The following is a 56,413-nucleotide window of genomic DNA, read 5'->3' on the forward strand; positions in this document are numbered from 1 at the left end:
TTTGCTACGTTTGGAGAGGAATAATCAATCACAACTGTTTGTTTATTGGTAGCTTGAATACCTAAATTTTTGTGGGAAAGTGCAGCTGAAATTTCAGTTGTTAGCCAAGTTGGATTTAAGAAAATATTGATAAAACCTGGGCCTGCGATTTCTAATTTTTCTGCAATATCAGATAGTTGAAGATTATCTAAAACTTTTTGAGCAAATTCTCGTGGATTTAAACCTAATTTTTTTGCTGCAGCCATAATACCGTTGGCTTGATAATCGCCAAATTGTGGTTTGCCTGATTGACGAACAAGCGCATCACAAGATTGATCAGCGCCTGCAATAACCATTGCTTGTTTAATTTTATCGGATAGAATAGATTGAATATTCACGTTTTTTCCTATGTTCAAATTGAATAATAAAAATAATCGGTTATGATACCGTTCTTTGTATATTTCTCAAAGGGACAAAATGACAAATTTACAGGAAAATTTGACCGCACTTTCAGCAGATTTAGCAACATTTGAAAGAAAAATTCAGCATTTAGCCAAAGAAATGACAATAGATCTGTCTCACTATGAAATCGATCATCTTGCATTACGGGTAAATAGTGAGCAAACTGCTAAAAATTGGCTGATACTTTTATTAAAGTGCGGTAGAATTTTATCTGATAATATTGTTAATGGTCGTAAGATTTATCTTATTGAATTAGAAAAACCAGTTAAATTTGCCAATCAATTTGTGGATATTATTGAACTTCCACTTCCTAAAAATAAAAAATATCCAATTGAAGGTTGGGAACATATTGAGATTGTAGTGCCATTTTTACCGAATGAATCGATAAATGAATGGATTGACCGTGTCAATATGTATTTTTTATGGGACAAATTAACTCACTTAACCATTAAAGTGAGCGATCCTAAGGTGGATGGGGAAAGATTACCAAATCCATCTATTGCAGTAAGTTTTACGGATAAAACAGTAAATCATACTTGCATTAAGGTTCATCCTTATTCTATTAAAAAAATACTTGAGGTTTAGTAATAATGAATAAATTATCACTTGCATTCGTTGTTTTAGCAACAGTAGGCTTGAGTGCTTGTTCTTCTTTTCAAAAAGATGAAAATGCTTTATAAAGGTCAAATCGTTTTTAGCCAAATGGAAGGCGAAAATCTTAAATTAACTATTCGTAAAAATGATTGTTCTGGTAACCAGCAGAAAGGAGAGGAAGTTATTATTGTGCATAAGTATGATTCAACTCTTGCTATTGGGGCTTGTGTGACGGTGTCTAATAATAGCCAAGTAAAGAATATTTCATCATTTTCGCCAAGAAATCCATTTTAATTCTTAAATTAAGGGTATAGATATGAAAAAGAAAACACTAGCATTAGCTATCTTAACTATTTTTAGTGTGGCTGGATGTACGAATACAGATATTTTTAGTGGCGATGTGTATAGTGCATCTCAAGCAAAGGAAGCTCGTTCAATTACTTATGGTACGATTGTTTCTGTGCGTCCTGTTAAGATCCAAGCTGATAATCAAGGCGTAATTGGTACGCTTGGTGGCGGTGCGTTAGGTGGTATTGCGGGTAGTGCAATTGGCGGTGGTCGTGGTCAAGTTATCGCAGCAGTAGTTGGTGCGATTGGTGGTGCAGTAGCTGGAAGCAAAATCGAAGAGAAAGTAAGTCAAGTAAACGGTGCTGAACTTGTAATTAAAAAAGATGATGGTCAAGAGATCGTTGTTGTTCAAAAGGCTGACAGCAGTTTTGTAGCTGGTCGCCGAGTTCGTATTGTTGGTGGCGGCTCGAACTTAAATGTTTCTGTGCTATAACTAATAGCATTAAAGTCTAATATGATTAATCAGTGCCTTAACTTAGTAAGGCACTGATTTTTTATAATTAAACTCATTTAAAATATATATTTATCGTTTATCTAAGATAAATTTAAAGGACTAAATTAGAATTTAGTCCTTAGATAAACTTGGAATTATTCAAATCTAAATAATTAACGCCATACTTTAAATTGATTAATTAATCCATTTGTTGAACTATCGTGGCTTACGACTTTTTCAGAATCTGTTAATTCAGGAAGAATTCTGTTTGCAAGTTGTTTGCCTAGTTCGACACCCCATTGATCGAAGCTAAAGATATTAAAAATCACACCTTGTACGAAGATTTTGTGTTCATACATAGCAATTAATGCACCCAAGGTAAATGGCGTGATTTTTTGAACGAGAATGGAATTAGTTGGCTTATTACCCGTAAATACTTTAAATGGAACGATATTTTTTACATCATCCAAAGATTTACCCGCTTTTATAAATTCAGCCTCGACTTCCTCTTTTGTTTTTCCGAATGCTAATGCTTCTGTTTGTGCGAAGAAGTTTGAAAGCAATTTATTGTGATGATCTGCCAATGGGTTATGGCTTTGAGCGGGTGCGATAAAATCACAAGGAATTAAAGTAGTGCCTTGATGAATTAATTGATAGAACGCATGTTGTCCGTTTGTACCAGGTTCTCCCCAAATGATAGGGCCAGTTTGGTAATTGTTAATGACATTGCCATCACGATCCACATATTTCCCATTTGATTCCATATTACCTTGTTGGAAATAGGCTGCGAAGCGATGTAAATATTGATCATAAGGTAAGATCGCTTCTGTTTGCGCACCAAGGAAATTGGTATTCCATAAACCAACTAAGGCTAAAGTAGTTGGAATATTTTGTTCGATTGGAGCAGAGCGGAAATGTTTATCCATTTCATGCGCACCATTTAATAACGCTTCAAAGTTTTCAAAGCCAATTGATAGTGCAATTGAAAGACCAATAGCTGACCATAAAGAGTAACGACCGCCAACCCAATCCCAAAATTCAAACATATTATTGGTATCAATACCAAATTTTTCTACATCTTTAGCATTGGTTGATAATGCTGCAAAATGTTTTGCAACCGCACTTTCATCTTTCGATGCTTTTAGTAACCAATCACGCGCACTTTGCGCATTTGTCATGGTTTCTTGGGTTGTAAAAGTTTTCGATGCTACTAAGAAAAGTGTTGTTTCTGGATTGACTTTTTTTAAGGTTTCCGCAATATGTGTACCATCGACATTTGAAACAAAGTGCATATTTAGATGATTTTTATACGGGCGAAGTGCTTCGGTTACCATATAAGGGCCTAAGTCAGAGCCACCAATACCAATATTCACGACATCAGTAATCGCTTTGCCTGTATAGCCTTTCCATTCGCCAGAAATAATACGCTGACAGAAATCTTTCATTTTAGCTAGCACCGCATTGACTTCAGGCATAACATCTTTACCATCAACAAGTACTGGAGTATTAGCGCGATTACGGAGTGCAGTATGTAGCACGGCACGATTTTCAGTACGATTGATTTTTTCACCGGTAAACATTGCTTCTTTTGCACTATCAAGAGCGCATTCTTGAGTAAGTTGGCGAAGATGTGAAAGGGTGGTTTGATTGATGTTGTTTTTGGAAAAATCTACAAGAATTTGGTTATTGAATGTTAAAGAATAATCGTCAAAACGATTTTTTTCTTGTTTAAATAAATCTTGGATGGTGGTGTTTGACAATTCAGCTTTATGAGCTTCAAGAGATTTCCACGCATGGGTGTTAGTCGGGTTAATGTTTTTCATGGTATTTCCTTTCATTAAAAATAATTGAAATTTTAACCGCACTTTCTGGAATTTTATTAGGGAGAATGACTCTCTCTGTTCAAAAAATGCAGTGATTAATCAACATATTCAGTTATAACACGCGGTGTTAATTTTGTAATTAGCTCGTAGCTTAAAATGCCTGTGAATTTAGCTACGGTTTCAATAGGTAATTCCTTGCCCCATAGAATTACTTCATCGCCTACCAAATCTTGGCTATCTGCGCCTAAATCAACAGTGAGCATATCCATTGACACACGCCCAACAATTGGTACAAGACGGCCATTTAAATAAACAGGCGTACCTTCTGGCACATCGCGCGGATAACCATCGCCATAACCCATTGCGACCACGCCAATTTTGGTATCTCGTGGGCTTGTCCAAATACCGCCGTAACCTACAGGATCGCCTTGTTTATGATGGCGAACGGCAATTAATGACGAGGTTAAATTCATTACAGGCGTTAAGCCAAACTCTTTACCGATAGTATCAGTTGGAGAAATGCCGTACATAATAATGCCCGGGCGGATACATTCTAAGTGAGATTTTGGCCAGAAAAGAATGCCGCCAGAAGCGGCGATAGTGCGTTCACCTTGTTTATCTTTTGTGGCGGATAAAAAACGATTGATTTGGAGCTGAGTGTAATCTGATTCTAGTTCATCGGCTCGGCTGAAATGGCTGACAAAGCCTAAGTTCGGTTGAATTTGAGGGAGTTTTTTCAGTTCTTGATAAAAATAATCCACTTCATCAAGAGCAACGCCCAAGCGATGCATTCCCGTATCTATTTTTAACCAAACCTTAATTGGACTTGGTAAATTCGCACGTTTTAATGCTTCTAATTGTTCACGATTATGTACAATAGTTTCGATATTATTGACCGCTAAGATGGGCAAATCTTGTTCATTGAAAAAGCCTTCAAGCAATAAAATTGGTTTGGTAATGCCATTGGAGCGTAATGCCAAAGCCTCTTCTAAACGCGCTACGCCAAAGCAATCGACACTTTGTTCTAAGGTTGAAGCAACGAACACAACGCCGTGACCATAAGCATTTGCTTTAACCACAGCAATAATTTTGCTATTTGGTGCTTTTTGTTTAATTATTTCTAAATTCTGTTTTAAGGCGTGCGAACTGATTTTCGCTGTCGCCGGTTTTACGTTCATTATTTTTCCTTAATAATCATCTCGATATTCACGTTGTTCAGCGAGATTGTCGAAGCGTGAAAATTGTCCATTAAATTTTAACCGCACTCGACCAATTGGACCGTTACGCTGCTTACCAATAATAATTTCTGCAACCCCTTTATCTTCCGAGTTATCGTTATAGACTTCATCACGGTAAATAAACATAATCAAGTCAGCATCTTGTTCGATAGAGCCTGATTCACGTAAATCTGAGTTTACAGGGCGTTTGTCTGCACGTTGTTCTAAAGTACGATTTAACTGAGAAAGGGCGACCACTGGCACTTGTAATTCTTTGGCGAGTGCTTTGAGGGAGCGAGAAATTTCTGCGATTTCTAGTGTTCGGTTATCTGAAAATGCGGGTGCGCGCATTAATTGTAAGTAATCCACCATAATCATACTTAATCCACCATTTTCACGATAAACTCGGCGTGCGCGCGAACGAACGTCGGTAGGGGTTAAACCTGAAGAATCATCGATAAAAAGATTATTTTTTTGTTTGAACATTCCCACTACGCTGGCAATTTTGTTCCATTCAATTTCATCTAAATTTTGACCTGTGCGGATTTTGGTTTGATCAACGCGAGCAAGGGAAGCGATCATACGCATCATAATTTGTTCTGCGGGCATTTCTAAACTAAATACTAAAACAGGTTTTTCACTTGCCATTGCAGCATTTTCGCAAAGGTTCATGGCGAAAGTGGTTTTACCCATTGACGGACGTGCCGCAACGATAATTAAGTCAGAAGGCTGTAAACCTGCCGTTTTTTTATCAAGATCAGTAAAGCCAGTTGTAACACCAGTCACACCCGAATGATTTTCAAGCTTGCTTAAAATATCGATTTTTTCAATAGTACTTTCCAATACATTGATCACATTCTGCGGGCCTTCGCTAGAAGTTGTCCGTTTTTCTGCAATCGCAAATACTTCACGCTCAGCTTCATCAAGAATTAACTTAATGTCTTGCCCTTTGGGAGAATAACTATTTTCAGCAATACGATTTCCTACCGAAATAAGTTCTCGTAATATGGCTTTCTCTCTCACAATATCCGCATAAGCCAAAATATTAATTGCGTTCGGGGTATTATTGGAAAGCTCTGCAAGATAGGCAAACCCCCCCACTTCATCGCTTACACCACGGCTTCTTAAGGCTTGATCTAGCGTAATTAAATCAATAGGCGATTGATTACGCATTAGATGTTCCATTTCTGTAAAAATCAGACGGTGTTGAAAAGTATAAAAATCGTCAGCAATAACACGTTCAGCAATGCTATCCCAATGTTGATTACTCAGCAGAATGCCACCCAATACAGCTTGTTCAGCTTCAATTGAGTGCGGGGGAATACTTACTTGTGCCGTTTTTTTGTCAGAAGATTTGATTTGAGGTTGTGATGCCATAGGACTTATTTCGATACTAGAATGTCGCCTATAATACCGCAAATATCTATTGGGTTTAAGTGAAAAGTGCGGTAAAAAAAGGAAATAAAAAACGGTGGAAAATCCACCGCTCTTTATTTAAAGTATTCAGATTATTGATTATTCAACAATTAATGTGCGACAAACGTTAGTTTCTGTCGCACCTTGTCCACCCTGCGTTAGAAGCACTAAATCGCCTACAGATAAATAACCTTTTTCTTTTAATGATTGTAGTGCAGCTTTTGCACCAGCTTCAGTACGGCTATCTTCACCATAGAAAACAGGGGTTACACCGCGGTATAATGCACAAAGATTTAAGGTTTCTTGATGACGAGATAATGCAAAGATTGGTAAACCAGAACTAATACGAGACATTAATAAAGGTGTACGGCCTGAGCTTGTTAATGTAACGATAGCAGCAACACCTTTCATATGGTTTGCTGCATACATTGCAGACATAGCAACAGATTCTTCAATGGCTTCAAATTCTTTATCCATACGGTGACGAGAAACATTAATGCTTGGCATTTTTTCTGCCCCTAAACATACGCCCGCCATTGCCACTACTGTTTCAGAAGGATACTGACCTGCTGCTGTTTCAGCAGAAAGCATAACCGCATCAGTACCATCTAATACTGCGTTTGCAACGTCCATCACTTCAGCACGAGTTGGCATTGGGTTGCTAATCATTGATTCCATCATTTGAGTTGCTGTAATTACTGCACGATTTAATTGACGTGAACGACGGATTAATTTTTTCTGCACGCCAACTAATTCAGGATCGCCAATTTCCACACCTAAATCACCACGAGCAACCATAATTACATCAGATGCTAAAATAATATCGTCCATTGCCTCATCATTAGCAACAGTTTCTGCACGTTCAACTTTAGCAACGATTTTTGCATTTAAACCAGCTTGTTGAGCAAGTTCACGCGCATAATTTAGGTCAGCACTTGAACGAGGGAAAGAAACAGCTAAGAAATCAACGCCAATGCGTGCAGCGGTAATAATGTCTGCTTTATCTTTTTCTGTTAATGCATCTGCAGATAAACCGCCACCTAATTTGTTGATACCTTTATTATTTGATAATGGACCGCCAACAGTGACTTCGGTGAAAACTTTTGCACCATCAGTTGATAATACTTTTAATTGAACACGACCATCATCTAATAAAAGAATATCGCCTGGTACAACATCTTGTGGAAGCGTTTTATAGTCTAAACCAACAGATTCTTGTGTACCTTCGCCTTTTGGCAATTCCGCATCAAGAATGAATTTATCGCCAACTCTTAAGAAAATTTTACCGTCTTTAAAGGTAGAAACACGAATTTTAGGACCTTGTAAATCACCTAAGATTGCCACGGTTTTACCTAATTTTTTCGCGATAGAACGTACACGTTCTGCTCGTTCGATATGATCTTCAGGTGTACCGTGAGAGAAGTTCATACGAACTACGTTTGCGCCCGCTGCGATAATTTTTTCAAGATTGTTATCACGGTCAGTTGATGGGCCCATAGTACATACAATCTTCGTTCTTCTTAGTCTTCTAGACATTATTTACTCCGTCAATAATTACAAAATTTTAAAGGTATTATTTTATTTCGCTACATCTTAGCCAGATAAAAAATCGGTGCAGATTATACGCTTAAAAATTTGGGAAATCAAAAACAGCCCTGTTAGTTAAGGCAAGACGGTTTACTTTTTTGCCAGTTATATCGAGTTTTAAGAAAAATACTTGTTTTCAGATTAAAAATATCTATAATTCCAAACACTTTATACAGTGCGACTATAGCTCAGTTGGTTAGAGCACCACCTTGACATGGTGGGGGTCACTGGTTCGAGTCCAGCTAGTCGCACCAAATTTATTCTTCTTTATTCCCCAATCTTCAGAGAAAAATATAATAAAAACAATATCTTATATAATTTCACATGCTTAAATCCCCCGCAATCTCTTCCGCTTGTTTAATCACATAAGTTACCGCTTCTTCCTGTTTATTGGGTGGATATTTATATTTTTGTAAGGCACGTCGAACGAGTAATCGAATTCTTGCCCGCACTGCTTCTTTGTGTTGCCAATCAATACTGACTGAGCAGCGTAAAATATCGGTAATCTCTTTAGCGAGTTTAGAAAGCACTTCATCGTTCATCAATTCTTTGGCACTCTCGTTTTGAGAAAGGGCATCGTAAAACGCTAATTCTGCCGTGCTTAAACCGAGTTTTTCGCCCCGCGATAAGCGTTCGGAGAAATCCCGCCCCATCTGCACAAGTGCATCAAGAATTTCCACCACGCTCAAATTGTGATTGTGATATTGCGTGAGGGCTTCTTGCAAACGTTGCTCAAAATCTTTTTGTTCGGTCAGATTTCTGCTGGCTTTGGCTTTAATTTCCTGCTTTAAATAACGCTCCATCGCTAACACCCACAGGCTTTTGGTCTCGCTGTTTTTGATCGCTTGCAAAAATTCGTCGGAAAGCAAATTAATCTGCGTTTGTTCTTTGCCCAACAAATCAAATAAATCAATGGTACCTTCAGATACAATACTTTGATTGATTAAGGCTTTAAGCTGAATTAAGCGTTCAGTTATCCCTTTTCCATTTTGTTCACGTTTGGCAAGCACAGCACGTACAGCATCATAAAAAGCCACTTCTTGACTATATGGTTCGATTTCAGGTAATGCCCCGCATAAAGCGTAACCTTTTTTCAAGCTTCCTGCCGTTTTCAAAAAGGCTTTTTTACGTGGCTCAATATCGTCCGCATTGTGCCAATGTTGATCGTATGCTTTGCCTTCGTTTGGTAATTGATCCAGCGTAGCAATATGGTTTGCTGCTGTCGCTATAGCTTTTAGCAACAATGCAGGTTCTTGTTCAGAAATTACCATCTGAACATCAAATGCTTCGCCTTCAATTGGTGTCGCAAACAAAGTTCGGATAAATTCAAGCTGTTCTTTCATTTTAAAGAACACGTTTTGCACATCTTCCGCTAATTGACCTTTGCCAGTAGAGTTGGTGTATTGCTGTGTGGCTGCTCGTAATTCTTCTGCTAAACCAACATAATCCACGATAAGTCCACCGTTTTCGCGACTTTTGTTAGCGAATACACGGTTTACTCGTGCGATGGCTTGCATTAGGTTATGTCCCTTCATTGGCTTATCAAGATACATAGTGTTACAGCACGGTGCATCAAAGCCTGTCAGCCACATATCACGCACAATTACTACTTTCAGCGGATCGGTAGGATCTTTAAAACGGCGTTCTAACGTTTGCTTTTCCAGCTTACTGTAAATATGTTTTTGCATTTCAGGCGTATCGCTTGCTGAACCCGTCATCACAATTTTAATTGCCCCCTCATTGATATTATCCGAATGCCATTCAGGGTGCAGAGCGATGATCTGATTATACAAATCCACGCAAATTTGACGGCTGGAAACAACAATCATCGCCTTGCCGTCTTGTTGCTGATTGCGTTTTGCAAAATGTTGCACAAAATCGACCGCTAAATCGTGCAATCGTGCTTCTGAGCCGAGTAATTTTTCTCGCAAGCGTAATTTCGGGTTTTCTTCGCCTTCCAGTAGCTCATCAATTTCTGCAAATAATTCATCGTGATTAGCATTCTCCGCTAGCTTGATTTGGCGAGCTTCGTAAATAATCGGCACGGTTGCACCATCTTCCACCGCATCTTGCAAATCGTAAATAGATACATACTGACCGAAAACATCTTGTGTATCGCGATCTTCAAGGCTAATTGGCGTACCCGTAAAACCAATAAACGAAGCATTAGGCAGTGCATCACGCAAATGGCGAGCATAACCTGCTTGGAATTTGCCGTTATGTAGTTTTTGGGTAAAACCGTATTGACTACGGTGTGCCTCATCGCTGATCACAATAATATTGCTGCGGTCATTTAAGACAGGGAAGCGGCTTTCTTCCTCATTCAAGGCGAATTTTTGAATGGTAGTAAAAAACACGCCTCCCACTTCATTTTGTGCGAGCAGTTGGCGTAGTTGTTCTCGGTCTTCTACTTGTTGCGGTGTTTGTTTGATTAACTCTTTGCCTGAAGAAAAGGTTTGGAAAAGCTGACCGTCCAAATCATTGCGATCGGTGACGACTAAAATCGTCGGGTTTTTCAATTCAGGTTGGGAGAGCAATTTGCCTGCATAAAACAGCATTGAAATGGATTTGCCCGAACCCTGCGTATGCCACATCACGCCAATGCGTTTATCGCCTTGCTCGCTTGTGGCAAAAATCGTGGATTCTACCGCTTCATTCACACCGTAATACTGATGATACGCTGCGATTTTCTTGATTAACGCTCCATTAGAACCGAGTTCAAACAGCACAAAATAACGTACATAATCCAGCAGTTTTTGCGGTGTCATCAAGCCGTTTAACAGATTTTGCAATTCATCGCCAAAATCCAACCGCTTACTTTTTGCCTTTTCGTCCACGACTTTCCAAGGTGTAAAGCGTTGGAAATCTGCCGACAGCGAGCCCAAACGGGCGGCAATGCCGTCTGAAATAATTAGGGTTTGGTTGTAAACAAACAGCTCGGCAATTTCATCTTTATAGGTTTCAAACTGATTAAACGCCTGCAACAAATCCGCCGATTCACGCAACGGATTTTTGAGCTCAAATACCACTAAGGGAAGACCATTTACAAAGCCGATAATATCAGGAATCCGCTTGCCCCCTTTACGGCTTCGGATTTCCAATTGATTGACGGCGACAAAACGGTTGTTTTCCCAATGCTCGAAATCTACCAAACGCGCCATCTCAATTTTCTGTTCGCCGTTTTGCGTATATTCCACTCGTACACCATCACGCAACAGTTTATAAAACGCCTGATTACGCACCACTAAGTTGCCAATATCGCTTTTTGTCGCCGATTTGACCACAGAATCCACCGCGCTTTCAGGCAGCTGCGGATTAAGTTTACGCACCGCCTCACGCAGTTGCTCAATAAAAACTACGCCGCTCAAATCGCCACGGGCAAACTCGCCTTCATGAACAAGCAAGTCTTTACCATAGCGATATTCCCAACCGAGGGATTGCAGACGTTGAAGGGTGAGTTGTTCGATGTCGTTTTCGTTGAGCATTTTATTGTTCTCCATCATTTAATAATTCCAGCAAGGCTTCAATGCTTTCATCATGATCGCCATCATACCAAATTGGAAAAATATTGGATTTTTGAAGTGCTTTTCTGCGAGCTGTTCGTTCTTCCTCGGATAAATTTTCACAAGATAAAAAAGCATAGTGTTTAGGTAGATTATCTTTGCCGCGTTCTTCGACAATTTCTGCCATACATTGCAATGTTCGATCTTTATCTAGACTACAACCTAAAAATAGCAAAGATTGAGAAAATAATGATTCCATTACACAGGTTTTGAGAATATTGTGTTCAGAATAATGTCTTTTATAATCATCTTGGGTGAGTACTCTTTTGTTTTTACTTATAAATGTTCCGTGTAACTTTAAAAGAATTCGATAGCCTTCTCCAAATAATTTTTTAAACTCTTCAGCATCAATACCAAATACTTCTTGATCAAAATGAATATCTTGATTTGCATATATTTTTTTAATCAAATCATCGTAATTTGTTGTAATTATGGTTTCTTTAAAAAATTCAGGTAGCCTACATATAATTCCTTGTAGTTCTCCAAGATTTGGAGATTTACCAAATTGATTTTCTAAATGTTCTTGTAGATGACCTTCATCTACATCAAATAATAATTGTGCAGCTTCTTCGTATTCTCCTTTATGAATATGTTCTTCAAAAATAGGGAAATCTGCTCCTGATTCTTTTTGTACTTCATAAAGAAAACCTTTCCATGATGGAAATCCTGAAGGCATAGAAAGTCCAGCTCCAATAAATGGGGTTAGTTTATTTCTTCTAAAGATTTCTTTTAGCTTATGGAATCGTTGTTTATTATCTGCAATTTCTAAAATCTGATTAGCAGTGTCAATTGCTTGTTGTTTACGTTGGTTTTTCCAGTCTTGAAAGGCTAACTCATAAGTTTCAGGTTCTAGCTTAGATAAAATTTGGTCTCGAAGAAAAACACTTCCTCTGATAACTATTTCTTCTCCTTCTGAATTTAATTCTTCAATGAAAAGGCGTTCTAAATAATTGTTATTCATAATTCTCCCCATCTAATAATCTAGGTAGCAATAGATCTCTAGAATTAGATAAGATCTCGTTCTGGTAGCTATTAAATATAGATTTATCTAGAATTTTCTTTAATAACTTTTCAAAAGCTAAATGTACATCATTATTCGCTAGCAATAGTGGATATTTTAAAATATCTCTAGTGCTAATATTGGGTTGAGCAGATCCTTGTGCAGTAAAGTCAACAAAGTTTTTGAATTCTTCTTGAATTACATTCATATATATAAAGCTATAAAATGTTTCAGATTCATTTATTCGTTTAGCCAGAAATTTAGCTACACGTTGATTCAACATAGCCTTTTTATTTGCTGGCATTCTTCCTACTTTTCCAACATAAGCACCTGTTAGTCCAATGACAATGTCTCCACCATTCAAAACAAAATTAGAACGTAAAGATAGGTTATCTTCTGAAACGAAACCATTTCCTTCTACTGTGAGAATTTTTGATTGTATAGAGCCAATTTTTATTACAGGAATTCCTGTATCAGTCCATTCTGAGCTTTTGAATGCATAACCGTTTTGCATTTCACAAATTTCTGAAAGTGTTGTTTGTTTCCACCCCTTCGGCACTTCAACCCCATCAACTTCCACCATCTCACACGGAAACGCTTTGGCGGTTTCGGCTAGTTCGGCGTAGCGTTCAGGCTGTGTTTGTGAAAGTGCGGTCAGTTCTTCGGGTGTTTTTCCGCTGATTGCCTGCATAGCGGCAAGTTCTGCTTGTTCAAGACTCATGCCGTCTGAAAGGGCTTGGACTTTGGCACGCACGGGATCGAAATCAACAAACCAACTTTTAAACAGGGATTGGGCGATTTGTTCCAAGGTTTGATTGATTTGGGTGTTGAGTTCAATTTTTTTATCTAAATCAGATAAAATTCTAGCAATTTCTTTTTGTTCAGAAAGTGGCGGTAAGTTAAATTGATATTTCAATAAATCGCCAATTTTCATATTTAATTGAACAGATGTACCACCTGATATTCCATCAATATAACCACTAAAATGTTTTGATTTGAAAACATAATAAATAAATTGAGGATCAACTTTTTCTATTTTTAAACGTATTCTTGCTAATCCATTATTAAAAACAGCAGGTAATTCTTTTTTTACTAGATAACAAATACCTGTCGAGCAAGTTCTTGCCATAATAATATCATTAGGAATCAGCTGAAATTTTTTAAAGTCAGAATCTTTAACTTCAGTATATCCCCATTTGTCAAATGGCTTATTTTGAGAAATATCTTGTATTCTCAAACAGCGTAAATTTGTTTCATGTTCAACAATCGGTGCTCTACGAATAGCATCTAATCCTGTATTAATACTTTCCGTTATATCTTCTAATGTTACTGTTTGCCAATCACTCATACCCCAATCCTCCTAAATTCTTCTTAATTTCCGCTTCTAATTCCGCACTTTTCGCAAATTGCTCCTTCAAAAGAGCGGTCAGATTTTGCATTTTTTCTGCAAATGGTACGCCGTCGTCTTCTTGTTCTGCGGTGCCGACGTAGCGTCCCGGTGTGAGGACGAAGTCGTTGTCTTTAATTTCTTCTAACGTAGTGGATTTGCAGAAAGCGGCTTGGTCTTCATAGCCGTCTGATTTTTGCCAAGCGTGGAGGGTATTGGCGATTTTGGCGATGTCGTCAGCGGTAAAATCGCGCAATACGCGGTCTTTCATATAGCCGATTTGGCGGGCATCGATAAACAATACTTCGCCTTTACGCTTTTTGTTGCGGTTTAGAAACCAAATGCAGGCGGGGATTTGGGTGTTGGTGAAGAGCTGACCAGGCAGGGCAACCATACATTCCACTAAGTCGGCATTGATGATGGCTTTGCGGATTTCGCCTTCGTTGTTGGTTTGGCTGCTCATGGAGCCGTTGGCAAGCAATAATGCCATTTTGCCGTTGGGCGAGAGGTGGTAAATCATGTGTTGCAGCCAAGCGAAGTTGGCATTGCCTTTGGGTGGCGTGCCGTATGCCCAACGTGGGTCGTCGGCAAGGGATTCGCTCCACCAATCGCTGATATTGAATGGCGGGTTTGCCATAATGAAATCCATCTTTTTGTCGATATGTTGCGGCTGCGTAAAGCTGTCGGCGTTGTGTTTGCCGAAGTCGTAATCAATGCCGCGAATCGCCATATTCATCGCCGCAAGTTTCCATGTGGTGGGGTTGAATTCTTGCCCGTAGATGGAAACGTTATTGATGTTGCCTTGATGGGCGGAGATAAAGCGTTCGGTTTGCACGAAAAAGCCGCCGCTGCCCATGGCTGGATCATACACTCGGCCGGAGTATGGTTCGAGCATTTCGACAATCAGGGAAACAATGGATTTCGGCGTGAAATATTGGCCGCCGCGCTTGCCTTCGGCTTGGGCAAAGCGACCAAGGAAGTATTCGTAAACGTGGCCAAGAATGTCTTTTGCACCTAAATGCACGGGCTCGCCGTTGTAAGTCGGACGGGTAAAATTAGTATCGGAGAAGAGGATAATCAGCCCGCGCAGGGTGTCTTCGTTTACCGCATAGCCACTGATGCGTTGGAGTACGCCTTTGAGTTTTTCGTTATCTTTTTCAATAGCATCAAAGGCATCATCAATGAGCTTTGCCACACCAGAAAACTTCCCACGCTCCTTTCCTATATTCCAAGGCAATTCTGCCCCAGTATTGAGAATAGAAACTTCTTGTAAGGCTTGCCAACGTGCAGAAGCTGGCACCCAAAATACGTTATCCGCGGTGTAATAATCACGGTTTTCTAGTTCAGCGGTTAAGGCTTCTTGATATTCTTCTTCAGTATCAAAAAAAGTGCGGTCAAGATAGAGTGGGTTTTCAGGTGTGGAGAGTTCCGCCTGAATTTTTTCCTGTTGATGGGTGAAATTATCAGAAATGTATTTTAAAAAGATAAGACCAAGAACGATATGTTTATAATTGGCGGCATCAAGTTGTTGACGGAGTTTATCCGCAGATGACCAAAGTTTTTCGTCTAATTCATTTAAAAATGCTTGTTGTAATGCATGATTTTCATCGACAATCTTGGTCGTCTCGTCTCGTCTCGTCTCGTCTCGCTTGCATAAATTATGCCCTCTGTAAAGTGATTTTTATCGGAAGTTTGAATATTCAAACAAATTATCAGGTGTCATTTTATCGAAAAACAGTATCAGGTTGAAAGGGATTTTTGCGTGCTAAATCCAATGATTTCCAGTAGAATGGGGCGATTTTATAAATAAGGAATAACTATGGCAAGAGAATTTAAACGTAGCGATCGCGTCGCTCAAGAAATACAAAAAGAAATAGCAGTCATTTTACAACGCGAAGTGAAAGATCCCCGTATTGGGATGGTGACGGTTTCTGATGTGGAAGTGTCGAGTGATTTATCTTACGCAAAAATCTTCGTGACTTTTTTATTCGATCACGATGAAACGGCAATTGAGCAAGGTATGAAAGGCTTAGAAAAAGCATCGCCTTATATTCGTTCGCTGCTAGGCAAAGCGATGCGTTTACGTATCGTGCCAGAGATTCGTTTTATTTACGATCAATCCTTAGTGGAAGGGATGCGTATGTCAAATCTTGTGACAAATGTTGTGCGTGAAGATGAGAAAAAACATGTTGAGGAAAGCAATTAATGTCTAGACCTCGTAAACGCTGGCGTGATGTTGATGGAGTGTTTTTGTTGGATAAACCACAAGGCATGTCATCAAATGACATTATGCAAAAGGTAAAGCGTTTATTTCAAGCGAACAAAGCTGGGCATACTGGCGCGCTCGATCCGTTGGCAACGGGGATGTTGCCGATTTGCTTGGGCGAAGCAACTAAGTTTTCACAATTTTTGCTTGATGCAGATAAGCGTTATCTTGTTACGGCAAAATTAGGCGAGCGTACCGATACTTCCGATGCGGAAGGGCAAGTGGTGGAAACGCGTGAAGTTCATGTTGAAACTCAGCAAATTTTGACCGCACTTGAACAATTTCGTGGCGATATTTTACAAGTGCCGACGATGTTTTCTGCACTAAAACATAACGGCAAGCCGCTTTATGAATACGCGCGCCAAGGTATTACGGTTGAGCGTGAGGCGCGTCCAATTACGATTTTTGAACTCAATTTTATTGACTATAATGCGCCTTATTTAACTTTAGAAGTGCATTGTTCAAAAGGCACTTATATTCGCACCTTAGTAGATGATTTGGGTGAAGTGCTAGGTTGTGGCGCACATGTGACAATGTTACGCCGTACAGCCGTAGCGGATTACCCCGTAGCAGAAATGATGCCAATCGATGAGTTACAATTGCTTGCTGAAAGTTTTCCGTTAAGTGAATTGGATCATCTATTACTGCCAACTGATACCGCTGTAAGTAAATTGCCCACTTTGCATTTGGATACAGAGCAGAGTAAAGCCATTGGTTTTGGTCAGCGAGTGAAATTTGCTAACGAACAGCAATTAAGCGGTCAAGTGCGGTTATTTTCAGCGGAGAATTTATTCTTAGGTGTAGCCTTAATTGATGGAAATATAATTCGCCCACAACGGTTAATCACACAATCCGCATAACTTAATTGCCTTTCTTATAAAATTCTAGTAATCTCCCTGTAATTAATTTTTTACAATATATGTAAGATAAACATTACAGGTGAGTTTTATGGAAGCCCTTAAGGATTTACGTTCTGAAATTGATTCGCTTGATCGCGAACTTATCCAACTTTTTGCTAAACGTCTTGAGTTGGTTTCTCAAGTCGGTAAAGTTAAACATCAACACGGATTACCTATTTATGCGCCAGAGCGTGAAATAGCAATGCTCCAAGCGCGTCGTTTAGAGGCTGAAAAAGCAGGCATTTCAGCAGATCTGATTGAAGATGTCCTACGCCGTTTTATGCGCGAATCTTATGCCAATGAAAACCAATTTGGCTTTAAAACCATCAATCCTGATATTCACAAAATTGTTATTGTGGGCGGTTATGGTAAATTAGGTGGCTTATTTGCCCGCTATTTACGTGCATCTGGCTATCCAATTTCTATTTTAGATCGTGAAGATTGGACGGTAGCTGAAAGTATTTTAACGAATGCTGATGTCGTGATCGTTTCCGTCCCCATTAATCTCACCTTAGAAACAATTGAACGCTTAAAACCTTATTTAACGGAAAACATGCTACTTGCAGATTTAACCTCTGTTAAGCGTGAACCGCTAGCGAAAATGCTTGAAATCCATACTGGTGCTGTTTTAGGTTTACATCCAATGTTTGGGCCAGATATTGCAAGTATGGCAAAACAAGTAGTTGTGCGTTGTGATGGACGTTTCCCTGAACGTTACGAATGGTTACTTGAGCAAATTCAAATTTGGGGTGCAAAAATTTATCAAACCAATGCCACAGAACACGATCACAATATGACTTATATACAAGCCTTGCGCCATTTTTCGACTTTTGCGAATGGTTTACACCTTTCCAAACAGCCCGTTAATCTTGCTAATTTATTGGCGCTTTCTTCTCCTATTTATCGCTTAGAACTTGCGATGATCGGTCGCTTATTTGCGCAAGATGCAGAGCTTTACGCAGATATTATTATGGATAAGCCAGAAAATTTAGCGGTAATTGAAACGCTAAAACAAACTTACGACGAAGCCTTAACTTTCTTTGAAAAGAATGATCGTCAAGGTTTTATTGATGCTTTCCACAAGGTGCGTGACTGGTTTGGCGATTATTCCGAACAATTTTTAAAAGAAAGCCGTCAGTTATTGCAGCAGGCAAATGATTTGAAACAAGGGTAGGGAAAGTGCGGTGAAATTTCACCGCAGTTTTTTACTGTCTCGCCAATCTTAAATTTTCAGGTAAATTCTCAAAATTAGAGCGGAATGGATTAATGTCTAATCCGCCACGACGGGTATAGCGTGCGTAAACGGTGAGTTTTTCTGGTTTTGCGTAGTGCATTAAATCGCAAAAAATACGTTCGACACATTGTTCGTGGAATTCATTGTGTTGGCGGAACGATACAACGTAACGCAATAATTTTTCGTGATCGATTTTTTTACCAACATAGTGAATATGCAAGGTGCCCCAGTCAGGCTGATTGGTGATGAGGCAGTTAGATTTCAATAAATGGCTGACTAATTTTTCTTCGACAATTTCATCTGATATGCAATCTTTCAGCCAATTAGCGTTAAATTCGTAGCTGGTAATTTCAATATCTTGTTCATCAATGCAATCGCCTTGTAAATGATCAATTTTTTGAGAATCATAAACTGCCATTGGATTTAACCGCACTTTTACATCGCCTTGCGCACATTCGCTTAAATCACGTTGCATAGTTTGTTGAACGGCGTTGAAGTCGGCAAATTTGCTTTGGTTAAAGCTATTTAAATAAAGTTTAAAACTTTTTGATTCAATCAAATTTTGGCTTTGATAATCCAGATAAATATCTGCGATAGCCACTTGCGGTAAGCCTTTTTCGTTGAGCCACGAGATTTCATAAGCCGTCCAAATATCGGCGCCGATAGTAAATGGTTGGTTTTGAGTAATGCTCAATCCATCACGATTTAACGCACGTGGCACAGGCTGTAATAAAGTGCGGTCATATTGAGAGGCGTATTCCGTTTTTTGACCGAGTTTTAAGGATTTTAAGCTGTTGTCTTGATAATTCATCTTTTCTCCGATTAGGTGTTCGACTTTTGCAAATTTCGACACTTTATAAATTAATTACAAAAAATTCCACGATAAATTCGAAACTAATCGACAGGTATCGCATTTAAAATGAAAGGTATCAAAAATCGCATTTTTTAACGCCCAATTTGCACCACAAGAAGGGCAGCAACGGGATTTTTCAGATTCTAAAGATTGCCCACCTACACGATATAAATAATAGTAAGTCGGTATGCCAGTTTCTTTTTCTATTTCTTGGGCTAAATAGCGCCCATGTTTTGAAAGTGTGCTTTGGTGCTCCGAAATTTCTGCCAAAGATTGTTGTTCTAATACCGCACCATTCATTTGTAGTTGATCGCAGGCTTGCCAATTTTCTTGCCATTTAATCAGATCTTGGCTTAAGTGCGGTTGATTTTTTAGTTGTTTATATAAAGGGATGGGTGCGAAATTTTCTCCACTATGAATCGGCGAGCAACTTTGTAAATGAGTTGTGTAAAGCACTTGCCAAGCTGGCGATGTATTTTCAGCCGTTTGATCTGAATTGAAATCATCGCCCACAAGTTGAAAACCATCAAAAATTACACCGCACTTTTCGGCTTCTTGTAATGCACGATTCACTTCTGTGTTATTATTTTGCGGGAAAAGACTATCTTGCTCAGGGCAAATGACACGCATAGCAAAACCTTGTGCGCCATCTTCTTCCGCTAAATATAAAGGAATTTCACGTCCGATAATTTGCCCGTTATACCGCCATTGATCGATCACTGCATTGAGTAAACGACTTTGTGATTCAATATTATTTTCGAGCGCAGTCAGGCGAAAATAAGTTTCGATTAAATACATAAATTTTTTAATTGCTGTCCGATTTGGTTTAAGCCGTTTAAACGCATTTCACTTAAACGTTGTGAAATGCCGAGTTCGCTAAAAAAGGCAATAATATCAAATGTATTCAATTCATCCGCTGTTTTACCATTGATTTTATTGAATAAAATCCAAAGCAAGCCATTCATAATTCTGGCTTCGCTAAATCCGCTGAATTGAAAAGTGCGGTCATTTTTAGGCATAATTTGAAACCACATTTGTGCTTCGCAGCCAGTAATAGGTTGCATTTGAGCGAGTTCATTATCGCTTGGGCGAGATAAATTTTTGCCTGCTTGAATAATCAGGCGATAGCGATCTTCCCAATTTTTAGCTTGTTTTAATTGTTCTATCATTGTAATAAATCCAGTGCTTTATCTAAGGCGGTAAAGAATGCCTCCACATCTTCCTGCGTATTATAAGGCGCAAAAGAAAGACGCAATGTGGTGCGTTCGCCTAAGCGTGCTAAATAAGGTTGGGCACAATGTTCGCCCACACGAAGCGCAATATTTTGTTCGCTCAAAAGTGTAGAAAGATCGGAACAGTCAATGCCGTCAAATATAAAGCAAACAACGGTGCTTGGTTGAGGGGAATCGAATAATCGGCAATTCTCGTAAGATTTTAACCGCACTTTGACGGATTCAGCCAAAGATATAGCGTGCTGTTCTGCTGCGGTAAAATCCCATTTTTGTAGCCAATCCAGCACCGCATTAAAGCCAATAACCCCAGCAATATTGGGTGTGCCAGCTTCTAAACGATAAGGCAATTCGGCAAAAGTAATACGCTCATTTGATACCCGATCAACCATTTTTCCACCGAAAAAGAGCGGTTGAAGTTGAGAAAGTGCGGTCAATTTTCCTGTTAAAACGCCAAGTCCATTTGGGCCATAAATTTTATGGGCAGAAAATGCGAGAAAGTCTGCATCTAAATCTTGTAAATCAATTTTGATATAACTAATCGCTTGTGCAGCATCTACTAAAACCAATGCATGACTATGTTTTCTAACCAGTTGAATCAGGCGTTTAATCGGCTGTTCTGTGCCCGTGACATTTGAAACAAAATTCAGCGCAACCAGTTTTGTTTTTTCAGAAAGAGCTGAAATCAGCGCATTTTCATCAATTAGCCAATTATCTAAAATCGGTAAAACTCGAATTTTTGCACCGCACTTTTTCGCCGTTTCATGCCAAGTGACAAAATTAGCGTGATGATCTGCTTGGCTAATCAGAATTTCATCTTCTGCATTTAATTGCGGCAGCAATCCATTTGCCACTAAGTTTATTGCGTGAGTTGTACCCGAAGTCCAAATAACAGTGCGTTTATCTTCTGCATGAACCCATTCTTTAACCTGTGTGCGAGCCTGTTCATATTGCACAGTTTGGGCAGCATCATATTGGCTGCGATGCACCGAACCTGCAGACGCATAAAATTCAGCGGTGCGATCAATTAACACTTGAGGTTTTAATGCGGTGGCGGCGTTATCTAAATAAATAACCGCATCTTCACGTTGGAAATAGGGAAATTCTTGACGGAACGTTTGATAATCAAAAGCCATATTGATTTTTCTCTTGTCTGCGCCATTGACTTGGTTCAATCGGATTATTGTCTGCCCAAAGACCAATTCCTTTGGCTTGTGCATTTTCTTGTGCTTGAAGATAAATCGGATCATGGGAATATTGCTTATAAGCCCATGCCATACCCTGTTTAACCATTTCTAAATTAATATTTTTATCTTGATAATAAACAATCGCCAAGGTTCGTTGATAGCGATCTTTTCCTTTTAGTGAAAGACGTACGTTTTTTTGATAAACCAGATCAGACAAGGTTTTTTTCGATTTTTGCCCAAAGGCTTGAGATTTTTCTGGCGCATCAATTTCGGCTAAACGAACTTTAATGGATTTATTGCCTTTAGTGAGGCAAGTGAGCGTATCGCCATCACTAATTTTAACCACACGACACGTATTTTTTTCGCGAGAACAAGCAGAAAGTACGGTAAAAATAAGTAATAAACTCGCCAATAGTATTTTTCGATTTATCATTTTGCAAAGTTTTTGATCTAAGTCTGGTTATTTTACCGAAAAAATGGCTCAAGTTAGCAAAAAAAGCGTAAAATAATTTTGAAATATTATGAAAATAGTTGAAAAAGGTTGTATATGATTCAAAAATTATTTTTATTAGTTCGTTCCTTGGTCATTTTATCCATTATGTTATATCTCGGAAATCTTATTGCTTATTACATTCCAGCTGGCGTTCCGGGAAGCATTTGGGGATTATTGCTACTCTTTTTAGGTTTAACAACACGAGTAATTCATTTAAATTGGATTTATTTAGGTGCAAGTTTGCTAATTCGTTTTATGGCGGTGCTTTTTGTGCCAGTGAGTGTGGGAATTATCAAATATTCTGATTTATTGAGAGAGCAAGTTAATATTTTGCTTGTTCCTAATATTGTGAGTACTTGTGTCACGTTACTTGTTATAGGATTTTTCGGTCATTATTTGTATCAGGCGCAATCTTTTACACATAAACGCAAAAAAGTAATGAAACGTAGAGAAAATCAAGTAAAACAAGCGAATTAGTATGTTAGGAAAGTTATATGCAGCAGTACATTATTTATTTTTATACATTTTTGACTATTTTTGGATTTTGGCTAGCACTACAAATTAGTAAACGTTGGAAGTCAATGATTTTTAATACTTTTGTTTTAACAGTATTAATTTTGGCGGCGATTTTAGTGATAGGTAAGATTCCTTACGATGATTATATGGCAGGAAATGCGCCTATTAATAATTTACTTGGCTTGAGTATCGTCGCTCTTGCATTGCCTCTTTATGAACAACTTCGTCAAATTGCCAAACAATGGAAAATTATTCTTTCAACGGTGGTTATAGCTTCTTTTTTAGCGATGTTAAGTGGTGGACTTTTAGCATTTCTTTTAGGTGCAACGCCCGAAATGATCGCAACAGTTTTACCTAAATCCATCACAACGCCTATTGCGATGGAAGTTTCTCGTCATTTAGGCGGCATTCCAGCCGTAACTGCAGTTGGTGTTGTGGTTGCTGGTTTGCAAGGATCGATATTTGGTTATCTTGTATTAAAAAAATTAGGTATTAAACATCAAGAAGCCATTGGGCTTTCTGTTGGTTCGGTTTCTCACGCACTTGGTACAGTAAGCTGTATGGAAACTAATCCAACTGCAGGCAGTTACAGTTCGATTTCTCTCGTGCTTTGTGGAATTATTAGTTCTATTCTCGCCCCATTTGTATTTAAGCTGATTTATTTCTTTGTTTAAATATCAATAAAAATTCAACCGCACTTTATTCATTCTAGATTTTGTTTGTTCTAGATAAAGTGCGGTTGTTTTTTACGCTGAATGATTAGATAATGCAGAAAAACTAAATAAAACAAAGCGATATGAAATTACTTACGGTTAATTCTTCTTGGACAGAACGTTTTCTACCCGATCCTCCACGCGAAAAAGATAATCGTCCACCATTTCGTCGCGATCGTGGGCGAATTTTACATTCTGCCGCCTTTCGTTGCTTACAAGCGAAAACCCAAATACACGCAATTGGCGAAAATGATTTTTATCGCACTCGCTTAACCCATTCTTTGGAAGTGGCTCAGATTGGCAGTAGTCTAGTTGCTCAGTTGAAATTTGTAGAAACCTTTGAAAGCCTTTCGCAAACATTAAATATTGATAAAAACGAGTTGCAAAAACAATTAAAACCTTTATTGCCGAGTAACGATCTTATTGAGAGTTTGTGTTTTGCTCATGATATTGGGCATCCGCCTTTTGGGCATGGTGGCGAAACGGCATTAAATTATATGATGGCAGAGCAGGGCGGTTTTGAAGGCAATGCGCAAACCTTTAGAATTTTAACGAAACTTGAGCCTTATACTGAAAATGCAGGGATGAATCTAACGCGTAGAACACTATTGGGTGTCGTGAAATATCCTGCGTTGTTAGATGTGGCTTCGCCTCAATATGCAGAACTTAATTTTTCTCGCAATATTGATCCTCGTTTTGTGCGTATTCACGATTGGATTCCAGGAAAAGGCATTTTCCGTGATGATTTAAAAATGTTTAATTGGTTGCTGGAAAATCTTTCTGAAAATGACCGCACTTTATTCTGTCAATTTAAAAAAGTGCGGGAAAATCCAGCTGAATCTTTACATACTCGGTTTAAATCGCTGGATTGCAGCATTATGGAATTAGCAGATGATATTGCCTATGGCGTACATGATTTAGAAGATGCCATTGTGACTGGCGTGGTAAATCCTCATCAATGGCAAGCGGCACATTCCGCATTGAAACAAATTCCTTCAGCTTGGTTGCAAGAAAATATTGATTCAATTAGCCAACGACTTTTCTCTGATAAACATTTTGAACGAAAACAAGCCATTGGTGCATTGGTGAACTTTTTTATTACTAATGTGCGGTGGAAATTAACGGCAAATTTTGATGAACCTTTGTTACGTTATAACGCAGAGTTGTCACCTGAAGTGATTATTGCACTTGGTGTATTTAAAAAATTTGTTTGGGATTATGTTATTCGCAATGTGGATACTCAACGAATCGAATATAAAGGGCAGAGAATGCTGACAGAAATGTTCCAAATTTTTGAATCTGACCCAGAGCGTTTATTACCAAGAAATACTGCAAATCGTTGGCGTAATGCACCAGAAGAAGGGAAAAAACGGATTATTTGCGATTATATTGCAGGTATGTCAGATGCGCACGCCTTGCGGGTATATCAGCAACTTTGACATTGAATTGATGGGATTTTTTATGCAAACTGTATAGAATAGTGCGGTTAATTTTCACTGAATTTTTATGGGGCAGTTGTGGCATTAATTAGTTTAACCAATGGATACCTTTCTTTTAGCGATGCACCTTTATTAGATCACGCAGAACTACATATTGAACCGAATGAACGCGTTTGTTTAGTTGGGCGTAACGGCGCAGGTAAATCAACTTTATTGAAAATCATCGCAGGCGATGTGCTCATGGATGATGGCAAAATCCAATACGAAAAAGATCTTGTGGTTTCTCGTTTAGAACAAGACCCACCGCGTAATGCGCAAGGCAACATTTTTGATTATGTCGCGGAAGGCGTAGGGCATTTAACGGATTTATTGAAAGAATATCATCATATTTCTGTTCAATTGGAAGAAAATTATAGTGATCAAATTTTAAGTCAATTAGAGCAAGTTCAGGCTAAATTAGAACACGCTGATGGCTGGCGATTTGAAAATAAAATCAATGAAGTATTGTTAAAACTAGGTTTAAATCCAAACACAAAATTATCCGCACTTTCGGGCGGTTGGTTACGCAAAGCGGCACTAGCACGCGCATTGGTGTGCGATCCTGATGTGTTATTACTTGATGAACCAACCAACCACTTGGATGTGGAAGCTATTGAATGGCTGGAGAATTTCTTACTGGATTTCCAAGGTAGCATTGTATTTATTTCCCATGACCGTTCTTTTATTCGCAAAATGGCAACACGCATTGTGGATTTAGATCGCGGTCAATTGCGGTCTTATCCAGGAAATTACGATTTATATTTAACCACAAAAGAAGAAAATCTACGCGTTGAAGCCTTGCAGAATGAATTATTTGATAAACGTCTAGCACAGGAAGAAGTGTGGATTCGCCAAGGTATCAAGGCTCGCCGTACAAGAAATGAAGGGCGAGTGCGAGCATTAAAAGCGATGCGTGAGGAACGCCGCCAACGCCGTGAGGTAATGGGAACAGCCAAATTACAGTTAGACACCTCAAGTCGTTCAGGCAAAATTGTCTTTGAAATGGAAAATGTGAGCTATGAAATCGCAGGAAAAACCTTATTAAAAGATTTTTCAACAACGATTTTACGTGGAGACAAAATTGCGCTTGTTGGGGCAAATGGCTGTGGGAAAACCACGTTCATTAAATTATTGCTGGGGGAAATTCAGCCAACATCAGGAAAAATTCGTTGTGGCACCAAATTAGACATTGCTTATTTTGACCAATATCGTGCTGATTTAGATCCCGAAAAAACCGTGATGGATAATGTAGCGGATGGCAAACAAGATATTGAAGTCAATGGTGTAAAACGCCATGTGCTAGGGTATTTGCAAGATTTCTTGTTCTCGCCAAAACGTGCAATGACGCCAGTTAAAGCCTTATCTGGGGGAGAGAGAAATCGTTTATTGCTCGCCAAATTACTGCTTAAACCAAATAATTTATTGATTCTTGACGAACCGACCAATGATCTCGATGTAGAAACATTGGAGCTTTTAGAAGAAATTTTGACTGATTATCAAGGCACATTGTTAATTGTGAGCCACGACCGTCAATTTATCGATAATACTGCGACAGAATGTTATTTATTCGAAGGTGAAGGGCGTTTGAATAAGTATGTGGGAGGATTCTTTGATGCGAAACAGCAACAAGCCAATTTCTGGGCAAGTAAAGCAACAGAAGAACAAGTTAAAGCGAAGAAAACTGAACAGCTAAAAGAAGAAAGTTCGGTAAAAAATGACCGCACTTCTAAGCCGAAATCAGTGAAACTTTCTTATAAAGAACAACGTGAGCTAGAACAACTTCCACAACTATTGGAAGAATTAGAAACCAAAATCACCATACTGCAAGCTGAAATAGCCGATCCAGCATTTTTCCAACAATCTCACGATATTACCGATGCTAAATTAAAAGCATTATCGGATGCTGAAGCTGAATTAGAAAAGGCATTTTTACGCTGGGAAGAATTGGAAGAAAAGAAAAATTTGGCTGACGGTAAAGCTTAAAAAATAACGCCCGAAAGGGCGTTTTTATTTAGAGGAAATATTGCACAGAATCAGATTTTAATTCTTTGCTAATTGACCAATTATTTTGCTGCTTTTAATTCTTGATAATATTGTTCATAGAATTGGATTGCATCGCCAACGTCATCTTGCCAGTGACTATTTTTTAATATATCAGCTGACGGATAAATCGCTGGATCTTCAGTGATTTCTTTTGGTAATGCTTTTTTCGCTTCAATATTTGAGGTTGGGTAACCGATAGCTAAGGTTAATTTTTCAGCTGTTTTTTTCCCTAACATGTAGTTAATCAGCTTGTGTGCGCCTTCAGAATTTTTAGCTGTTGCAGGAATTGCAAGAGTATCAACCCAAAGTACAGGACCCTCTTTTGGGAATACCATATTTAGAGGTGCTTTTTCTTTTTTAGCAATACGTACCGAACCATTCCATAATTGACCCACTTCCACTTCGCCTGAGATGAACGAGTTAGCTGGGTTATCGGAATTGAAAGAAAGTACATTTGGACGTAATTTCAATAATTCTTCATAGGCTTGTTTGATAATTGCTGGATCTTGAGTATTTGGATCTTGACCAATTTTCAATAAAGCAATGTTGAATACTTCACGTGCATCGTCTAATAACTGAACTTTGTTTGCAAATTCTGGTTTCCATAAGTCTGCCCAAGAAGTGAATTGTTCGCCTTTGTAAGTGTTGGTATTGAATGCGATACCCGGCGCACCTAAAAGTTGCGGAAGAGAGTATTTGTTACCTTTATCATAAGGTTTATTGAGCCAATCAGGATCTAATTCTTTAAGAACAGGTAATTTGCTGTGATCAAGTTCTTTTAACATTCCTTCGCGTGCCATTTTAGAAACGAAGTAGTTAGAAGGTGCGATAACATCATAGCCACCAGACTCGCCTTGAGTTTTGAGTTTTGCGTACATTGTTTCGTTTGATTCTAGGCTTGAAACGATAACTTTGATGCCAGTTTCTTTAGTAAACTCATCTAAAAGACCATCTGGTACATATTCAGTCCAAGTGTAGAGATACACAGTGTCATTAGCAGCAGCCGTAGCTTTTGCAGTTTCTTGCTTAGCATCTTTATCGTTGCAAGCGGTTAAAGTTGCAGCTACGAAGCTGGCAGTAATTAAACCTGCAAATTTTTTCATTTTTGTTTGTTCTCCTGTTAAAGAGTCGTAAAAAACCACCTGCCGAATGACAGGCATAAAAAAACGCCTTGATTGTGCGTCAAGGCGTATTCTATTTTAAATTCAAAGGTTTGTGAAACCTTTTGTTAATTAATGGTTATTTTTTCGTGTAATTAGCTGGCTTAAAACGACAAGAGCTAATGAAAGCACGATCATAATCGTTGCTAAAGCATTAACTTCAGGTGTTACACCGGTTTTCACTAGAGAGAATATTCTCAATGGTAAGATTTCATAACTTACACCACTGACAAATGATGAAACCACAACATCATCTAATGAAATAGTGAAACTTAATAACCAGCCTGATACAACTGCAGGTAATGCTAAAGGAAGGATAATTTTACGTAAAATGGTCACTTCACTTGCACCTAAGTCTTTCGCTGCTTCTAACATTCTAGCATCAAAGCCATTTAAGCGAGAGAAGATGGTTACGGTCACATAGGGTAAACAGAAGGTCACATGGGCTAGTAATAAAGACCAGAAACCTAATGAAATACCGACAATCATAAATAACGCAAGTAAAGATACTGCCATTACAATATCTGGAGACATCATAACGATAAATAGCATACCGCTTACTGCTTGTTTACCGCGGAATTTATAGCGGTAAAGTGCGATTGCAGTTAATCCACCTACAATAGTAGCTAGTGTAGCCGCAAAAAATGCAATAGTTACCGAATGAATCGCAGCTTGTATTAAGGTGTCGTTATTAAATAAACGCTCGTACCAATTCCAACTAAAGCCTTTCCAGCTTAAACCATAACGATCTGAATTGAAGGAATTGGTTACCAAGATAATAATTGGGATATACAAATAAGCGTATACCACAAACATAAATGCATTACGTAGTAAACGACTCATTATTCTAACTCCACTTTCTTATTCAATAGTTTGTTTGCTCGGTAGTACACGAAAATCAACAATGCCATTAGAACAGTTAAACCAATACTGATTGCAGAACCAAATGGCCAGTTACGAGAAATTAAGAATTCGCTCTTAATTACGTTCCCCACTAGTAATACTTTTGCTCCACCAAGTAGGTCTGCTACATAGAACATTCCCATTGCTGGCAATAATACCAATAAACAACCTGCAATAATGCCTGGCATAGTTAATGGTAAAATCACTCGGAAGAAACGTTGGAATGCATTTGCACCTAAATCTCTTGCAGCCTCTAATAAGCGACCGTCTAATTTTTCAATGGCAGAGTAGAGTGGCAAAATCATAAATGGCAATAGCAAATAAACTAATCCAATGATTACCGCAATTTCAGTATTCAAAATGCGAACGGGTTCACTCAAAATTCCCATGTCTATCAACATGGTGTTAAGCACACCTTTCACACCGAGAAACACTTTCATTCCATAAATACGAACCAATGAGTTTGTCCAGAATGGTAAAACCACAAGGAACAATAAGAGCGGTCGATATTTAGGATGAATTTTGCTCATCATAAAAGCAAATGGATAACCTATTAGTAAGCAAATAATGGTGGCGATGCCCGACATAGACAATGAATTCCACACAACTTGTGCATAAAGTGGATTAAACAAGTTTGTATAGTTTTCAACAGTAATTGGGAACGCATAAAAGTTGCTACCGTCTCGAGTCAGAAAACTGACGGCGAATACCAACAAGTTTGGAATCAACACAAAGAAAATGAGCCAACTGAAGATAATCGCAACAGTAATTTTCTGGAATTTATTATTGATTATCTTCATCGTTGAGAACAACCTCCCAGCCCTCATGCCATGTAATGCCTACGCGCTGACCTACGCTATGATCCATATATGGATCGTCTTCATTAAAGAATTCACTTACAAGGACACGCATTCCGTTGTGATCAAACTCTACCGTTGATTCTAATGTCATTCCTTTATAAGTGCGGTCAATAATATGACCGATAATCGCTTTAGAATGTTCATTTTCATCTAATTCTTCAATCACAATATCTTCAGGGCGAAGGAGTACTTGAAGTTTTTGCTCTTTCTCAACAGGCATGTCTGTGTAAATATCACAAACTCGACCTTCAACATTCGCCAGTACAACTTGTTCTGATTTACGTTCAATCACAGTGGCTTCAAATACGTTAATTTCGCCAATGAAACGAGCAACGAATAAGTTCGCTGGATCTTCATAGATTTCACGTGGAGAACCATCTTGTGCGATTTTACCTTTACGCAATAATACGATACGATCAGACATTGTAATCGCTTCTTCTTGATCGTGGGTGACGAAAATAAAGGTAATGCCAAGCTGACGTTGTAACATTTTGAGTTCTTGTTGCATTTGTTTACGCAATTTGTAATCTAATGCAGATAAAGACTCATCAAGTAGCAACACTTTTGGTTTATTTACTACGGCACGAGCGATGGCAATACGTTGTTGTTGTCCGCCAGAAAGTTGAGTTGGCTTACGATCAGCCATTTCTTCTAACTGTACCATACGCAAGGCTTCTAAAACACGCGGTTTAATTTCGTCGTTTGGTACTTTTTGCATACGCAAACCGAAAGCTACGTTCTCAAAAATTGTCATATGTGGAAAGAGTGCATAGCTTTGGAATACCGTATTAATATGACGTTTTTCCGCTGGCACATTGGTAATATCTTCGCCATCTAAAATAATGCTACCTGAATCCAATTCTTCTAAGCCTGCAAGTAAGCGTAAAACTGTGGTCTTACCACAGCCTGAGGGGCCAAGAATAGTGACAAATTCACCGTTATTAATTGTAAGATTGAAATCGTTAATAATAGTGTTAGAACCATAGGATTTTTTGATTGAACGAAGCTCAATAATAGGCTTGTTTTGAAGCTGATTTTCCACTAGCTTTGGTTTTCTCCCTAATTTCACCAATGATTTGGTACTGAGTAGAAATAAAACCTGCAAGACTGCAGGGGCGACATATAAAAATAGACGCTTATGATATAGCGAATTGTTAATAATGAAAAGGGCTTAATGCCTTAGAAAGTAAAAAAACTGCCATTCATAAAAATAACGAGAAATTTAACCGCACTTTCGATGTATTTTACTTCGTTAATTTTATAAATATTGTTATATATCAAGATGTTTTCTATTTTTCTCGTTAAACTAAAAAAGATATTTTTAAAAGGAGCGAGAATATGATTTCTCAAACAGATAAAACAGAACTTTTAGAACGATTTTTACATTATGTGTCTTTTGACACCCAATCAAAACCTCATGCTAAGCATTCCCCTAGCTCAGTTGGACAAATGAAGTTAGCCATGCAGTTGCAAAAAGAGCTCACCCAACTTGGTTTAGAGAATGTTGAAGTAAGTAAATACGCGGTGGTGACAGCATTTTTACCCGCTAATGATCCTAACTTAACGAAAACCATCGGTTTAATTGCGCATCTTGATACGTCTCCGCAATGTAGAGGCAAAAATGTACGCCCCGAAGTGATAGAGCAATATCGTGGCGGAGATATTGCATTAGGTATTGGCGAGGAATTTATTAGCCCTGTTTATTATTCTTTTATGCAAAAATTGGTCGGGCAAACGCTTATTGTTGCCGATGGAACCACTTTGCTTGGGGCGGATAATAAAGCGGGAATTGCAGAAATTATGACCGCACTTTCCATTCTTCAAAAAGAGAATATTCCTCATTGCAATATTCGTGTTGCTTTTACGCCTGATGAAGAAATTGGTTTGGGAATCCATTATTTCCCAATGGAAAAGTTTTCCTGTGATTGGGCATATACTATTGATGGGGGAGAAGTAGGGGAATTAGAATACGAAAACTTTAATGCAGCAACGGCAAAAGTGCGGTTTTTCGGGCGGAATATTCACACAGGTTATGCAAAAGGAAAAATGCTGAATGCACTGACTTTAGCTTGTGAGTTCCAGCAAGTTTTTCCTGTTGATGAAGTACCAGAAAAAACGGATGGGAAAGCGGGCTTTTATCATTTAGAAGATTTTTCTGGCGATATTGAGCAAGTAGATCTCACTTATTTGATTCGTGATTTTGATGAGCAGAATTTCGCACAAAGAAAAGCTTTTATTAAAAGTCAGGTGGAAAAATTTAATGCTAAAAAAGGTTTGAAAAAGCCTATTGAGTTAGAAATTCAAGATAGCTACCAAAATATGTATGATGTGGTAAAAAACGTTCCTCAATCAATTGAACTTGCTGATCGCGCAATGAAAGCGGTGGGAATTAAACCAAATCATAAGCCGATTCGAGGTGGTACAGATGGGGCATTTTTAGCATCTGAGGGTTTAGCATGCCCAAATATTTTCACGGGTGGTTATAATTTCCATAGTAAACACGAATTGGTTTCTTTACAAGGCATGGAAAAGACGGTTCAAGTAATTATCGAAATGCTGAAATGTAAAGATTTGTAAAGAAATGTAAAGATTTTTCTTGCTATTCTTTAGATTACTCAATATAATAGTGGCGTTTTATCGAGATTCCTTTGATAAAGCTAAACTTTAGAGATTTTATTCATAAATTCCTTTTTGATGCCCCTAATTATTTAGGGGCTTTTTTTATCTAATTGGACAAGAAATAATAAAATAGCTAACAAATTTAATATTTCTTCATTTTAAATTATTTTTTATCCTATTAATTTAACTCTAAATTCTCAAGAATATATTTTATCAACTAAAAATAGTTAATAATCAGAATTTTTAACGCTCTACAATATTTATTTCTATAGATTTATTTACTGATTTAAAAAACCGTTAAATTTAGCGGCTAAATTGACTAAATTAGTTTAAAGAGGTCGCTGTGAATAATAGGTATAAGAGTTTCCTTTATTCAGACTGAATTTGACATTCCTATTCTAAATAGGAAACTCTTACTTTTGAGGTAATTTGTTAGATCAAGTTTGATCTTAGACAAATTAAATTTATCTAACTTTATTGAGTTAGATTGATTGCAGGTTAGTTTTCGTTAGCGTTGAAATTTATTCATTAAGCGTGACAAGTTTGGCAAGCTGCTTGGAACATCCATACCAATTTTTCTTGTTCTTTAATGTAGTCACTCATTTGTGATGCAGTACCTTCATCATTAGCATTATTTGCAAAAGAAAGAATTTCACGTTGTTGATCTAGCAATGTTTTTAGACCTTGTAATGTACCTGATAAACACTCTTGTGCGTTACTTACTGCAATATCTTCTTTAATTCGAGATATTTTTAAGTATTGGCTGTAAGCATTATTTGGTGTGTAACCTAAAGTTAAAATACGCTCAGCCACTTCATCAACTCTAGCAATTAAATTAGTATAAATTTCTTCAAATTTTGTGTGTAATGCAAAGAAGTTTACGCCTTTAATGTTCCAGTGGTAGCCCCGTACATTAGTATAGAAAACTTGGTAGGTTGCAAGTAGTTCATTAAGTTTATTGGCTAATTCTGCTGACTGAACTTTGTCTAATCCGATAGATGTTTTGGACATAATAATTTCCTTTTTCTAGTTGAATAATTGAGCTAACGCCCTCCCTTTGGTATGGGTATTATACGTTTCTATAATTTGCAGTGAAATTGTTCTATTCAATATAATTGATAGCCTTAGCCTTATTTGTTAATAAATTGTAATAAATAGAAGCTATCAAAATAAGTGATCAAGATCACAGTTTTAATGAATATTTAATCAAACTATCGCGGCTAACAGTAAATTTTGATTTAATAAGTACAGTTATAATTTTTAATATTTTTTCTAAGGATATGTTATGCAAGAACTTATTAAGCACGCCTTGCCACAAGATGATGCACTCAATCAAGCTATTGTGAATGAACTTCGTTCACAAAGTTGGGCTGGTTTTTTAAATTATTCCCAAGTGCAACTGCTTTGTCGTAATTTTGAACTTACATCACTAAAATTAGCTATGCACTTGTTGCCACTTGCCGCAAGTTATAGTCATACTGCTATTTCTCATTTTAATGTGGGGGCAGTTGCTATTGGCGAACAAGGGGATTTTTATTTTGGTGCGAATCAAGAATTTGCTAATTCAGCCATTCAGCAAACGATTCACGCGGAACAAAGTGCAATTTCTCACGCTTGGTTGCGTAATGAACGCCGTATTTCAGATATGGTGGTCAATTATACGCCGTGTGGGCATTGTCGTCAATTTATGAATGAATTGCACGGTGCTGAAAAAATTTCAATTCATTTGCCACATAGCCAAAATAATCCGTTACATTCTTATTTACCTGATGCTTTTGGACCAAAAGATCTCGATATTGCGGCGCATCTTTTAGCGGAAGAAAATCATCATTTAGTTGCAGATCATCAAGATGATTTGGTTAATCGAGCTATTTTGGCTGCAAATCAATCTCATTGTCCTTATTCAAATAGTCCGCACGGCATTGCGATTTTATTTAAAAATGGAGATGTGGTAACAGGACGTTATGCAGAAAATGCTGCATTTAATCCGAGTTTACCAGCATTGCAAACTGCACTTAATTTTGCTTATTTAAATGATAAAAAATTGACTGATATTGAGCGAATTGTGATGGCTGAAAAAGCATTAAAACTGAGCCATAAAACGATGGCTGAAACCTTATTATCCACATTAACTTCAGTAGAGTTAGAGTATTATTCGTTGTAAATATGAAACGCGAGTAAAATAAAAAAGGGAATAATTTCCCTTTTTTATTTATTCGCTAAAATTACCGCTCTTTTCGGTGCTTGATAACCTTCAATGGTTTTACTGTGATCATTTGGATCTAAAAAATCAATCAGGCTTTCATTTTCTAACCAATCAGTTTTACGCTGTTCTTCTAATGTAGTTGTCGCTACATCCACACAACGTACGTTGATAAAGCCAACTTTTTCTAGCCAGTTAATTAGTGCGGCGACAGAGGGGATAAAATAAACATTTTTCATTTTCGCATAGCGATCTGCTGGTATGAGCACAGTATTTACATCGCCATCCACCACTAATGTTTCTAATACCAATTCACCACCTTTTACCAATTGATTTTTCAATTGGCTTAAATGATCTAATGGGGATTTACGATGATAGAGTACGCCCATTGAAAATACAGTGTCAAATGCCGCTAATGGTTGCATTTGCTCAATACCAAGTGGGATAAGATTTGCTCGACGATCATTATTAAGCAGTTTGCGTACAGCTTCAAATTGGCAAAGGAAAAGCTCGGTAGGATCAATCCCGACCACCATTTTTGCGCCTTCGCCTACCATTCTCCACATATGATAACCGCTGCCACAGCCCACATCTAAAATAGTGCGACCTTGCAGTGGAGCTAAATGAGGAAGAACACGATCCCATTTAAAATCTGAACGCCATTCACAATCTACATGAATGCCGAAAAGATGATAAGGTCCTTTTCGCCACGGCATTAATTGTTTTAAATGATGGATAATTCGTTGTTTTTCACCTTCTGAAAGGGGAAAAGTGCGGTCAGATTTCACCGCACTTTTTAGATCGATTTCATCAGCATGTAAATCAGGTAGAAAATCAACAATTTTGCTCCATTTCGCATAATCAGCGTGAGTTTGAGTTTCCCATTCTTTTAATTGGTGCGGTAAGGTTTCTAACCAGTCCGATAAATTTGTAGTCGCAATTTGTTGATAAAAAGGGCGAAAGTCGATCATTTTGCTTCCTTATAAGCCTTTTCTGCTTTATCAAAGGTATTAAGAATATCTTGTTCAGGTTTACTGGAAAGCAATGAAATAACAATAATTGCAAGGCTGGCGAAGGCAAACCCCGGGATCATTTCATATACTTTAAACCAATCCGTATCAGCTGGAACAACTTCTTTCCAAGCAAATACGGTCACTGCGCCTACAAGCATACCTGCCATTGCACCCGATGATGTCATTCGTTTCCAGAAAAGAGAGAAAAGTACAACAGGGCCAAATGCACTACCAAAACCAGCCCAAGCGAATTCTACAAGTTTTAATACTTTGCTGTTTTCATCTTGTGCGATCCAGATAGCAAATGCAGCAATCACTAAGACCATTATTCTGCCAAGCCATACGAGCTCTTTTTCTGAAGCCTTAGGGCGAATGAAACCTTTGTAGAAATCTTCTGTGATTGAGCTAGACGAAATTAATAATTGCGCACTTAATGTACTCATTACAGCGGCTAAAATAGCTGAAAGTAATATGCCTGCGATCCAAGGATTAAATAAAAGTTTAGCTAATTCAATAAAAACCTGTTCTGGTTCGCGATTAACTGTGCCTGCAATAGCTGGATTTGCAAAGAAATACGGAATAGCGAATAAGCCAATGCCAATTGCGCCTCCTAAGCAAAGCACCATCCAAGCCATACTAAGACGACGAGCTTTGATAAGTGATTTGACAGAATCTGCAGCCATAAAGCGCGCTAAAATATGCGGTTGCCCGAAATAGCCCAAGCCCCAAGCGGCAAGGCTTAATAAACCAAGTGGTGTGGTAGAAGTAAATAAATCCGTGAAATCTTTATTTACTGCAGCCTCAGCTTGTTCTAATACGGCGGAAAATTGAGCGGTATCAGTGAAACTTAATAACACAAAAACAGGGGTTAAAATTAATGCAAAAATCATTAATGTCGCTTGAATGGTATCTGTCCAGCTTACCGCAAGGAAACCTCCGATGAACGTGTAAGCAATGGTTGCCGCTGCGCCGTACCAAAGTGCGGTGGAATATTCCACAGAAAATATATTTTGGAATAATTTTGCACCTGCCACGACACCTGAAGCACAATAAATAGTAAAAAACACTAAAATAATCGTAGCAGAAACAAGTTTTAATAATTTGTGTGATGAACCAAAACGATTATGAAAATATTCTGGGAGAGTGAGGGCATTATTATTTAATTCTGTATAAACACGCAAACGACCAGCCACTAAAAGCCAGTTAAAATAAGCCCCGATAGTTAAACCAATAGCAATCCAGCCTTCAACTAAGCCTGATAAATATACTGCACCAGGTAAGCCCATTAAAAGCCAACCAGACATATCTGACGCACCTGCTGACATTGCGGTGACAAAGCTGCCTAAACGACGTCCACCGAGAATGTAATCTGATAAATTATTCGTGTAATAATAGGCGAGTACGCCAATCAGTAACATTCCGAAAATATAAATAGTAAAAGTAATAAGAGTTGGGTCTAATCCAAACATTTTATAAGTCCAAAATGGGTTAAAATTTCAGAAAGGGTGCATTTTACCTTATTTCGGGCTATTATTCTATTTAGACTAAATATTTGATGAAATTTAAGAAATTAGGAATATAAAATGGATGCTGTCGAGTTATTGATGAACGTAACGCCTAACGAAACACGCATTGCGCTAGTAGAAACAGGAATGTTGCGCGAAGTGCATATTGAACGCCAAGCCAAACGAGGAATTGTCGGAAATATTTATAAAGGTCGTGTCACTCGAGTGCTACCAGGAATGCAATCTGCTTTTGTTGATATTGGTTTGGAAAAAGCCGCTTTTTTACACGCCGCTGACATTGTATCTCACACGGAATGTGTAGATGAAAATGAACAAAAGCAATTTAAAGTTAAGAGCATTTCAGAATTAGTACGTGAAGGGCAGGATATTGTTGTACAAGTGGTTAAAGATCCCCTTGGTACAAAAGGCGCGCGTTTAACCACAGACATCACATTGCCATCACGTTATCTTGTTTTTATGCCAGAAAATAGCCACGTAGGTGTTTCACAACGTATTGAAAGCGAAGAAGAACGCGCCCGTTTAAAAGCATTAGTTGAACCATTTTGTGATGAACTTGGCGGTTTCATTATTCGTACCGCCACAGAAGGAGCAAGCGAAGAAGAATTGCGTCAAGATGCTGAATTTTTAAAACGCTTATGGCGTAAAGTCTTAGAGCGTAAATCTAAATATCCAACCAAATCAAAAATTTACGGAGAGCCTGCACTTCCACAACGTATTTTGCGCGATTTTATCGGCACAAACTTAGAAAAAATTCGTATCGACTCTAAACTTTGCTTTGGCGAAGTGAAAGAGTTTACCGATGAATTTATGCCTGAACTAAGCGATAAACTTGTGCTTTATTCTGGCAACCAACCTATCTTTGATGTGTATGGAGTTGAAAATGCGATCCAAACAGCGCTAGATAAACGTGTTAATCTCAAATCGGGTGGCTATTTAATTATCGAGCAAACGGAAGCCATGACCACCATTGATATTAATACAGGTGCATTTGTAGGGCATCGTAATCTAGAAGAAACCATCTTCAATACCAATATTGAAGCAACTAAAGCCATCGCGCAGCAACTCCAACTACGTAATCTTGGCGGCATTATCATTATTGATTTTATTGATATGCAAACAGATGAACACCGCAATCGAGTACTAGAATCTTTATGTGATGTGCTTTCTAAAGATCGTGTGAAAACCAATGTGAATGGGTTTACGCAATTAGGTCTTGTAGAAATGACCCGTAAAAGAACCCGCGAAAGTCTTGAACACGTGCTATGTGATGAATGTCCAACGTGCCATGGCCGCGGTCGAGTGAAAACTGTTGAGACTGTTTGCTACGAAATTATGCGTGAAATTATTCGGGTTTATCATTTATTCAGCAGCGAACAATTTGTTGTTTATGCCTCGCCAGCGGTTTCCGAATATCTTATTAATGAAGAATCTCACGGTTTGCTACCAGAAGTGGAAATGTTTATTGGCAAACGCGTTCAAGTGAAAACTGAGAAATTTTATAATCAAGAACAGTTTGATGTGGTTGTTATGTAAATGCTGCTTCAACAAAGTGCGGTAAAAATTTTTAAGATTTTCACCGCACTTTTTATGTATAAAAACAATATTTCCTTTATATCTTAATCTATATGACGTAAAATTGAGTATCTTTTATTTAATATAGTGAGGATCTAAATATGTTTTTATATAATTCTGTAAACAAACAATACTAGTCTTTTCTTCCCATCTTGTACAATAACTACAGCTCTCTCCATTATTGGTGGAATATTCACTAATCCAGCTTTAGCAGATACTTCTCCCCCTGCCACTTCAAATACTAACTTCTCAGAAAATTTTGGAATGAAAGATATTAGTACATCTGATAGTACGAGCAATAACAATATCATTATCGGTAATTTAAAAACTAATAAAATTAATGATGTTAAAGGTACTGATACTTCTAATCCTAAATTATCTCACGCAACTAATAATTTAATCGTTGGCGATAACAACACTTTAACGGGTAATAGTACGGTAGTTGTAGGGCTTAGTAATAATGCAACAGGCATTTCTTATGGTGGGGGTAATGGTAATTTACAGGTTTATGGTTTGAGTAATACAGTAAAAGGTGCTTCAAGCCAGGTGTTTGGGCAAGGAAATGAAGTGTATGGTGTCTATCACACTGTGTCTGGTTATGGTAATAACGTAGGCAAATCTAGTGATGGTATAAGTGATAATCGCTACAATGTAGTATCTAGTTATAAAAATAAGGTGGAAGGTAGTCATAATGTTGTGTTGGGCGAAATGAATGAAGCGAAGAAAGCTGATAATACTGCGGTAGCTCATACAGTGGCGTTAGGATATAGCGTGAAAACACTTGGAAATGATGCGGTGGCAATTGGCAAGAAAACCGAAGCAAATATTGGTTCTACGGCAATTGGTGGAAACGCAAATGCTACAGGTAATTATTCGGTTGCGTTAGGGAAAGAAGGTGAGGCATCGAAAGCTATACAGTAGCAATTGGTAAGGGGACAAAAGCCTTAAAATCATCAGCCGTAGCTCTTGGAGATGGTGCAAAAGCTGAACACAGTCACAGCGTTGCATTAGGTTCTGACACACAAACAACAAGATCGAATGAAGTTTCTGTGGGTAAGGTTGGCACTGAAAGATACATTGCCAATGTAAAAACAGCCGAAAAAGACACTGACGCAGTAAATAAAAAACAAATGGATGATGGCGATAAACAGATTCAATGTAAAATTTTTCATTTTAAATTTCCTTTTTTGAGTGTAAAAATAGCTACCTTAGTTTATTAAAGGAAGTGGGTTTCATTTCTTACATAAGTTTTAAAGGAGTTAAAATGAATGTTATTTCTGATCTTGAGCTTCAGCAAATTCGCACTCAAATGCTGACATTTGCACAATTGCAAGTAAATCAAGCCGATCTTGCTGAAGATTTAGTACAAGAAGCTTTTTTAAGTGCATTCAAAAATCTTGATAATTTTAAGCATCAATCTGCATTTAAAACTTGGATTTTTGCGATTCTTAAAAATAAGATTATTGATTATTTACGTCAGAAAGGGCGGTTTGTTTTAGAAAGTGAACTTGAAGATGAAAATACCAATAATTCATTTTTTGATGAAAAGGGGTATTGGAAACCAGAACATTACCCGAGTGAATTACAAGGCGAAGAAGAAACGGTTTATTCCGATGAATTTTGGCTGATTTTTGAAACTTGTTTGACTTGTTTACCCGCCAAACAGGCAAAAATTTTTATGATGCGAGAGTTTTTAGATCTTTCATCTGAAGAAATTTGTCAAGAAACGCATTTAACTTCGTCTAATTTACATACCACCCTTTATCGGGCTCGTTTACAGTTGCAAAACTGTCTTTCAAAAAAACTTTAGGAGAGATTATGCGTTGTCGCCAAGCCACTCGAATGATTTCCGAATCGCACGAACGTTCATTAGATATACAAGAAAAAGTTGGGTTAAAAGTTCATTTAGTTACCTGCTCACGTTGTCGTCGTTTTCAAAGAAATTGCAAAACCTTAAGCGAGATGATGAAGCAATTTAGGGATGCCGAAAACCATCTATAGAATTAACTGATAGGTAGCAAAAAAATAAGCGGTTGAATTTGCAAAATATTTTACAGCTTCAACCGCTTATTGTTAAAAATACTTTATTTCACTTTTCTAATAATGAAATCATTTTTCTAAGCATTTCTAATTCTTTTTCTTTCTGCTCTAATAATTCATCTTTATGAATAAGTTGTAATTTTAATTTTTCAATTTCAAACATTATAGAGTGATCACCACTATAATAATTTGCAGAAGTATTATTTCCATTTTTATTCATAAAGAAGATAACACCTTTATCATTATCAACAAGATCAGATAAACTCACATTAAATATCTGAGCAATTTGCACCAATTTATCGTATTGTAGGCGAGTTTCACCTCGTTCAATCTTGGCATAACCACTTGGCGACATATTCATTTTCTCAGCCATATCTTCTTGCGATAATTGACGAAGCTCTCTCATCATACGAATTTTATCATGCATTCCCATCTAAATTTACCCCTTTCCAAATTGAGCAATTTTTGCCGAAATTAGGTGCTATTTTGTCCTTTTTGTTGTTGTTTTTAATGGTTAAACTTCCATAAAATTTACCCGCATTTACTTATGCAATTGATGTATTTTCACACATTTAGAGGTCTTAATCTATGAAAAAATTACTTATTGTAACTATGTTATCTACTTTAGCACTATCAGCTCAAGCTCAATGGTATGTTCAAGGCGATTTAGGTGCTTCAAAAATTGATATTACTCATGTAAATAGTTCAGACAGTTCATCTTTTACCCAACGAATTAGTGTTGGCTATGCTTTTGATAAGAACTTTCGTTTAGCCGTAGATTATACAAACTACGGAAAAGTAACTGCAAATTATGCTGATGTTGTAGATGTATCTCTTAAAGGTAAATCATTAGGCCTCACTGGTTTTTATGATTTTGACTTAGCCGATTTCAAACCTTATGTTGGTGTCCGTGTATCTGCCAATGAACCAGATGTAACTGTAACTGAAAATGCAAATGCAAGATATTATCGCATAGATTTTGTAAGCGAAACGAGCATAGGCATTGGTGCATTAGCTGGTGTTCAATATAAATTAACTGATAACGTTGCACTTAATACTAATATTGAATATAACCGTTTAGCCTCAGATGCTTCTGATGTGGGCGTTAAGGCTGGTTTACGTTTTAGTTTCTAATGGGTATTTTGTGAAACAGTTATTTGCAAGAGCATCAATTATAGGGGTAGCGTTATTACTTTCAGCTTGTGCAACCGTTCCTATGGCTTCTGTTGAAGAAAGTAATACCGCCAAACAATTCAGATCTCCCGAAAAAGGAAATTCAGGATTATATATCTACCGTGATTCTTTTATAGGAAAAGCTTTAAAGAAAGATCTCTATATTGATGAAAAATTTATAGGTGAGTCTGCTCCTGATGTATTTTTTTATAAAACCGTTAAAGCTGGAGAGCATAAAATTTCAACTGAATCCGAATTTAGCAATAATGATTTAAACATTAAAACTGAAAGTGGTAAAAACTATTTTATTCGTCAATATATTAAATTTGGTGTATTTGCAGGCGGTGCAAATTTAGAACAAGTTTCTGAAGAAGAAGGTAAGAAGGCTATTTCTAAACTAAATATGGCTGTAAGTCATTAAAATTCTGCTCTAACAACATCATTTTATTTAAACAAGACTAAGTCTATATTTAATTTAGACTTAGTCTTTTTTATCTAAAATTCCCCTCTTATTCCTACTACAATTCAAATTTAAGATAAAAAAATCTGTAAGAAATCCAATTCTTCGCCGTCTAACCTTATGTAACGTTAATTTTTACTTCATAAGGAAAAGCAATGAAACTATCAAAAACATTTCTATTTATTACCGCACTTTGCTGTGCAGCACCAACTTTAGCAATACAAAATTCAACATCATCATCTGGAGAACAAAAAATGGCAATGGAAAATACGCAAAACATCCGAGAAATTTATCTTGCTGGTGGTTGTTTCTGGGGTATGGAAGCATATATGGAGCGTATTCACGGTGTGAAAGATGCGATTTCTGGCTATGCCAATGGTAATACGGGGAAAACCAGTTATCATATGATTGGGCTAACCGATCACGCAGAAACGGTAAAAGTCACTTACGATGCAAACCAAATTTCGTTAGATAAATTGCTTAAATATTATTTTAAAGTGATTGATCCAACGAGTGTAAACAAACAAGGTAACGACCGTGGTAGACAATATCGCACAGGGATTTATTATCAAGATGGGGCAGATAAAGCAGTGATCGAACAAGCTCTCGCCCAGCTTCAAACCAAATATAAAAAACCAGTACAAATTGAGGTGCAGCCGATTAAAAATTACATCGTAGCAGAAGAATATCATCAGGATTATTTGAAGAAAAATCCAAATGGTTATTGCCATATTGATATTACCAAAGCAGATGAACCTGTGATTGACGAAAAAGATTATCCGAAACCGAGTGATGCAGAACTCAAAGCGAAATTGACACCGTTGCAATATTCCGTTACTCAAAATAAACATACTGAACGCTCTTTTAGTAACGAATATTGGGATAACTTCCAACCCGGTATTTATGTTGATGTCACTACAGGCGAGCCTGTTTTCTCTTCAAATGATAAATTTGAATCAGGTTGTGGCTGGCCAAGTTTTACGAAACCGATCATTAAAGATGTGGTGCATTATGAAACCGACAATAGCTTCAATATGCAACGTACCGAAGTGTTAAGTCGTGCGGGCAATGCCCATTTAGGACACGTTTTTGACGACGGCCCGAAAGATAAAGGTGGTTTACGTTATTGCATTAACAGTGCATCAATTAAATTTATTCCGTTAGCTGAAATGGAAAAGGCAGGATACGGATATTTGATTCAATCCATTAAAAAATAAGGAGATGTAGGATGTTAGATCAGCAACTCCTTATTGGAACTGTATTTTTAGCTGGGCTTGCTTCTTTTCTTTCGCCTTGTATTTTCCCGATTATTCCAATTTATTTTGGTATTTTGAGTAAAGGCGGTAAAAAAGTCTTAAATACTTTTTTATTTATTTTAGGGCTTTCCCTTACATTTGTCAGTTTAGGCTTTAGTTTTGGTTTTTTAGGGAATATTTTATTTAGTAACACTACCCGCATTATCGCTGGCGTTATCGTGATTATTTTGGGTATTCATCAACTTGGCATTTTCAAAATTGGTTTGTTGGAACGCACGAAATTGGTGGAAATAAAAACATCAGGAAAATCAACCGCACTTGAGGCATTTGTTCTTGGTTTAACGTTTAGTCTTGGTTGGACACCTTGTATTGGCCCGATTCTGGCTTCCGTGTTAGCTTTATCAGGCGATGAAGGCTCTGCACTTTACGGTGCATCAATGATGTTTGTTTATGTCTTAGGGCTTGCGACCCCGTTTGTACTGTTTTCGTTCTTATCTGACAGCTTGCTCAAACGTGCCAAAGGGTTAAATAAACACTTAGACAAATTTAAAATCGGTGGCGGAATTTTAATTATCGTGATGGGTATTTTATTAATTACGAATAATTTTTCGTAAAACATAACCTCAACAAAAGAAATTTATAAAAGGAAAAAAGCAATGAAAAAACTACTATCAATATTTCTAATGGCATTCAGCCTAAACGCTTTTGCACAAACTAATTTGGCAGATGTGCAACTCAAAGATTTAAACAATCAGCCAGTTACTTTAAGCCAATATAAAGGCAAACCTGTGTATGTAAAAATGTGGGCATCTTGGTGTCCGATTTGCTTGGCTGGATTAGCTGAAATTGATGATTTAAGTGCGGAAAAAGATCGCAATTTTGAAGTGATTACCATTGTTTCGCCCGATCACAAAGGCGAAAAAGACACCGCTGATTTTATTGAATGGTACAAAGGATTGGAATATAAAAATATCACGGTGCTTTTAGATGAAAAAGGCGAAATCATTGACAAAGCAAGAGTGCGTGGCTATCCGTTCAATCTCTTTTTAGATAGCGATTTAAACCTGAAAAAAACCGTACCAGGGCATTTAGGTGCAGAGCAAATAAAAGTTTTTGCAGGGAAATAATGATGAAAAGCGGCTTATTTTTAAGCCGCTTTTTTATATCCTCGTTTTTACATAATAAAGAGATAAAATATCCTACATAGAAAGTTTGTTCATTGAGCGTTTGGTAGATTGATAAAAAATATATATTATAAGCGGTATGATTTTATTGCTTGTATAAGTAATTTTTATTTTTACTGTAATATTTATTCAAATTACCTTTGAAAATTAAATAAAGTGCAGTGATCTACAATGGAAGAAATTATTAACGGATTGCTTATCGTGCTTGTGCCGATGATTTTGGGGTATTTAGCCAAAATACAGAATCAAAATGCGTTGGCATTCATTAATAAAATTGTGATGTTATTGCTTTACATCATTTTATTTATGATGGGGTTTATGCTTGGGCAGCTAGAGCATTTAGAACAAAAATTGCCAATTATTGGTATGACGGCTTTGGGGCTATCCGCTATCATTCTGACTTGTAATATCCTAGGCTTGGCTATTTATGACCGCACTTTGCCTAAGCCAGTTAATTACTTACAGGGAGAATTGCCATCTCGTTGGCATTCGTTAGTGGACTCAATTAAATTATTAAGTGCGGTGATTATCGGCATCGTTTTAGGTTGGTTGTGCAATGATTGGTTGCATTTCCCACATGGTTCCAATCTTTACGTGCTTATTGCGTTGATCTTTTTTGTTGGAATTCAGCTTCGTAATAACGGCATTTCCTTGAAAGAAGTCTTATTAAATAAGCAAGGTTTGATGATGGGGGCAATTTTTACCCTAAGTTCTTTAATTGGTGGCGTTATTTCGTCATTTTTTCTAAGTATGCCGATTACTCAAGGTTTAGCCTTTTCATCGGGATTTGGTTGGTATTCTTTATCAAGCGTTGTGTTGACAAATGCTTGGGGGCCGATGCAAGGTAGTATTGCTTTTTTCAATGATTTGTCGCGTGAAATATTGAGTTTATTTTTGATTCCATTGTTTATGCAACATTATCGCTCTACAGCTATTGGGATTACAGGCGCAACGGCATTAGATTGTACATTACCGATTATTCAAAAATCAGGTGGAATTGAAGTAACGCCTATTGCCATTTCTTTTGGTATGGTGACAAATTTATTACCGCCGTTGTTGTTAGTTTTTTTCTCGAGTTTTCCAATTTAATAGGGCGTGAATTTTAAGATAAAAGAAAAAGGGAAATCAGCTGATTTCCCTTATTTTTACTTTATTGTTATTTTTTCCAAATAACGTGAAATTCTCGATCTTCTTCTCGGTGAGAAATTAAGAATTTAGCAAAGACATCATCCATTTCATCTTGCTCATTGACTAAGCCCACCCACACTTCAGCGTATTCTTCAGGGTCAATCAGTACACCAATTTCTTCTTCCCAATTATCGGCGGTTTCAACGAATTCCACACCACCGCGTTCTTCAAATTGTAGGTTGAATAAAAGAATATCAGCAGGATCTAAATTTTCCCCAGCCATTTCTAAGAAAATATCGTAAGCAATATCAATGGCTGTATCTGGATCAAGTTTTTTAATTTCTGTTGTCATAGTGTTTTGTCGTAAAAGTTATGGTTAATAAAAAGTGCGGTTAAATTTCTTTCTCTTTTTAAATGTTTTATTCCATATTTATTGGAAGCTTAATTTCTCGAATATTCATCGAAAAACCATCAATCATCAATAAGCGTCCACACAAATTCTTACCGATTTTTAACCGCACTTTAATTGCTTCTAAGGCTTGAATGCTTCCCACAATGCCGACGATTGGTGCAAGCACGCCAGCTTCAACACAGCTTAATACATTTTGCCCAAATAATTTGCTGAGATCACGATAAGTGGGTGTATTCGGTTCATAAGTGAAAACGGAAACCTGACCTTCCATTCGAATCGCCGCGCCAGAAATAAGAGGAATTTTTGCATTATTACATTGGCGATCCAATTGATTACGGATTTCCACATTGTCTGTACAATCTAAAACAATATCAAAGTGCGGAATGATCTCTGCGAGTTTTTCTTCGTCTAACTTAGCATTAATCGTCTCAATGTTTATATGTGGATTGATTTGTTCCAGTGCAATTTTAGCTGACTCTACTTTGGGCATATTCAAGCGTGCATCGCAGTGCAAGACTTGGCGTTGAAGATTCGAAAGAGAAACAGTATCGAAATCCAACAGTGTTAAATTTCCAACGCCTGCCGCTGCGAGATATTGGCTGGCTGCACAGCCTAAACCACCAAGCCCAATGATCAGCATTTTGCTTGCTTTGAGTTTTTCTTGCCCATCAAAATCTATGCTTTTAAGAATAATTTGACGGTTATAACGCAATTCTTCTTCGTGACTAAGCTCGATCATTTGTTATCCTAATAAATGATTGAAAGGCTCAATTGTCACTGTTTCACCTGCAGTGACATTGCCTCGTTCTTGTTCTAAAACGATAAAACAATTGCTTTTTACAAAAGCACTAAAGAGATGAGAGCCTTGAAATCCTACTGATTGTACTTCAATTTGACCTTGCTCATTGATGTGATAAAAACCCCGTTGGAAATCTAAACGTCCTACTGCTTTTTTCAAATTCATTGTAGCAATGGCTGAAAAGTGCGGTGGTTTTTTCCATTGTTTTTGGCCTTGAAGTTTAGCAATGAGTGGCTGAACAAGTTGATAAAATGTCACTAATGCGGAAACAGGATTGCCTGGTAAGCCACAGAACCAAGCGTTTTCTAATTTACCAAAAGCGAATGGTTTGCCCGGTTTGATTGCAATTTTCCAGAAATTTACTTGACCTACTTTTTCCAATACCGCTTTAGTGAAATCCGCTTCACCAACGGAAACACCACCACTGGTAATCACTAAATCGGCTTGGCTTTGTGCGGCAATAAATGCTTTTTCAAATTCAGCTTGGTTATCAGGTAATAGCCCTAAATCAATGACTTCACAGTTTAGTTTTTCAAGTAATAATTTTACAGTGAAACGGTTGGTATCATAGATTTGTCCGCTTTGTAATGGCTTGCCGACTTCCACAAGTTCATCGCCAGTTGAGAGTACGCCGACTTTTAATTGGCGATAGCATTTTACTTCTGCAATGCCTAAAGAGGCTAATAATGGCAAGGAAACAGGGGTGAGAGGTGCGCCTTGTGCTAATACCACATCGCCTTTTTCTACATCTTCTCCAATACGGCGGATGTTTTGGTTTGGTTTAGGCAATTCACTAAAAGTGACGGTACCGTCTTCATTGAGTGTTACTTGCTCTTGCATTATCACGGCATCTGCGCCTTCAGGAATCATCGCGCCAGTCATAATTCTGACCGCACTTAGTGATTGCCATTCCCCTTGGAATGGATTACCTGCAAAAGATTTTCCTGCCACTGAAAGGGTTAAGGATTGTTGTAAATCCGATAAACGTACAGCATAACCATCCATTGCTGAATTATCGAAAGAGGGAACATTGATAGGCGAAATAATATCTTCTGCACAAATTCGATTGGCGGCTTCTTGTAAATTTAGGCTTTCAGTTTGAGCTGGGAAGGGAATCTGTTCGAGCATTTTCGAGCGAGCTTGATCCAATGTAAGCATAGAAAATCCTTATTTAATAAAATAAGTCGGTATTTTATCTCTAAAGACTTATTCATTCAAATTTGCAATTTTTCTCATTTTACCATCCTATTATCCTTTGTTAGAATAGCCGATTATTTTTTTAGGAAAAACGATGATGAATAAAATTTCACTGGATGCGCAGAATGTAAGAAATGCCTTGATTGAGAAAGGCATTGAAACACCAATGATTGATCCAACACAGGCTAAAAATGAACGCCGAGAAAACATTGCAAAACATATGAATGAAGTGATGAAGCTGATTGGATTAGATTTGCGAGATGATAGTTTAGAAGAAACGCCAAATCGTTTAGCTAAAATGTTTATTGATGAGATTTTCAGTGGAATGGATTATGCCAATTTTCCAAAGATGACAAAAATCAAAAATCAAATGAAAGTCAGCGAAATGGTGCAAGTGAATGACATCACGCTAACAAGCACTTGTGAACATCATTTTGTGACGATTGATGGTAAAGTTTGTGTGGCGTACTATCCAAAAGATTGGGTGATTGGTCTTTCTAAAATTAATCGAATTGTCTCGTTTTTTGCGCAACGTCCACAGGTTCAAGAACGCTTAACCGAGCAACTTTTGACAGCATTCCAAACCATTCTTGAAACCGATGATGTGGCGGTATATGTGAAAGCGACCCATTTTTGCGTGAAAGCGCGTGGTATTAGAGATACAAATAGTTATACTGTCACATCTGCTTATGGTGGCGTATTTTTAGAAGATAGAGATACTCGTAAAGAATTTTTAGCCACAGTTCAAAAATAGGAAATGATAAATTGTAATCCGCACGTAAAATGTGCGGATTTTTATTTCGGGAAATTAAATATGCTATGTGCCATTTATAAAAGTAAAAAGAAGTTAGGAAGTTACCTTTATGTTGCTAATAGAGAGGATTTTTCTTCAGTTCCCAGCGTTTTACTCGAACATTTTGGTAAACCAGAATTAGTAATGATGTTTAATCTGCTTGGGCGTAAAGCATTACACAATGTAGATTGTAATGAAGTATTAGAAACAATTAAACTCCAAGGATTTTATTTACAAATGACAAAACAAGATGATGGTTTATTTAATAGCTTGAGTGAGATCAAATAATTTGTCTATTTCTAAGATAAAAAAGTGAAAATTTGCGTTATCTCAAATTATTAAATAAAAAATTCCTTTAAAATCCACCGCACTTTTTAAAGGAGAAAAAATGAGTAGTTTTTTTGTCGCAGGGACAGATACGAATGTAGGGAAAACAACAGCAGCACGCGCAATGATTCAAGCCTTGCAAGGGCAGGGCGTGCAAGTTGTCGGCTATAAACCCATTGCTTGTTGTGGAGAAGAGAGTATTTATCCTGTTGCTCAGTCAGAAAATACATCTGATTATGATAATTTTGTAAATGCTGATGTATTAACGCTGATGAATTCAACAAAAGAAAATGTGTCTTATCAGGATATTAATAGCTATACTTTTAGTCACTGTGCACCAATGCTCACACAAGATAAAATGCGGATTAAATTAGATAAAATTAATTGTGATTTAACGCGTTTGAATCAAACTTATCAATCTGTTGTGGTGGAAGGATCTTTTGGTTTAATGACACCAATGGCAGAAGGAAAAAGTTTTGCAGATTGGATTACTCAACGAAAAATGCCAGTAGTTCTTGTAGTTGGAATTAAAGATGGTTGCGTAAATCACGCTTTATTAACGGTAAAGGTTATCCAACAGTTAGGTGTACCTTTATTAGGTTGGATAGCGAATCGAATTAATCCATTATTAAGCCATTATGCAGAAATTGTTGATTTGCTTGTTGAACATATTGATGCGCCGCTTTTAGGTAAAATTCCTTATTTACATAAACCCGAAGAACAAGAATTAGGGCATTATTTAACGAATATAGATCGATTAATGTATATGCAAGCTGAATTAGTAAAATAACGAAGTGCGGTTGAATTTTTTTAGTTTTGTATAAGGGCGAAATATCGCCCTTATTTTGTGTTTGAAAAGAAATATATTATTGTGATAATTAAGGTCTTACACCTAACATATGACAGATAGCATAAGTTAATTCACTACGATTTAACGTATAAAAGTGGAAATCATTTACGCCTTCACGAGATAAAATTTTTACCATATCCATTGCAACACTTGCTGCTACAAGATTACGTGTAGTTGGATCATCATCCAAACCATCATAGGCTTTAACTAACCACGCTGGAATTTTCACATTAGTGAATGATGCCATTTTTTGGAGTTGTTTAAAATTAGTAACAGGTAAAATACCGGGTACGATTTCAGTATCAATACCAATTGATGCACAACGATCACGAAAACGTAGGTAGTTTTCAATATCAAAGAAAAATTGTGTAATGACGTGGTTTGCACCTGCATCAATTTTGCGTTTTAAATTAATCAAGTCTGCTTGTGCGGATTTTGCTTCTGGATGAACTTCAGGATAAGCGGCTACAGAAATATCAAAATCAGCGACAGAACGGAGTAATTCCACAAGATTTGACGCATAAAATGGTTTTTTCGCGTAACCTTTAGGTTCGTCACCGCGTAACGCAACAATACGGCGAATACCACTATCCCAATAATCTCTCGCAATTTGTTTTAATTCTTCAGGTGTAGCATCAATTCCAGTTAAATGTGGTGCGGCTTCTAAGCCAGTTTCTTGTTTAATGGCTTTCACAATGCCGTGAGTGCGGTCACGTTCTCCCGAATTTGCGCCGTAAGTGACTGACACAAATTTAGGCTTTAAGACTTTTAAACGATGAATGGAATCCCATAGAAGGGTTTCCATTTTTTCGTTTTTAGGTGGAAAAAATTCAAAGGAGACATTAATTTTTTTATTAAAATCTGCAATATGTTGATTTAATGTATCAATTTCTTTCGCGTAGCTCATAAGGCTTCCTTTAGGATTCTAAAATAGTATTTGTACAATAAAATAGGTTTTAATATGAGTCAATTTCAATTTATTCATTAAAAGTATGATTATTATTAATAATTCAATAAATGGATAATGATTGTTCGATAATAACTAATTTTTAGATCAAAACGTACTCAAAACTACCGCACTTTTGTTAGCAATGATTTATCCCATTTTACAACGAAAAAGAAAGTGCGGTAATTTTTTTGTGTATTTTTATAGAAAGATAAATGCGTGTTAAATAAATATAATAGATTTATTTTTTAGCGCAAAAAATTAGCATTTTATGAAAAAACGAGTATAATACGCCGACCCTGTAAATGTGCGAATTCCCATCGTGCATTATTTTATCGAGATCGCACTCGAAGGGGTGATGATTAAGATTAATGGTTGTGTTCATAAGAACACTGGGTATCAAACTAATTTTTGGTAATTAATTAATGAAAACTTTTGTAGCAAAACCAGAAACGGTTAAACGCGACTGGTACGTAGTAGATGCGACAGGTAAAACTTTAGGTCGTTTAGCGACTGAATTAGCACGTCGTCTTCGTGGTAAACACAAGGCTGAGTACACTCCACACGTAGATACTGGTGATTACATCATCGTTATCAACGCAGACAAAGTGGCAGTAACTGGTCGTAAAGAAACAGATAAACTTTACTACTGGCACACTGGCTATGTAGGTGGTATTAAACAAGCGACTTTCAAAGAAATGATCGCTCGCCGTCCTGAAGCAGTGATTGAAATTGCGGTTAAAGGTATGTTGCCAAAAGGTCCATTAGGCCGTGCAATGTTCCGTAAATTAAAAGTGTACGCAGGTGCTGAACACCAACACGCTGCACAACAACCACAAGTATTAGATATTTAATCACGAGGTTTAGAAAATGGCAGAGAATCAAAACTACGGCACAGGTCGCCGCAAAAGCTCTTCAGCTCGTGTATTTATCAAACCGGGCAGTGGTAAAATCACTATCAACCAACGTGAATTAGATGTTTACTTTGGTCGCGAAACAGCGCGTATGGTAGTACGTCAGCCATTAGAGTTGGTTGAATTAACTGATAAATTAGATCTATACATCACAGTTAAAGGTGGTGGTATTTCTGGTCAAGCGGGTGCAATCCGTCACGGTATCACTCGTGCATTGATGGAATACGATGAAACATTACGCCCAGCACTTCGTGCAGCTGGTTTCGTTACTCGTGACGCACGTCGCGTAGAACGTAAAAAAGTGGGTTTACACAAAGCACGTCGTCGTCCACAATACTCAAAACGTTAATTTTTATTTTCGTTTCGAAAAAGAAAAGCAGAGAGAAATCTCTGCTTTTTTATTATTTGAGTTACTCTAACTTATTGATTATAAAACAATAAAAAAGATTATATTGGCAAATAGGTAATGCTTTATGGTAGAATATTGCCCCTTAAAAACCTAGAATATTTTTGGATCTTCGGAGGAATAAATGTCCAGCGCATCAAATAAACGTTCAGTAATGACCCTTTTTTCAAATAAAGATGATATTTATTGCCATCAGGTAAAAATTGTTTTGGCTGAAAAAGGTGTGCTTTATGAAAACGCAGAGGTTGATTTGCAAGCACTACCAGAAGATTTAATGGAATTAAATCCATACGGCACTGTGCCTACGTTGGTTGATCGTGATCTCGTATTATTTAATTCACGCATCATAATGGAATATCTTGATGAACGTTTTCCACATCCTCCATTAATGCAAGTGTATCCTGTTTCTCGTGCTAAAGATCGACTTTTAATGTTACGTATTGAACAAGATTGGTATCCAACCCTTGCAAAAGCAGAAAACGGTACAGAAAAAGAAAAAATTTCAGCATTAAAACAGTTAAAAGAAGAATTATTAGGGATTGCACCAATTTTTCAACAGATGCCTTATTTTATGAATGAAGAATTTGGTTTGGTTGATTGCTATGTTGCACCATTATTATGGAAATTAAAACATTTAGGTGTGGAATTTACAGGCACAGGAAGTAAAGCGATTAAAGCTTATATGGAACGCGTGTTTACACGCGATTCTTTTTTACAATCTGTAGGGGAAGCTGCACCAAAAAATTTAATGGATGATAAATAATGGAACATAAATCTTCTCCTAAACGTCCTTATTTATTACGCGCCTATTATGATTGGCTAGTAGATAATAGTTTCACGCCTTATTTAGTTGTTGATGCGACTTACTTGGGCGTGAATGTTCCTGTGGAATATGTAAAAGATGGACAGATTGTATTGAACTTGTCTTCTAATGCTACGGGCAATTTACAACTTACAAATGATTTCATCCAGTTTAATGCCCGATTTAAAGGTGTCTCTCGTGAATTGTATATTCCAATGGGCGCAGCGCTTGCGATTTATGCTCGTGAAAATGGTGATGGCGTGATGTTTGAACCTGAGGAAATTTATGATGAACTTAACATCGAGCCAGATACTGAACAACCAACAGGTTTTTATGAAGCAGTAGATAAGCCTAAAAAACGAGAAGAAAAAAAGAAAACAAAATCAGTTTCCCATTTAAGAATTGTGGATTAAGAAAAAACGCGATGAAATTATCATCGCGTTTATTTTTATAAATTGTCCTGTTTTGCAATAAAGTTGATAATTTTTTCTTCAATGCCTTTTGTATCCAATCCTAAATCTTCCAATGCTTCTTGCTGTGTCGCTTGGGGAATAAAATAATCTGGTAAACCAAGTTGTAAAAGTGCGGTTGATTTTCCTGATGAATTTAGTACTTCTGCCACAGCTGATCCCGCTCCACCTTGAATTGCATTTTCTTCTAATGTGACTAAATAATCGTGAGTTTTAGCAAGCACATTAATCATTTCAATATCAATCGGTTTTACAAAACGCATATCGACAACTGTTGCATTGAGTTTTTCTGATGCTTCTAACGCAGATGGTAACAGGGTACCAAAGTTTAAAATCGCAATTTTTTGACCCTCTCGAATTAAACGTGATTTACCGATAGGTAGCATTTCCAAAGGAGTAAGTTTTACACCAACGGCATTTCCGCGAGGATAACGCACTGCCGCTGGTTTGCCACATTGATAACCTGTATAGAGCATTTGACGGCATTCATTTTCATCACTTGGCGTCATAATGATCATATTTGGAATGCAACGCATAAAGCTAATATCAAATGCACCTTGATGTGTCGCTCCATCTGCGCCAACTATTCCCGCTCGATCAATCGCAAATAATACAGGGAGATTTTGAATGGCAACATCGTGAATTAATTGATCGTAAGCACGTTGTAAAAATGTCGAGTAAATTGCGACAACAGGTTTGTATCCGCCAATTGCAAGTCCTGTAGCAAAAGTGACAGCGTGCTGTTCTGCAATTGCTACGTCAAAATATTGTTTTGGGAAGCGTTGGGAAAATTCTACCATACCTGAACCCTCACGCATTGCAGGTGTGATACCAATAATTTTGGCATCTTTTTCTGCCATTTCGCATAGCCAATCGCCAAAAATTTTCGAATAAGTTGGTTTACTATTGTTTTTGGGTAATTCGCCACTGATTGGGTCAAATTTTGGTACGCCGTGGAAACCAATCGGATCTTTTTCTGCAGGCGCATATCCTTTACCTTTTTTTGTTTTTATATGTAAAAATTGCGGGCCTTTCAGATTACGCATATTCGTAAGTGTTGCCACTAATTCCTCAATGTTATGCCCGTCCACTGGGCCAATATAATTAAAACCGAGTTCTTCAAATAATGTACTTTCTGGCGAGAACATTACACCTTTCATATGTTCTTCGGTTTTTTTCATAAAGTTTTTGATTGGAGGAACTTTATCAAGGATTTTTTTACTGCCATCACGAAGTGTAGAGTAGAGAGAGCCAGAGAAAATACGCGCAAGATGATTATTTAATGCGCCAACGTTTTCTGAAATAGACATTTCGTTATCATTTAAAATAACTAACATATCTGTATGCAATGCCCCTGCGTGATTTAATGCCTCAAATGCCATTCCCGCCGTAATTGAGCCGTCACCGATGACACATACTGTTTTTCTACTTGCATTTTCTCGTTCTGCAGCGACTGCAATACCTAATCCCGCACTAATAGACGTGGAGGAGTGACCAACACTTAATACATCAAATTCACTTTCTTCACGCCAAGGGAAAGGATGAATACCGCCTTTTTGACGAATTGTGGACATCTGCTCTCGGCGACCCGTTAAAATTTTATGTGGATAAGCTTGATGTCCAACATCCCAAATTAACTGATCAAATGGTGTTTTATACACATAATGTAGTGCAACAGTCAGTTCCACCGTGCCTAAACCTGATGCTAAATGCCCGCTAGTTTGACTAACTGATTCTAAAAGATAAGCACGTAATTCTTGGCAGAGTTGTGGTAGCTGGTCTTTATTTAAAAGACGTAAATCTTCTGGAGAATTAATTAAAGATAAAAGAGGATAATTGTTCATATTGTTAGTCATTTTAAAAACGTTATAAATTTTGACCGCACTTTTGTGAGTGTTTAACTTTTTCTGGTAATAATGAATTCAGCTAATGCACGAAGTGCGGTCGTATTAAAAGGAATTTTTTCTAATTCAGACAAAGCACTTTGATATAGATCTTGTGCTTTTTGTTTTGCGCCACTTAACCCAAGTAATTTTGGATATGTACTTTTATCTAAATCAAGATCGGCGCCGACTTGTTTGCCAATTTCTGCACTATCGCCTTCAATATCTAAAATATCATCTTGAACTTGAAAGGCTAAGCCAATGGCTTCCGCATATTGTGTTAAGGATTGTTCTAACTTTTTGTCGGTAAAATGCGGAGAACAAATGAAACCTAATTTCAATGCGGCAATTAGCAACGCGCCCGTTTTGTTACGATGGATTAATTCTAATTCGCTTAAACTAATTTGTTTATGTTCAGAAATAAGATCTAAACTTTGCCCTAAGCACATTCCTTGTACGCCTGAGCCTTGAGCTAAAATTTGAACTAAAGCCAGTTTTTGTTCAGCAGAAATATTCGGAGTTTTGGTTAATATTTCAAATGCGAAACTTTGTAGTGCATCGCCCGCAAGAATAGCTGTAGCTTCATCAAATTGGATATGACAAGTAGGATGTCCACGACGTAGATTGTCATCGTCCATCGCAGGTAAATCATCGTGAATTAAGGAATAGGCGTGAATGGCTTCAATGGCAGCAGCAGCGTAATCTAAGGTTTGTTTCTCTGCGCCAAGCATTTGACCAGTTGCGTAAACCAAAAAAGGTCTAACTCGTTTACCACCAAGTAATAATGCGTATTTCAT

Annotated in this window: 58 protein-coding genes, 1 tRNA gene and 2 pseudogenes (2 of these 61 running past the window's edge); 33 read left to right on the top strand and 28 right to left on the bottom strand. The window is 37.5% G+C overall.

What is annotated here, in order from left to right; translation table 11 throughout:
- Nucleotides 1-377 carry the 5' portion of an arginine--tRNA ligase gene (gene argS, locus DQN24_RS05995; protein WP_050848661.1) on the bottom strand. It extends 1,357 nt beyond the left edge of the window, so only the first 377 of its 1,734 coding nucleotides appear in the window; it begins with the start codon at nt 375-377; its stop codon lies beyond the left edge, outside the window.
- A 79-nt stretch (nt 378-456) separates the two neighbouring features.
- Here argS and DQN24_RS06000 point away from each other — a divergent pair, with 79 nt between their 5' ends.
- The 3 genes and pseudogenes from DQN24_RS06000 (at nt 457) to DQN24_RS06010 (ending at nt 1,816) form a co-directional block, all read left to right on the top strand.
- The gene (locus tag DQN24_RS06000; protein ID WP_050848662.1) at nt 457-1,026 is read left to right on the top strand and encodes a VOC family protein; all 570 of its coding nucleotides are present in this window, start codon (nt 457-459) and stop codon (nt 1,024-1,026) included.
- 5 nt (nt 1,027-1,031) lie between these two features.
- A pseudogene (locus DQN24_RS09125) lies at nt 1,032-1,329 on the top strand (hypothetical protein).
- A 22-nt stretch (nt 1,330-1,351) separates the two neighbouring features.
- A complete protein-coding gene (locus DQN24_RS06010; protein WP_011272483.1) occupies nt 1,352-1,816 on the top strand; it encodes a glycine zipper 2TM domain-containing protein in 465 nt (154 codons plus the stop codon).
- A gap of 173 nt (nt 1,817-1,989) precedes the next feature.
- On the opposite strand, the gene pgi is transcribed toward DQN24_RS06010, so the two are convergent.
- The 4 genes from pgi to pyk form a co-directional block, all read right to left on the bottom strand.
- A complete protein-coding gene (pgi, locus tag DQN24_RS06015; protein ID WP_111695535.1) occupies nt 1,990-3,639 on the bottom strand; it encodes a glucose-6-phosphate isomerase in 1,650 nt (549 codons plus the stop codon).
- Between the two features lie 95 nt (nt 3,640-3,734).
- On the bottom strand, nt 3,735-4,817 hold the full coding sequence (gene alr / locus DQN24_RS06020; RefSeq protein WP_021035292.1) for an alanine racemase: 1,083 nt from the start codon (nt 4,815-4,817) through the stop codon (nt 3,735-3,737).
- A 9-nt stretch (nt 4,818-4,826) separates the two neighbouring features.
- Nucleotides 4,827-6,242 (bottom strand): replicative DNA helicase, encoded by a 1,416-nt coding sequence (locus DQN24_RS06025; RefSeq protein ID WP_257286130.1) that lies wholly within the window; start codon nt 6,240-6,242, stop codon nt 4,827-4,829.
- Between the two features lie 129 nt (nt 6,243-6,371).
- Nucleotides 6,372-7,808 (bottom strand): pyruvate kinase, encoded by a 1,437-nt coding sequence (pyk, locus tag DQN24_RS06030; RefSeq protein ID WP_050847580.1) that lies wholly within the window; start codon nt 7,806-7,808, stop codon nt 6,372-6,374.
- Between the two features lie 228 nt (nt 7,809-8,036).
- Between pyk and DQN24_RS06035 the strand changes: the two genes are divergently transcribed.
- Nucleotides 8,037-8,113: transfer RNA gene (locus DQN24_RS06035), tRNA-Val, on the top strand.
- A 66-nt stretch (nt 8,114-8,179) separates the two neighbouring features.
- On the opposite strand, the gene DQN24_RS06040 is transcribed toward DQN24_RS06035, so the two are convergent.
- The 4 genes from DQN24_RS06040 to DQN24_RS06055 are packed head-to-tail and all read right to left on the bottom strand — an operon-like array spanning nt 8,180 to nt 15,424.
- The gene (locus DQN24_RS06040; RefSeq protein WP_111695536.1) at nt 8,180-11,344 is read right to left on the bottom strand and encodes a type I restriction endonuclease subunit R; all 3,165 of its coding nucleotides are present in this window, start codon (nt 11,342-11,344) and stop codon (nt 8,180-8,182) included.
- A gap of 1 nt (nt 11,345) precedes the next feature.
- Nucleotides 11,346-12,383 carry an SIR2 family protein gene (locus DQN24_RS06045; protein ID WP_041175345.1) on the bottom strand — a complete coding sequence of 346 codons (1,038 nt, stop codon included), beginning with the start codon at nt 12,381-12,383 and terminating at the stop codon, nt 11,346-11,348.
- The gene (locus DQN24_RS06050) at nt 12,376-13,770 is read right to left on the bottom strand and encodes a restriction endonuclease subunit S (RefSeq protein WP_021035288.1); all 1,395 of its coding nucleotides are present in this window, start codon (nt 13,768-13,770) and stop codon (nt 12,376-12,378) included. Before DQN24_RS06050 ends, DQN24_RS06045 begins: the two co-directional genes overlap by 8 nt.
- On the bottom strand, nt 13,763-15,424 hold the full coding sequence (locus DQN24_RS06055) for a type I restriction-modification system subunit M (RefSeq protein ID WP_111695537.1): 1,662 nt from the start codon (nt 15,422-15,424) through the stop codon (nt 13,763-13,765). The genes DQN24_RS06050 and DQN24_RS06055 overlap by 8 nt, the downstream gene beginning before the upstream one ends.
- Between DQN24_RS06055 and DQN24_RS09240 the strand changes: the two genes are divergently transcribed.
- The 4 genes from DQN24_RS09240 to tyrA all read left to right on the top strand — a co-directional run bounded on the left by DQN24_RS09240 (nt 15,358) and on the right by tyrA (nt 18,148).
- Nucleotides 15,358-15,558, top strand: coding sequence for a hypothetical protein (locus tag DQN24_RS09240; RefSeq protein ID WP_145983614.1), 201 nt, complete (start codon nt 15,358-15,360; stop codon nt 15,556-15,558). The two genes, DQN24_RS06055 and DQN24_RS09240, sit on opposite strands and share 67 nt — an antisense overlap.
- Nucleotides 15,559-15,628: 70 nt before the next feature.
- Entirely contained in the window at nt 15,629-16,015 is a 387-nt protein-coding gene (gene rbfA, locus DQN24_RS06060; protein ID WP_005628626.1) for a 30S ribosome-binding factor RbfA, read from the top strand.
- The gene (gene truB / locus DQN24_RS06065) at nt 16,015-16,935 is read left to right on the top strand and encodes a tRNA pseudouridine(55) synthase TruB (protein WP_021035286.1); all 921 of its coding nucleotides are present in this window, start codon (nt 16,015-16,017) and stop codon (nt 16,933-16,935) included. The genes rbfA and truB overlap by 1 nt, the downstream gene beginning before the upstream one ends.
- An 88-nt stretch (nt 16,936-17,023) precedes the next feature.
- On the top strand, nt 17,024-18,148 hold the full coding sequence (gene tyrA, locus DQN24_RS06070; protein ID WP_172453978.1) for a bifunctional chorismate mutase/prephenate dehydrogenase: 1,125 nt from the start codon (nt 17,024-17,026) through the stop codon (nt 18,146-18,148).
- Between the two features lie 31 nt (nt 18,149-18,179).
- Here tyrA and queF read toward each other — a convergent pair whose 3' ends face one another.
- Genes queF through DQN24_RS06095 form a run of 5 tightly spaced genes read right to left on the bottom strand, consistent with a single transcriptional unit; the run spans nt 18,180 to nt 21,910 of the window.
- The gene (gene queF, locus DQN24_RS06075; protein ID WP_111695539.1) at nt 18,180-19,019 is read right to left on the bottom strand and encodes an NADPH-dependent 7-cyano-7-deazaguanine reductase QueF; all 840 of its coding nucleotides are present in this window, start codon (nt 19,017-19,019) and stop codon (nt 18,180-18,182) included.
- Nucleotides 19,020-19,073: 54 nt separating this feature from the next.
- On the bottom strand, nt 19,074-19,859 hold the full coding sequence (locus DQN24_RS06080) for a Zn-ribbon-containing protein (RefSeq protein ID WP_111695540.1): 786 nt from the start codon (nt 19,857-19,859) through the stop codon (nt 19,074-19,076).
- Nucleotides 19,850-20,230, bottom strand: coding sequence for a SufE family protein (locus DQN24_RS06085; RefSeq protein ID WP_111695541.1), 381 nt, complete (start codon nt 20,228-20,230; stop codon nt 19,850-19,852). The genes DQN24_RS06080 and DQN24_RS06085 overlap by 10 nt, the downstream gene beginning before the upstream one ends.
- Nucleotides 20,227-21,426: a cysteine desulfurase gene (locus DQN24_RS06090; RefSeq protein WP_111695542.1), complete on the bottom strand. Its 1,200-nt coding sequence runs from the start codon at nt 21,424-21,426 to the stop codon at nt 20,227-20,229. Before DQN24_RS06090 ends, DQN24_RS06085 begins: the two co-directional genes overlap by 4 nt.
- Nucleotides 21,416-21,910, bottom strand: a complete 495-nt coding sequence (locus DQN24_RS06095; RefSeq protein ID WP_020910060.1) for a thermonuclease family protein — start codon at nt 21,908-21,910, stop codon at nt 21,416-21,418. The genes DQN24_RS06090 and DQN24_RS06095 overlap by 11 nt, the downstream gene beginning before the upstream one ends.
- Nucleotides 21,911-22,024: 114 nt before the next feature.
- On the opposite strand from DQN24_RS06095, the gene DQN24_RS06100 reads away from it, so the two are divergent.
- The 4 genes from DQN24_RS06100 to DQN24_RS06115 all read left to right on the top strand — a co-directional run bounded on the left by DQN24_RS06100 (nt 22,025) and on the right by DQN24_RS06115 (nt 26,660).
- On the top strand, nt 22,025-22,447 hold the full coding sequence (locus DQN24_RS06100; RefSeq protein ID WP_021035280.1) for a CidA/LrgA family protein: 423 nt from the start codon (nt 22,025-22,027) through the stop codon (nt 22,445-22,447).
- A 17-nt stretch (nt 22,448-22,464) separates the two neighbouring features.
- Nucleotides 22,465-23,160: a CidB/LrgB family autolysis modulator gene (locus tag DQN24_RS06105; RefSeq protein WP_041175344.1), complete on the top strand. Its 696-nt coding sequence runs from the start codon at nt 22,465-22,467 to the stop codon at nt 23,158-23,160.
- Between the two features lie 122 nt (nt 23,161-23,282).
- On the top strand, nt 23,283-24,638 hold the full coding sequence (locus DQN24_RS06110; RefSeq protein WP_021035278.1) for an anti-phage deoxyguanosine triphosphatase: 1,356 nt from the start codon (nt 23,283-23,285) through the stop codon (nt 24,636-24,638).
- 78 nt (nt 24,639-24,716) lie between these two features.
- A complete protein-coding gene (locus DQN24_RS06115; protein WP_111695543.1) occupies nt 24,717-26,660 on the top strand; it encodes an ABC transporter ATP-binding protein in 1,944 nt (647 codons plus the stop codon).
- Nucleotides 26,661-26,740: 80 nt separating this feature from the next.
- Here DQN24_RS06115 and DQN24_RS06120 read toward each other — a convergent pair whose 3' ends face one another.
- From DQN24_RS06120 to potA, 4 genes are all read right to left on the bottom strand, one after another.
- A complete protein-coding gene (locus DQN24_RS06120) occupies nt 26,741-27,823 on the bottom strand; it encodes an extracellular solute-binding protein (RefSeq protein WP_005650701.1) in 1,083 nt (360 codons plus the stop codon).
- A gap of 129 nt (nt 27,824-27,952) precedes the next feature.
- Entirely contained in the window at nt 27,953-28,723 is a 771-nt protein-coding gene (gene potC / locus DQN24_RS06125) for a spermidine/putrescine ABC transporter permease PotC (RefSeq protein WP_021035276.1), read from the bottom strand.
- Nucleotides 28,723-29,583 (bottom strand): spermidine/putrescine ABC transporter permease PotB, encoded by an 861-nt coding sequence (potB, locus tag DQN24_RS06130; protein ID WP_041175343.1) that lies wholly within the window; start codon nt 29,581-29,583, stop codon nt 28,723-28,725. The genes potC and potB overlap by 1 nt, the downstream gene beginning before the upstream one ends.
- Nucleotides 29,567-30,685: a spermidine/putrescine ABC transporter ATP-binding protein PotA gene (gene potA / locus DQN24_RS06135; protein ID WP_021035274.1), complete on the bottom strand. Its 1,119-nt coding sequence runs from the start codon at nt 30,683-30,685 to the stop codon at nt 29,567-29,569. The genes potB and potA overlap by 17 nt, the downstream gene beginning before the upstream one ends.
- Before the next feature lie 296 nt (nt 30,686-30,981).
- Here potA and pepT point away from each other — a divergent pair, with 296 nt between their 5' ends.
- Complete coding sequence (gene pepT / locus DQN24_RS06140; protein WP_111695544.1) at nt 30,982-32,220, top strand: peptidase T; 1,239 nt, start codon at nt 30,982-30,984, stop codon at nt 32,218-32,220.
- Nucleotides 32,221-32,790: 570 nt separating this feature from the next.
- Here pepT and DQN24_RS06145 read toward each other — a convergent pair.
- Nucleotides 32,791-33,273: a Dps family protein gene (locus DQN24_RS06145; RefSeq protein ID WP_040033813.1), complete on the bottom strand. Its 483-nt coding sequence runs from the start codon at nt 33,271-33,273 to the stop codon at nt 32,791-32,793.
- 274 nt (nt 33,274-33,547) lie between these two features.
- Between DQN24_RS06145 and cdd the strand changes: the two genes are divergently transcribed.
- Nucleotides 33,548-34,426: a cytidine deaminase gene (gene cdd / locus DQN24_RS06150; RefSeq protein ID WP_050848188.1), complete on the top strand. Its 879-nt coding sequence runs from the start codon at nt 33,548-33,550 to the stop codon at nt 34,424-34,426.
- A 44-nt stretch (nt 34,427-34,470) separates the two neighbouring features.
- Here the strand turns inward: cdd and cmoB are convergent, their stop codons facing one another.
- Together cmoB and putP are read right to left on the bottom strand one after the other, a co-directional pair.
- Nucleotides 34,471-35,436, bottom strand: coding sequence for a tRNA 5-methoxyuridine(34)/uridine 5-oxyacetic acid(34) synthase CmoB (gene cmoB / locus DQN24_RS06155; RefSeq protein WP_111695545.1), 966 nt, complete (start codon nt 35,434-35,436; stop codon nt 34,471-34,473).
- Nucleotides 35,433-36,947 carry a sodium/proline symporter PutP gene (gene putP / locus DQN24_RS06160; RefSeq protein WP_111695546.1) on the bottom strand — a complete coding sequence of 505 codons (1,515 nt, stop codon included), beginning with the start codon at nt 36,945-36,947 and terminating at the stop codon, nt 35,433-35,435. The genes cmoB and putP overlap by 4 nt, the downstream gene beginning before the upstream one ends.
- Nucleotides 36,948-37,061: 114 nt before the next feature.
- Here putP and rng point away from each other — a divergent pair, with 114 nt between their 5' ends.
- The 6 genes and pseudogenes from rng to DQN24_RS06180 all read left to right on the top strand — a co-directional run bounded on the left by rng (nt 37,062) and on the right by DQN24_RS06180 (nt 40,577).
- Entirely contained in the window at nt 37,062-38,537 is a 1,476-nt protein-coding gene (gene rng / locus DQN24_RS06165) for a ribonuclease G (protein ID WP_021035268.1), read from the top strand.
- 303 nt (nt 38,538-38,840) lie between these two features.
- The gene (locus tag DQN24_RS06170; protein ID WP_021035266.1) at nt 38,841-39,497 is read left to right on the top strand and encodes a trimeric autotransporter adhesin; all 657 of its coding nucleotides are present in this window, start codon (nt 38,841-38,843) and stop codon (nt 39,495-39,497) included.
- 2 nt (nt 39,498-39,499) lie between these two features.
- Nucleotides 39,500-39,589: pseudogene (locus tag DQN24_RS09130) on the top strand (hypothetical protein); the annotation flags it as partial.
- A gap of 36 nt (nt 39,590-39,625) precedes the next feature.
- On the top strand, nt 39,626-39,796 hold the full coding sequence (locus DQN24_RS09135; RefSeq protein WP_227894306.1) for a hypothetical protein: 171 nt from the start codon (nt 39,626-39,628) through the stop codon (nt 39,794-39,796).
- Nucleotides 39,797-39,840: 44 nt separating this feature from the next.
- Nucleotides 39,841-40,386: a sigma-70 family RNA polymerase sigma factor gene (locus DQN24_RS06175; RefSeq protein WP_021035264.1), complete on the top strand. Its 546-nt coding sequence runs from the start codon at nt 39,841-39,843 to the stop codon at nt 40,384-40,386.
- An 8-nt stretch (nt 40,387-40,394) separates the two neighbouring features.
- Complete coding sequence (locus DQN24_RS06180; RefSeq protein ID WP_050829135.1) at nt 40,395-40,577, top strand: zf-HC2 domain-containing protein; 183 nt, start codon at nt 40,395-40,397, stop codon at nt 40,575-40,577.
- An 88-nt stretch (nt 40,578-40,665) separates the two neighbouring features.
- On the opposite strand, the gene DQN24_RS06185 is transcribed toward DQN24_RS06180, so the two are convergent.
- On the bottom strand, nt 40,666-41,049 hold the full coding sequence (locus DQN24_RS06185; protein ID WP_021035262.1) for a helix-turn-helix domain-containing protein: 384 nt from the start codon (nt 41,047-41,049) through the stop codon (nt 40,666-40,668).
- Between the two features lie 155 nt (nt 41,050-41,204).
- On the opposite strand from DQN24_RS06185, the gene DQN24_RS06190 reads away from it, so the two are divergent.
- The 6 genes from DQN24_RS06190 to DQN24_RS06215 all read left to right on the top strand — a co-directional run bounded on the left by DQN24_RS06190 (nt 41,205) and on the right by DQN24_RS06215 (nt 45,778).
- On the top strand, nt 41,205-41,750 hold the full coding sequence (locus DQN24_RS06190) for an opacity family porin (RefSeq protein WP_111695547.1): 546 nt from the start codon (nt 41,205-41,207) through the stop codon (nt 41,748-41,750).
- Entirely contained in the window at nt 41,704-42,210 is a 507-nt protein-coding gene (locus DQN24_RS06195) for a DUF2846 domain-containing protein (RefSeq protein ID WP_172453979.1), read from the top strand. The genes DQN24_RS06190 and DQN24_RS06195 overlap by 47 nt, the downstream gene beginning before the upstream one ends.
- A gap of 194 nt (nt 42,211-42,404) precedes the next feature.
- Entirely contained in the window at nt 42,405-43,466 is a 1,062-nt protein-coding gene (gene msrAB / locus DQN24_RS06200) for a bifunctional peptide-methionine (S)-S-oxide reductase MsrA/peptide-methionine (R)-S-oxide reductase MsrB (RefSeq protein ID WP_005631817.1), read from the top strand.
- Nucleotides 43,467-43,477: 11 nt separating this feature from the next.
- Nucleotides 43,478-44,119, top strand: coding sequence for a cytochrome c biogenesis protein CcdA (locus tag DQN24_RS06205; protein WP_005656594.1), 642 nt, complete (start codon nt 43,478-43,480; stop codon nt 44,117-44,119).
- A gap of 42 nt (nt 44,120-44,161) precedes the next feature.
- A complete protein-coding gene (locus tag DQN24_RS06210; protein ID WP_005631815.1) occupies nt 44,162-44,632 on the top strand; it encodes a redoxin domain-containing protein in 471 nt (156 codons plus the stop codon).
- Between the two features lie 228 nt (nt 44,633-44,860).
- Nucleotides 44,861-45,778, top strand: a complete 918-nt coding sequence (locus DQN24_RS06215) for a lysine exporter LysO family protein (protein ID WP_111695548.1) — start codon at nt 44,861-44,863, stop codon at nt 45,776-45,778.
- Between the two features lie 67 nt (nt 45,779-45,845).
- Here the strand turns inward: DQN24_RS06215 and DQN24_RS06220 are convergent, their stop codons facing one another.
- The 3 genes from DQN24_RS06220 to moeA all read right to left on the bottom strand — a co-directional run bounded on the left by DQN24_RS06220 (nt 45,846) and on the right by moeA (nt 48,186).
- Entirely contained in the window at nt 45,846-46,169 is a 324-nt protein-coding gene (locus DQN24_RS06220) for an HI1450 family dsDNA-mimic protein (protein ID WP_005641855.1), read from the bottom strand.
- 67 nt (nt 46,170-46,236) lie between these two features.
- Nucleotides 46,237-46,968, bottom strand: coding sequence for a molybdopterin-synthase adenylyltransferase MoeB (moeB, locus tag DQN24_RS06225; RefSeq protein ID WP_105891328.1), 732 nt, complete (start codon nt 46,966-46,968; stop codon nt 46,237-46,239).
- A gap of 3 nt (nt 46,969-46,971) precedes the next feature.
- Entirely contained in the window at nt 46,972-48,186 is a 1,215-nt protein-coding gene (gene moeA, locus DQN24_RS06230; RefSeq protein ID WP_105891329.1) for a molybdopterin molybdotransferase MoeA, read from the bottom strand.
- Nucleotides 48,187-48,322: 136 nt separating this feature from the next.
- Between moeA and folE the strand changes: the two genes are divergently transcribed.
- From folE to bioD, 3 genes are all read left to right on the top strand, one after another.
- Nucleotides 48,323-48,979, top strand: coding sequence for a GTP cyclohydrolase I FolE (folE, locus tag DQN24_RS06235; RefSeq protein WP_105891347.1), 657 nt, complete (start codon nt 48,323-48,325; stop codon nt 48,977-48,979).
- A 60-nt stretch (nt 48,980-49,039) separates the two neighbouring features.
- Nucleotides 49,040-49,306, top strand: coding sequence for a YcgL domain-containing protein (locus tag DQN24_RS06240; protein ID WP_041175415.1), 267 nt, complete (start codon nt 49,040-49,042; stop codon nt 49,304-49,306).
- Between the two features lie 100 nt (nt 49,307-49,406).
- Nucleotides 49,407-50,135: a dethiobiotin synthase gene (bioD, locus tag DQN24_RS06245; RefSeq protein ID WP_021035251.1), complete on the top strand. Its 729-nt coding sequence runs from the start codon at nt 49,407-49,409 to the stop codon at nt 50,133-50,135.
- An 88-nt stretch (nt 50,136-50,223) separates the two neighbouring features.
- Here bioD and metF read toward each other — a convergent pair whose 3' ends face one another.
- Complete coding sequence (gene metF / locus DQN24_RS06250) at nt 50,224-51,102, bottom strand: methylenetetrahydrofolate reductase (protein WP_050847610.1); 879 nt, start codon at nt 51,100-51,102, stop codon at nt 50,224-50,226.
- A gap of 464 nt (nt 51,103-51,566) precedes the next feature.
- Here metF and rplM point away from each other — a divergent pair, with 464 nt between their 5' ends.
- The 4 genes from rplM to DQN24_RS06270 all read left to right on the top strand — a co-directional run bounded on the left by rplM (nt 51,567) and on the right by DQN24_RS06270 (nt 53,676).
- Complete coding sequence (gene rplM / locus DQN24_RS06255; RefSeq protein WP_005628896.1) at nt 51,567-51,995, top strand: 50S ribosomal protein L13; 429 nt, start codon at nt 51,567-51,569, stop codon at nt 51,993-51,995.
- Between the two features lie 16 nt (nt 51,996-52,011).
- Nucleotides 52,012-52,404 (top strand): 30S ribosomal protein S9, encoded by a 393-nt coding sequence (gene rpsI / locus DQN24_RS06260; protein ID WP_005631594.1) that lies wholly within the window; start codon nt 52,012-52,014, stop codon nt 52,402-52,404.
- Between the two features lie 181 nt (nt 52,405-52,585).
- Nucleotides 52,586-53,224 (top strand): stringent starvation protein SspA, encoded by a 639-nt coding sequence (gene sspA / locus DQN24_RS06265; protein ID WP_005688426.1) that lies wholly within the window; start codon nt 52,586-52,588, stop codon nt 53,222-53,224.
- Complete coding sequence (locus DQN24_RS06270; protein WP_050847611.1) at nt 53,224-53,676, top strand: ClpXP protease specificity-enhancing factor; 453 nt, start codon at nt 53,224-53,226, stop codon at nt 53,674-53,676. The genes sspA and DQN24_RS06270 overlap by 1 nt, the downstream gene beginning before the upstream one ends.
- A 35-nt stretch (nt 53,677-53,711) precedes the next feature.
- Here DQN24_RS06270 and dxs read toward each other — a convergent pair whose 3' ends face one another.
- Together dxs and ispA are read right to left on the bottom strand one after the other, a co-directional pair.
- Nucleotides 53,712-55,589, bottom strand: a complete 1,878-nt coding sequence (dxs, locus tag DQN24_RS06275) for a 1-deoxy-D-xylulose-5-phosphate synthase (RefSeq protein WP_111695549.1) — start codon at nt 55,587-55,589, stop codon at nt 53,712-53,714.
- A gap of 41 nt (nt 55,590-55,630) precedes the next feature.
- A protein-coding gene (gene ispA / locus DQN24_RS06280; RefSeq protein ID WP_050949159.1) for a (2E,6E)-farnesyl diphosphate synthase crosses the window boundary here: on the bottom strand, nt 55,631-56,413 show its 3' portion. The gene runs 108 nt beyond the window's last position; the window shows 783 of its 891 coding nt (coding positions 109-891); the start codon falls outside the window, past its right edge — the gene reads right to left on this strand; it ends in the stop codon at nt 55,631-55,633.

The organism is Haemophilus influenzae (genome assembly GCF_900475755.1).
Taxonomy (GTDB): Bacteria; Pseudomonadota; Gammaproteobacteria; order Enterobacterales; family Pasteurellaceae; genus Haemophilus; species Haemophilus influenzae_D.

What these genes read in the sequence shown, in the direction of transcription:
- truB (WP_021035286.1), top strand. Translation starts at nt 16,015, where the DNA reads ATGTCTAGACCTCGTAAACGCTGGCGTGATGTTGATGGAGTGTTTTTG.
- DQN24_RS06195 (WP_172453979.1), top strand. Translation starts at nt 41,704, where the DNA reads ATGCTTCTGATGTGGGCGTTAAGGCTGGTTTACGTTTTAGTTTCTAAT.
- putP (WP_111695546.1), bottom strand. Translation starts at nt 36,947, where the DNA reads ATGTTTGGATTAGACCCAACTCTTATTACTTTTACTATTTATATTTTC.
- cmoB (WP_111695545.1), bottom strand. Translation starts at nt 35,436, where the DNA reads ATGATCGACTTTCGCCCTTTTTATCAACAAATTGCGACTACAAATTTA.
- DQN24_RS06145 (WP_040033813.1), bottom strand. Translation starts at nt 33,273, where the DNA reads ATGTCCAAAACATCTATCGGATTAGACAAAGTTCAGTCAGCAGAATTA.
- DQN24_RS06100 (WP_021035280.1), top strand. Translation starts at nt 22,025, where the DNA reads ATGATTCAAAAATTATTTTTATTAGTTCGTTCCTTGGTCATTTTATCC.
- moeB (WP_105891328.1), bottom strand. Translation starts at nt 46,968, where the DNA reads ATGATCGAGCTTAGTCACGAAGAAGAATTGCGTTATAACCGTCAAATT.
- cdd (WP_050848188.1), top strand. Translation starts at nt 33,548, where the DNA reads ATGCAAGAACTTATTAAGCACGCCTTGCCACAAGATGATGCACTCAAT.
- DQN24_RS06085 (WP_111695541.1), bottom strand. Translation starts at nt 20,230, where the DNA reads ATGATAGAACAATTAAAACAAGCTAAAAATTGGGAAGATCGCTATCGC.
- DQN24_RS06110 (WP_021035278.1), top strand. Translation starts at nt 23,283, where the DNA reads ATGAAATTACTTACGGTTAATTCTTCTTGGACAGAACGTTTTCTACCC.
- queF (WP_111695539.1), bottom strand. Translation starts at nt 19,019, where the DNA reads ATGAATTATCAAGACAACAGCTTAAAATCCTTAAAACTCGGTCAAAAA.
- DQN24_RS06080 (WP_111695540.1), bottom strand. Translation starts at nt 19,859, where the DNA reads ATGTATTTAATCGAAACTTATTTTCGCCTGACTGCGCTCGAAAATAAT.
- folE (WP_105891347.1), top strand. Translation starts at nt 48,323, where the DNA reads ATGAATAAAATTTCACTGGATGCGCAGAATGTAAGAAATGCCTTGATT.
- DQN24_RS06185 (WP_021035262.1), bottom strand. Translation starts at nt 41,049, where the DNA reads ATGGGAATGCATGATAAAATTCGTATGATGAGAGAGCTTCGTCAATTA.
- DQN24_RS06105 (WP_041175344.1), top strand. Translation starts at nt 22,465, where the DNA reads ATGCAGCAGTACATTATTTATTTTTATACATTTTTGACTATTTTTGGA.
- DQN24_RS06000 (WP_050848662.1), top strand. Translation starts at nt 457, where the DNA reads ATGACAAATTTACAGGAAAATTTGACCGCACTTTCAGCAGATTTAGCA.
- DQN24_RS06220 (WP_005641855.1), bottom strand. Translation starts at nt 46,169, where the DNA reads ATGACAACAGAAATTAAAAAACTTGATCCAGATACAGCCATTGATATT.
- dxs (WP_111695549.1), bottom strand. Translation starts at nt 55,589, where the DNA reads ATGACTAACAATATGAACAATTATCCTCTTTTATCTTTAATTAATTCT.
- rng (WP_021035268.1), top strand. Translation starts at nt 37,062, where the DNA reads ATGGATGCTGTCGAGTTATTGATGAACGTAACGCCTAACGAAACACGC.
- DQN24_RS06190 (WP_111695547.1), top strand. Translation starts at nt 41,205, where the DNA reads ATGAAAAAATTACTTATTGTAACTATGTTATCTACTTTAGCACTATCA.
- DQN24_RS06045 (WP_041175345.1), bottom strand. Translation starts at nt 12,383, where the DNA reads ATGAATAACAATTATTTAGAACGCCTTTTCATTGAAGAATTAAATTCA.
- DQN24_RS06010 (WP_011272483.1), top strand. Translation starts at nt 1,352, where the DNA reads ATGAAAAAGAAAACACTAGCATTAGCTATCTTAACTATTTTTAGTGTG.
- moeA (WP_105891329.1), bottom strand. Translation starts at nt 48,186, where the DNA reads ATGCTTACATTGGATCAAGCTCGCTCGAAAATGCTCGAACAGATTCCC.
- metF (WP_050847610.1), bottom strand. Translation starts at nt 51,102, where the DNA reads ATGAGCTACGCGAAAGAAATTGATACATTAAATCAACATATTGCAGAT.
- bioD (WP_021035251.1), top strand. Translation starts at nt 49,407, where the DNA reads ATGAGTAGTTTTTTTGTCGCAGGGACAGATACGAATGTAGGGAAAACA.
- DQN24_RS06240 (WP_041175415.1), top strand. Translation starts at nt 49,040, where the DNA reads ATGCTATGTGCCATTTATAAAAGTAAAAAGAAGTTAGGAAGTTACCTT.
- pepT (WP_111695544.1), top strand. Translation starts at nt 30,982, where the DNA reads ATGATTTCTCAAACAGATAAAACAGAACTTTTAGAACGATTTTTACAT.
- rpsI (WP_005631594.1), top strand. Translation starts at nt 52,012, where the DNA reads ATGGCAGAGAATCAAAACTACGGCACAGGTCGCCGCAAAAGCTCTTCA.
- DQN24_RS09240 (WP_145983614.1), top strand. Translation starts at nt 15,358, where the DNA reads ATGACCAAAGTTTTTCGTCTAATTCATTTAAAAATGCTTGTTGTAATG.
- potC (WP_021035276.1), bottom strand. Translation starts at nt 28,723, where the DNA reads ATGAGTCGTTTACTACGTAATGCATTTATGTTTGTGGTATACGCTTAT.
- DQN24_RS06095 (WP_020910060.1), bottom strand. Translation starts at nt 21,910, where the DNA reads ATGATAAATCGAAAAATACTATTGGCGAGTTTATTACTTATTTTTACC.
- rbfA (WP_005628626.1), top strand. Translation starts at nt 15,629, where the DNA reads ATGGCAAGAGAATTTAAACGTAGCGATCGCGTCGCTCAAGAAATACAA.
- pyk (WP_050847580.1), bottom strand. Translation starts at nt 7,808, where the DNA reads ATGTCTAGAAGACTAAGAAGAACGAAGATTGTATGTACTATGGGCCCA.
- rplM (WP_005628896.1), top strand. Translation starts at nt 51,567, where the DNA reads ATGAAAACTTTTGTAGCAAAACCAGAAACGGTTAAACGCGACTGGTAC.
- DQN24_RS06270 (WP_050847611.1), top strand. Translation starts at nt 53,224, where the DNA reads ATGGAACATAAATCTTCTCCTAAACGTCCTTATTTATTACGCGCCTAT.
- DQN24_RS06175 (WP_021035264.1), top strand. Translation starts at nt 39,841, where the DNA reads ATGAATGTTATTTCTGATCTTGAGCTTCAGCAAATTCGCACTCAAATG.
- DQN24_RS06090 (WP_111695542.1), bottom strand. Translation starts at nt 21,426, where the DNA reads ATGGCTTTTGATTATCAAACGTTCCGTCAAGAATTTCCCTATTTCCAA.
- msrAB (WP_005631817.1), top strand. Translation starts at nt 42,405, where the DNA reads ATGAAACTATCAAAAACATTTCTATTTATTACCGCACTTTGCTGTGCA.
- DQN24_RS06180 (WP_050829135.1), top strand. Translation starts at nt 40,395, where the DNA reads ATGCGTTGTCGCCAAGCCACTCGAATGATTTCCGAATCGCACGAACGT.
- DQN24_RS06050 (WP_021035288.1), bottom strand. Translation starts at nt 13,770, where the DNA reads ATGAGTGATTGGCAAACAGTAACATTAGAAGATATAACGGAAAGTATT.
- DQN24_RS06215 (WP_111695548.1), top strand. Translation starts at nt 44,861, where the DNA reads ATGGAAGAAATTATTAACGGATTGCTTATCGTGCTTGTGCCGATGATT.
- alr (WP_021035292.1), bottom strand. Translation starts at nt 4,817, where the DNA reads ATGAACGTAAAACCGGCGACAGCGAAAATCAGTTCGCACGCCTTAAAA.
- DQN24_RS06120 (WP_005650701.1), bottom strand. Translation starts at nt 27,823, where the DNA reads ATGAAAAAATTTGCAGGTTTAATTACTGCCAGCTTCGTAGCTGCAACT.
- pgi (WP_111695535.1), bottom strand. Translation starts at nt 3,639, where the DNA reads ATGAAAAACATTAACCCGACTAACACCCATGCGTGGAAATCTCTTGAA.
- potB (WP_041175343.1), bottom strand. Translation starts at nt 29,583, where the DNA reads ATGAAGATAATCAATAATAAATTCCAGAAAATTACTGTTGCGATTATC.
- DQN24_RS06210 (WP_005631815.1), top strand. Translation starts at nt 44,162, where the DNA reads ATGAAAAAACTACTATCAATATTTCTAATGGCATTCAGCCTAAACGCT.
- DQN24_RS06040 (WP_111695536.1), bottom strand. Translation starts at nt 11,344, where the DNA reads ATGCTCAACGAAAACGACATCGAACAACTCACCCTTCAACGTCTGCAA.
- DQN24_RS06170 (WP_021035266.1), top strand. Translation starts at nt 38,841, where the DNA reads ATGAAAGATATTAGTACATCTGATAGTACGAGCAATAACAATATCATT.
- DQN24_RS06205 (WP_005656594.1), top strand. Translation starts at nt 43,478, where the DNA reads ATGTTAGATCAGCAACTCCTTATTGGAACTGTATTTTTAGCTGGGCTT.
- tyrA (WP_172453978.1), top strand. Translation starts at nt 17,024, where the DNA reads ATGGAAGCCCTTAAGGATTTACGTTCTGAAATTGATTCGCTTGATCGC.
- sspA (WP_005688426.1), top strand. Translation starts at nt 52,586, where the DNA reads ATGTCCAGCGCATCAAATAAACGTTCAGTAATGACCCTTTTTTCAAAT.